This window comes from Brucella sp. (genome assembly GCF_032066345.1).
Taxonomy (GTDB): domain Bacteria; phylum Pseudomonadota; class Alphaproteobacteria; order Rhizobiales; family Rhizobiaceae; genus Brucella; species Brucella pseudogrignonensis.
Genome location: NZ_DAMBKZ010000006.1, coordinates 56,199 through 113,016 on the forward strand (window position 1 = coordinate 56,199; position 56,818 = coordinate 113,016).

Consider the following 56,818-nt stretch of genomic DNA (forward strand, 5'->3'; position numbering starts at 1 on the left):
GGCAGGGTGGCAATAGCGGCCCCGGTCATAATCATTTCCCATTGGATCGATTGTTCAACGGCGAAGCTCGAAAGTCCCACCGGCAACGTATAAAGTTCAGGGCTGGTGGAAACGATCAGCGGCCAGAAAAATGCCGTCCAATTGCCCAGGAAAGTAAAGATCGCCAGAGCAGACAGAGCCGGTGTGACCAGCGGCATCGCAATTTTCCACCAGATCTGGAATTCGTTGAGCCCGTCCACGCGCGCGGCCTCGAGGAAATCATTTGGCACGCCTTCAAAGAACTGCTTCATCAGAAAGGTGCCAAAGGCTGTCATCATGCCGGGGAACATGATGCCCCAATAACTATCCAGCCAGCCAAGTTTGCTCGACATTAGATACCACGGGATGACCAGCATTTCTGTCGGGATCATCAAGGTTGAGAGGATCGCCAGAAAGATGAAATAGCGGCCCCGGAACTGAAATTTAGCCAGCGTATAACCGACAAGACTGTCAAAAAACACGTTGGACGCGGTCACGACCACTGCCACGATCATCGAATTCATGAACCAGCGCAGAAAACGCCCGTCGGCAAGAATGGTGGCATAGTTCTGAAGCGTCGGTTCGGCGGGAATAAGTCGAAGATCATAGACCTGACTGGCGGTTTTCAACGAGGTGGAAAACATGAATGCCAGCGGCGTTACCATGATCAGGCCGCCGATGAACAGCAAAGTCCATGTGACGATCCGCCCGGGCTTGAGATGCTGGAATGGGAGAGGTTTGGTTTGGACGGTCATTTCTTTTCCCTCAGAATCCAGAGCTGCAGCAGGGATACGCAAAGCAGAATGATGAAGAGGATGATGGTTTGCGCAGCCGCATAGCCCATCGCATAGGATGAGAATGCCGTCTGATAGATCATCAGCACGAGAGGTTTGGTCGATCCCAGTGGCCCACCAGGATCATTGGTGGTCATATTGTAGACCTGATCAAAAATACGCAGGAAGCCGATTGAGGAGAACACCACCAGAAACACGGTGGTTGGCTTTAGCAACGGAATGGTGATTTTGCGCAGGATCGCCCATTCTCCGAGACCGTCAATGCGCGCCGCCTCATAGAATGTGCCGGGAATGGCACGCAAGCCCGCCATGAAAATAATGATCTGGAAGCCAAGTCCTGCCCAGATTGATGTTGCCATGATAGCATAAAGCCCCTGATCAACCGAGCGCAGAAAGCCTTGTTGCGGTAGACCGAGAGAACTCAGGATATTGTTGATGAAGCCAATTGGCGCAGGCTGATAGAACCAGCGCCATACCCATGCCATTGCTGCGGCTGTGGTCAGATAGGGCAGGAAATACAGCGCACGAATGAAGCCGTGCATCAGCCTGATACGGTCGAGATAATAAGCGATGACAAAAGCCAGAACCAGGCTGATAGGCGTGCCCACCAACAGGTAGATGAAGGTGTTCTTGAACACTTTCCAGAATTCGGGATCGGCAAACAACTTCTGATAGTTGGCGATACCGATGAATTCCGGCGGGCTCATCAGATCCCAGTTGGTGAATGATAACCAGAAAGCCTCAATCGTCGGATAGAAGCGGATGACGCTATAGAAAAGAATGGGCAGAGCCAGAAAGCTCCATACCCAGATCAATCGTCTGGTTTTCATCGACAGGCGATCTGTCAATCGCGAAGCGAAAGCTCTGCGCGCTCCATCGTCGGGTTCAGCCGTCATGGTCATAGTATAAATCCTTCGGCCAGCGATGCTCTGCATCCACGGTCGCAAGCAATTGCTTTCGACTTCGAGCCTTGTTGTTCAAAACAGCGTGAAAGCTGATGAAAATCGGAAGCGGGCGGCCGTGACAGCCGCCCAACCGAACCGCATCTACTTCGCAGTGTCCAGAATGGCCTGTTCAGCCTTGGCAGCTTCATCAAGAGATTCCTTGACCGGCTGGTTCTGCAGGATCACGCGGTTTGACATGTCGACGACGATCTGACGTTGCTTCAATTCATCGGTGAACATGGTGGTGTGGGCATATTCCAGACCTTTGAGGAATGGCCCATAAACCGGATCCGCCAGATTGGCTTGCGTCAAAGCGGCCGAACGACGGGCCGGCAATTCACCAACACCCTTCAGCCAGATTTCCATGGCTTCAGGCGAGGTGATGTAGTTGAGGAACTTCGCGGCTGCTTCCAGCTTTTCGCCCTTTGCCGACGCACTGATGCCATTGGCAAAATAGCTGGCATAGTTTGAACGCACGCCTTCGGCATTGGCTGGCAGCTCCGTCACGCCCCATTCGAAGTCCTTGATGGTGTTGAAGGCTGCCAGACGGAAGGTACCATCCACCGTCATTGCCGCTTTACCGGAACGGAAAGCTGCATGACCTTCATCCATGAATTTCACTTCACCGACCTTATATTTGGTCTGAAGATCGGTGTAGAACTGCAAAGCCTTTTCACCGGCAGCGTCGTCATAGGCAACCTTGCGATAATCATCGCTGTATGGCTTGCCGCCGAACTGGCGTACCAGCACTTCGCGCCACCAATGCAGATCCTGGCCCGGCATATCCAAGGTGATGCCTTCGCTCAACAGATTGCCGGAAGCATCGCGCTTCGTGGCTTTCTGCGCATAGGCCAGCAACTCATCCAGGTTTTTCGGTGGGTTGTTGGGATCAAGGCCCGCTTCTTCAAAAAGCTTCTTGTTGTAAAACAGCGCCAGAGATCGCACAGCGGTCGGCAAGCCGTAATATTCATCGCCGCGCTTCATTGCACTGACAATCGGGAAGAATTCGCTTTCGATCTTGTCATGCGGAAATGCGTCCTGCGGCAGCGGCTGCAGAATGCCTCCTGCGGCAAACTTGTCGAGCCAGCCGTAGAACAGCTGCATGACCTCCGGACTTTTGCCCGCCATCTTCGCAGCAATGACACGGGTCTGATAATCGTCGTAAGGGAACGTGACCTGTTTGACCTTGATGTCAGGATTGGCTTTTTCGAAATTTTCGATCAGCTTGTCCATCGTCTTGACGCGCGATTCAAAGACATATTGCCAATATTCGATTTCAACTGCCTGTGCGGCATTGATTGCGATTGAGCTCAAACCGGCCACAAGACCTGCAAGCAGCAACTTACCCATTTTCATAAGACCTCCCATTGCTCAGCCCCTCTGGCGCCCGAGCAAGGCATGTGCAGGTCAATGACCTGCCGGTTCCACCATCGCTGCGTTCTTCGCAGCATCCTCACCGTCGACTGATCGGCACACTGCCATCAATGTCGGCAGAGCGACTTCGCCCCAGCGCTAGGCTTCTATTTTGCGACACATTTGTCAATAAGATAATTTAGTTGAATTAATATATTGCTGTTAAAAGTCAGCTGCGCTATCAAATTTGAAGCATTCGGGAGAAGGTATGAAATCGAAGGCGACAACTTCACCAGCTATAGCGCATGCGGACACGCAACCGATCACTCTTGGTAAAAATCCTGAGCGAATCCGGGACCATAATCGGCGTGTCGTTCTGGATGTCGTTCGACGTCATGGCCCGGTCGGTCGCATGCATATCGCCCGTTTGACGCATCTGACTGCGCAAGCCATCGCCAATATTGTCGATGAACTGGTCGCGGAGAATTTTCTGATGCAGCTTGGGCGATTGAAGACAGGACGCGGACAACCCCCTATCCAATTTGCTGTCAATCCATCGGGAGCGATGACCATCGGGATCGAAATGGGTTCGACCCATATTGTGACAACGGTTCTCGATCTGTCAGGCGTGCCACGGAAACAGCAAGTGCATCTGATGGGTGATACGCGTCCAGACGCGCTCTGTGCTCAGCTTCGCATCGAGATTGATCGGATCAAAACAGAGTTTGATGCCCGTCTCCTCGGAATCGGTGTCGTGATGCCGGGGCCTTTTGGTATTGAGGGTATGACATCGGTCGGCCCGACCACTTTGCCGGGTTGGGCGGGCATCGATGCTGCCGATGTATTGAGCCAAGCCTTCGCAGAGCCGGTTATCGTCGAAAATGATGCCAATGCCGCAGCCGTCGGCGAACGCCTGTTTGGCGCGGGGCGTGCCGTTTCAAACTTCGCGATGATCTATTTTGGTGCTGGCATCGGCCTTGGCATGATCCAGGATGGTGCGCCCTTTCGAGGGGCTTTCGGCAATGCCGGGGAAATAGGACATATCTCCATCGTGCCTGGCGGGCGGCCGTGCTCCTGTGGCCAGCATGGCTGCCTGGAAACCTATTCCTCGGTGCATGTTCTCAAGGAAAGACTATCCAATGCTGGGCTTTTCGATGTCAGCTTCGACAAGCTTTCGGAACTGTTGCGCGACAAAAATCCCGTGGTCCTGGATTGGATCGCGGACGCCGCGAAACATCTCGCGCAGATGATCGCAATCATCGAAAATATTCTGGATCCAGAGACCGTCGTTTTGGGCGGAATGCTGCCTGACCCTTTGATCGATTCACTCATCCTGCATATGGATCAACTTCCTATCTCTGTCGCCAATAGAAATGGCCGGATGCTGCCGCGTGTGCTGCGCGGACAGACCGGGCAATTTACCGCAGCGCTCGGAGCGGCATCGATGCCAATGTTTGAGGTCATGACACCGAAGCTCGATACCAATCTATAAGCGCGCACCCGTTGAGACCGGCGGAGCGATGCATGAAACGGCCTGGCAATGCCGCCGCGATCAAATTCTTTTCGCCGGCCATGCGCGTTGGTACAAGACTTTCTGGCATCCTCTCAACCCAGCGGTCCGCCATAATCCCCCCTGAACCTATCGATCAAGCGCTGTGCAAAAGTCAGCTGCCAGCAGATCCGCTGGGTTGAGCTTATCAGTTCAGGCATAGGCCTCAGCAAAGAAAGGCTGGAGAAGGATTCCTCAGGGATTGGAAACTCGAGATGAAACCAACCATTGCGAAAGCCCGCTTTGAGTTTCGGCGATTGGTTTTCCTTGGCGATCGCCACGAGAATTTGTCTGACTGCGGGGCTGAGAAGTTGAGAGACGCTTGCACCCTTGTCCGCGTGAACAGAAAAGACCTGATCAAACTGCGGATCACCGGTTTGAACACGCTGGTCCGATCTCAAGGCGTCTCTGGTGATCGTGTCAAACAGGCTGCTGATGGCGGCACGAGGGATAATTTCCAGACAACCGACAAACTTTAGAGGAACGGAGATTTCTATCAAGTAATGATAGCTTGGCGGTCTTCTGCCAGCACTCTTGTTCAGACGAGGATGAAAGATCGACTGCTCGCTGCAACGATAGGAGATGCCACGATAAAGTCCTGCTGTTTGCCAGGAGGTAGACTTGGAACCGCTTGAGGAGAACTGATCCTTCAGCCACTGCTCGATATCGAGCGCTTCCCACCCGGTTGAAAAACACGTCTGCCCGAACGAAGCGGCAATCTGAGGTGCAACGAGCTTTAATGCGCGCATACGCCAAAGTCGATTGGAACATTCCCAGCATAAACCTGCGATCATCAACGCTGCCACATAAGGCCCAATAACCGCGACATTGAAAAGGCTGAGTTGCGAAACCTTGGCGCCAAGCGCAAAGGCGAGACACAGACTGGCGGATAACGCCTGCTTGCGCGTGCTTTCTGCCGTCTCCAACAGGTGAAGAAGCGCTGTTTGGTCAAGGTGATCAGAAAAAGGGGCGGATGGCGGATCATCTATCGCTTTTGTCATAGCGGCTTCCTATCTGATTCTCGGCATTTCCGCATCGCGCCCAAGGCCTATCACGTCTCCGAGATCTCGCGAACGTCGCATGGAAGCGGGCTTGGTTCTTCAGCGCGCAATTCCCCAGGACCTTCGCCATATAACGTGCAGGAAGGCAAAAGCCCTGCGGCTTTTCTTTCCGGCTTTGCACGTCATCGGCAATCAACCCGCAGCATAGACCCTTTATGCTTCACGCATGAAACAGCGATAGCTTGTCTCAAGTTTGCTCGCAGCCGGCCTCCCCCGCTCCAATCAAGCCATAACGCCGTCTTGCTCAGGATGAATCTATGATGATAGATTGGCGGTCATTGCGAACTATTGTCATCCCGGGCCGATCGCAACGACCTTGCTTGTGATGCTTTGAAATCCGGGGCTTTCCCAGCCATCGATGTTGTGAAACAAAATGCGCTATTAGATTTCATTTACCTGCTTTTCCCATAAATTAACAAAGCCATAGTGAATTAAGCAATACTGTCAGTTAATGCAGCGTTCATCCCCTTCTCCCGTTCATTGGGACGGTCCTCTAATGACGAGCAACTGATAAAGCGCATTTCTCTATGTTTTGCCCCAGCGATCAGACCGGACGCAGAGCCGCGATCATCAGGCTTGCTATAATTTCATTCCGGGTTGCGTCTTCACCTGCACATTGTCGTCTGCATCTGTTTGACGGGATCCATCAGAAGCAGTTTTGAAACCGACAAATCGCTGATCCTCGCTTTATTGAGGAGAAACCGCAAATAACCACCTGCTGAATGGATCCCAGCAATACGCTGCAGGAGCCACGCAATGATCGCAGAGGTTCTCTCCTGCCCTAAAAACAGCTGCGCCTCCCGATAGACGGATTGCGCAATCCCCAGAAAGCTCGACACGACATGACACGCATCGCTTAATTCACGCCAGGACCGTATCGGTGTGGTGGCATAATCATGAATGTCGGGACAGGTTCGTAGAACGAGATCCAATGAAACATCGACATTCTGTAGACGCGCCTTGGCTGGAATGAGACCAGGCTGCGATGATTGAACTGGCTCTTTCTTAATATCAAACAAATTCTCTTTATTAGTTTTAAGAAGAGATTCAGGTTCTGATTCAATATGTTGCCGCTCAATATGAGCATGATTGACGCTCAATTCTTCTGCATCATCGTTAAAATTCATGCAGTTAGCTATTTCGCCGCGAAGAACGGACAATTCGTTGAAGATCGCGTCCAACTGCTCGCAAGTCGCACGGCGTGGAATGCGATCAACGATAGCCCGGTATTGATCATGATAGGCCTGATGGACATCGCCCTGCTCCAGCAGTTCGGCAGTGTCGAGAAGCTGCAAGCAATCCCTGCGGCAGAGCGTTAGACGCTCCCTGGTGCGCTTTAAATGCTTGGCGTCGGCGACAATGGCCTCAGCAACTTTGGCAATTTCCGAAGCCCGTTCCAGCAATGGAGCAACGGAAAAGCCAAAGGCTTCCTCAATCTCTCCGGCATCTGTCTTATGGGCGTAACGTTTGCCGTTGGGGCTGTCGCGTCGGATTATCAGCCCGGCATCAAGCAGTGACGCAAGATGACGGCGCAGCGTTGATTCCGGCATGCCATGCGCCCGTAACGCGAGTTGCCGGTTCGATGGAAACACCACCAGACCGTTTCGGGCACTCAGTTCATTTTCCGGGTAAAAGGACAGCAAGGCATTCAACACAGCAAGGCAACGATCATTGATGCCGAATGTCGCCTTGGCGATGCAAAGATGTCTATAGACCAACCAGCGATTGACCGTCCCGGTAGGGGAAACTTTCTGGCTAGCAAATTTCATTTGGGCAAACGAAGCCCCTCGCCCACGAAACGTGGACGTGACATTCTCCTGAATGTGCATTTACCTTCACCTTTCTCAAGGCAAAAGAAATCTGCCCGCCAAATTGACGCCTAACGCTCTTGACAGTGATTCATGGAAATGCGATTCTCTAAGCGACCAAACTTGAGGAAGGCTTCCATGACGGCAACGTTATCGGGGGCCTTTTTCTTTTGCTGTTAATCTCCGCTGTTTTGCGTTCTTGCAGTTTTATACTCTTGGTAGAACCGATCCATATTCCCTGACAGCCAGTCACTGAACGGCCGCGCTTCTGCGCTGGTCAATTCAATCGCCACGCTTTTTGGCTTCTGTTTCATGGAAAACCGCACCGATTTATCATCGGAAGCCCAGGATTTCTCAATCACCGCTTTGGCAGGTGCTTTCGCTGTCGAACGGGCACTATATTTCTTCAGATAGTCGTGCAGGGCGTCGAAACGGTCTTCTTCTGGCAATGCCATGAAGGCTTCGGAGTCGATTTTTTCAAGCGCGATATTCAGATAGGCCGGATTGAGAATGAGCTGGCGCAGCGACAGCCATTTATCACGACCGATCTTCTTGGAGGCACCCAAAGCCATGGTCATCGTCAACGGGATCGTCTCGATGACGCTAAGCATCTTTGACAGCAGCGCATCGTCGATACCGATGGCCGACTTGACTGTCTCCTTCGTCATGCCGCTGGAAAGCAGGTTCTGAGCGAAATAAGCCCGTTCAATAAAAGAGAGATTGGAACGAGCCGAGTTTTCCTGTCCCTGCGCGATGGCCGATGCCACATCATCAAGTTTCTTGACGACCGCCTTGACCTTCACCCCCAAATTCATCGCAACGCGTGCACGGCGATGACCAAACACCACCATATAACGTTCGGAATTACGCGGATTTGGACGCACCAGAATAGGCGAGGTCTGGCCATGATCCCTGATTGCCTCTTGCAGGGCAAGAAGTTCGGCATCTTCGTCCGAAAGCCGGTCGGAGGCGAAAGAAACGTCAAGCAATTGCGGCTCAATCTCGACAATCGTCTCGCCATCCATAAGACGCTTGGTGTTTTCTGCCATTTCCTCGATTGAGCGGACAACGGTTTTAGCGGCGCCGGTCATACCGTAACCGCTCTTTGCCGCAGGGCCAGTGCTGCTAATCGAAGAAAGATCAAGGTTCGCAAAGGGGTTCTTACGCGACATGGATGATGTCCTCCAGGCTCATTTTGAATAAGTCTCTGAAAATAGGAGAGAATTTACCAAAAAAAACGGCTGACAAATTCATCATTTCCGTCCCCAGGTTTGATGGATGAGTTCTGCGACCTCACCGTTGGAGGCATTGAGGCTTTCCATTGCGCGTTCATAGGTCGACCGCACAAAATCACCCTTCTCGACCTCATAAAGGGTCTGCTTCTTGATCGACGCGTCTGAAATCGCTGTCGACTTGAGAACGTGGTTCCGCAACATGTTCTGAGCAAACATCGATTGCATGAAACCAACCATCTGCGCCTGCGGGATGTCTGTGGGTTCAAATCTGGTAATGAGATAGCGAAACCATTTGACCCTGATTTCAGCGCCGGCGTCTGCAACCGAGGTCATAATACCGCCGAGCATCTGCAAGAACTGCGACATCGACATGATATCGAGCATTTGCGGATGGATGGTGATGAGGATGCCGGTCGATGCCATCAGAGCGGTAATTGTGAGATAGCCGAGCTGGGGGGGGCAATCGATGACTACAACATCGTAGTTGTCTTCGATTTCCTTGAGCGCATTGACGATCCGAAGGTGAAACAGGCGCCCCTCCTCGCCCTTTCGTCCAGAGATGGCAAGCGGAACGTCATATTCATATTCCTGGAGCAGCAAGTTTGCCGGAATGATATCCAGATTGGGAATGTTGGTTGACTGCACCACATCGGCGATCGGCTTCCTTTCCTCGTCAAAACGCAAGGCTTCATAAAGCGAGGCGATTTTGTCGAGCTCCGGCTGGATCCCGAAAAGCGATGTGAGCGAAGCCTGCGGATCGAGATCAATCGCCAGCACCCGGTGCCCGGTCAAGGCGAGATATTGCGCGAGATGTGCCGATGTCGTTGTCTTGCCGGAACCGCCCTTGAAATTGACCACAGAAAGAATCTGCAGCGGCTCGTTGGCCTTGCGGCGCGGCAGATAGATCCTCTTGTCGGATTTCTTGTTTTCTTCAAGATAGGAGCGCAATTCCAGCATCTGCTCTGCGCTATAGTACCGACGACCGGAAACCACCTCGATTTCGGGACCTTTGCCTTCGCTGTGCAACTGCCGCAAATGCGATTGCGTGACGCCAATCAGATCGGCGACCTCCGGAAGCTGAAAGCGACGCAGGGTTTTCCGTGCGTCAGGCGGATATTGTTGCGTGCGCAACATGTTGAGCGCACCGGAAATCTTGGCGCCCTGACTGGCAATTTCGTGGTCGAAACGGTTCGCATTGTGTTCGTTCATTTTTAGAACTAATGTCCTTGCTTATGACACTTTCGCAAAAAAGCGCCCGGCATTCATATTTTCGCAACTATAATTCCGATTCTGCCCGCTCTGCAAGGAGTTTAAGGTTAATGAAAGATTAACGCTCACCCGACAATCGCTTTCTATCAAATAATGTCTATCGCTTCTTCTGCGCGCGAAGTCTCGTTGGCTTTAAAACTGCTACAACTGCCTTGATAAAAGTCGCGCTATTTTTAGTGCTGACGTCCGCTACCTCTCTGCGCCTGGCGCTTCCCTGACGTAAAGAATCCGTTTGTTGGTCAAGCAATCTTTGTTCTCGAGAGATAAACGCGCAGCGCCGGTGACCGATCGCCGTTTTAAGCCCTCAATAGGAAAGCTAAGGGAGATTGTTGATTGTGCTCGCTTGTTCCGCCTAAACCCAGCTAAGGCTCATCTGTAAAACTGTCCGCAAATTGTCCTGTCCGATTTAACGAACTGTCATGCATGACACACAATAATACGGATAGGCTTCCTTGAGCCGCCAAAGCGTGCCGGGCGGCTCGCCCATATTTGGTCAATTCTAGTAAATAATTGAAAAAAATAGGTTTTATTGCAAAAAGTACGGCTGACAAAAATCGATGACGCCGCGGAGTTGCCTGTAAATTGCCGCAGCCTCTAGAATTATCCTTAGTTGAGGCTCCTATAGAGAGGGTAGTGCCCCTCGATTGGTCGCCCTTGGCTAGTACCTATTGAAATGCCTCGTCTCGTTCGAGAGGATTGAATGTAACCGCACCTCTCAGTTTGGCCAGGACCGGTTATTTGGTGAGATAAACTCTGTTACACAATTGATGTCAGTAAGAGTCCTTCTCTTATGAGTTCAAAAATTTGTTCCTAAGCGCTGTTGGAAAATTTGCGGACCTGCACCCGGGTGCTGTGACGGCACAACCAGGGTTGCTAACCTCTAGTTTTCGCGATGCCCGTCCGCTACGCCGTTTGGCACTGTTATTGTAATAGGAAGCCTGTTGAACGGAGCAGTGGCGGGATTACTCCATGGCTTACGGCCGGGAATGTCGCGATTGGCGGCTTCGGTCGCCAGCACGCAGACCATGTGCCGAAACTTATTTGCGTCAATGCCCGCGATGTGTGCGCGCTTTTTGACGATCGCATTCATGGCAATTGGTTCTTACGCCCGTGTGGATACATTCCCCAGCGATCAATTCTGCCAAACACGCTGCTATTTTCAATCGTTGCCGCTTCAAGCCAGCGCGTAGTTGCTTCAACGTGCCTCCCGGTCAGGTTACGGTATCATCGTAATCGACCCCCGCTCGTTTTGGTGAAACCGAGGTGAATGCCGAGCTGGTGGAGGCGGAGCCGTCTTCCACGGTGACAGGTGCCTGCTCGACAATTTCTTCTGTTCGAATACTTGCTATTTTGGTGCAACCACGACCACCGTAGGCAAATGCCATCGTCAGCGCTGCCGGCCTCGAATGCCGGTCAGGTTTTATCAGAACAGTTCGCCAAGGGATTAGTAAGAATAGCGCTGGTGATGGCGTTCGCACTCTTGCGACTTGGCGGTTGATTGATGGCGCGTACGGCAAGACGGATGGCGGATTTGATTGCTGGTGAGGAAAAGGTGCCCTTCAGTCCGCACCATCGAGCCTTTGTTGATCAGTAGGCCAGGCGGCGTGGAAGCTGATGCGTGCGGTCCGGATACCCGCAAGAACCCAAGTTTACGCAATTCTTCTTCAACATTGGTAGGCCTGCCATGATTGGGTTCGATCTCCTGCTGCCTAAGGTCGCCAGAGATGATGGTCATCGAATTTCTGCAACAGGGCGTCGGGTGGGGCAGGGGCTGCCAGTTTCGGCCATGGGCCATGCTTCGCGATAGGCCAGATCTGAACTCGGCGCGCACGGTGTTGTGGTCCGTGCCTTCATTGACGAGATGACGCAGGGTTTCGACATCCGCATCAGATGTATCGATTAAGGTAGTGGAAGCGAGTTCGACTGTAGTGGGATAATATTCACCGAAATCTGTATAAGGGTTGCTGGTGCTAACATGGATAGCGGCACTTCCATCAGGATCGGATAGTACCAATGTACCATGTTGGAAGAGAAACCCTCCATTTTACGACCCAGAAATATTGAGTTCGCCGACCGTGAATTGCTGCCCGTTAAGGTAGCTGTAATAGCCTTGCCAATTATTTCCTATGAACGTCGCAACTGCTCCTGGCGCATTGGGAACAGTCCCTTCTTGCCAGTTAGTGGCTTCCCCCCAAAGATAAGTGCCATTGTTGACCCAGGTTTCGGCGTGAACCGAAGATTGCAAGTTGAGCGAAGTGCAGACCGCAACGGTCGAGAGCCACATTAAGTTTCGCCGACGCTTTGAACAAAGTGCAAGCGGAGAATTGGTTAGTGTAGGTTGCCGTCCCATCAATGCCCCCAAAACGCTGCCCCACAGCGATGGGGCTTATATATCATCATCGCGTCTAGCTCTGCAATGCAACGACTTCAATACGGCAGATGCCGTATCACATTGTCGAGAACAGCAAAGATGTGGAGAGGTGGAACGACGAGCGATCAGCTCAATAGCCGCGACGCCCGCCCGCTGCGCCGCTTGGCATTGTTATAATAATCGGAGGCTTGCTGCACGGAGCGATGGCGCGATTGTTCCATGGCTTCGGGCAGCGGAATGCCACGATTGGCGGCTTCGGTGAGATAGCCAGAGCGCAGGCCGTGGGCGGAGAATTCTGTGGCATCCAGCCCTGCCATTTGCGCGCGCTGTTTGACGATCCGGTTGACGGCGCTCGGTTCAAGTGCGCGAGCCGACACATTGCCCCAGCGATCAACTTTTCGAAACACGCTGCCCTTGTCGATCCTGGCTGCTTCCAGCCAGCGGGTCAGGGCTTCGATGGGTCGGCCGGTCAGATAGACAGTTTCATCGTGACCGGCCCCACTGGTTTTGGTGCGACCGAGATGGATGCCGAGCGAGGGGAGGGGAGAGCCGTCCTCATCGGTGACGGGGGGCTGTTTGACAAGCTGTTCTACACGCAAGCCAGCGACTTCGCTGCGTCTGCGCCCGCCTGAGGCAAAGGCTACCATCAGGACTATAATGCTTGAGCAAGCCACATTTGAGCAGGCTGAAAGGGAAATATTGGATGCGAAAGAAAACCTATCGCCGAATGTCTCCCCAGACGCTTGTTACCTCTCTCGGTCTTGCGATTGTCAGTACGGCGATATTCATTTTCGATACGGTTACAGACTATGCCATTGCAGCCGCCGTCTTTTATACGGCGGTAGTTCTGGTTTCAGCACGAATGTTTTCACATAGGACCGTTATTGGTGTGGCAGCAGGCTGTATTGTCTTAACCATAGGCAGTTTCTTCCTTACCCGCTCAGGCTCCTATGATGTTGGATTGATCAATACATTGATCAGTATCGTCGCTATCGCATGTACCGCCTATCTCGGACTTAAACTGGTGGACGCCGAAGAGGAGGCGCATGAGACCCGAGAGCGCTTGCTTCGCCTTGCGCGCCTAACGACCCTTGGTCAGTTGACAGGCTCGATCACCCATGAGGTTAGTCAGCCACTGGTCGCAATTGAAACGAGTGCTGGGGCTGGCCAGCGTTGGCTGGCACAAGATCCGCCTAATGTAGTTCGTGCTCAGGCCGCATTGGAGCGCATATCTGCGGATTCACATCGTGCGAGCGAGATACTAGACCGTGTTCGACGTCTTTCCAAAGGAGAGAAACCAAAGGCCAGCAGCTTCGATTTTAATATGGCTATCCGTGAGATGGTTGATCTGGCGGCACCGGAACTATATCGCAATGATATTCTTTTCGAACTCGACCTTCCCACAACTCTGCCTCCAGCATTTGCGGATCGGGTTCAGGTACAGCAAGTTTTTGGGAACCTGATTTTGAACAGCATCGAGGCAATTGCGCAGATCGAGCAAGGGGAACAATTTCTATTGATTTCGTCTTCTTCCGACGAAAATACAGGTTTGCGATTTACTATTGCCGATACCGGGCCAGGGCTGACGAGTTTAGCGCGAGAGCGTTTATTCGACGCTTTCTGGACGACTAAGGACGGCGGCTTTGGGTTAGGGCTTACCATCAGCCGCTCGATAATAGAGGCGAATGGCGGCCGTATCTGGAATGAACCGTATGGAGCGAACGGTGCAGGTTCTAACGGCATAACCTTCTTTGTGGAGATACCAGCGGCAGGAAAGGCTGATCATGACCGTAAAACATGAGGGGGAAGCTATCGTCTATATCATTGATGATGATCTTTCCGTTCGGCGCGGGCTTGATGATTTATTTGCGTCCATCGGCATGAAGGCGATGAGCTTTGCGTCGGTTCGTAGTTTTCTTGATCATGAACGCCAGCCCGGTCCCTCCTGCCTCGTTCTTGATGTGCGAATGCCTGGTCAAACGGGCACAGATTTTTTTGCACAAATGGCAGGTCTTGGTATCACTATACCGGTAATCTTCATTACAGGGCATGGTGATATTGCCATGGGAGTGAAGGCGATCAAGGATGGAGCGGCCGATTTCTTGCCAAAGCCATTTCGTGACCACGACTTGCTGGATGCGGTCTATCGCGCAATAGATGGCGATAGAAAACGCTTACAAAGTGAGGGCACGCGATTGGAAATTCACACCCGCTGGATGAACCTCACGACCGGCGAACGAGATGTCTTAGCGCTTGTTGTTCAAGGACTTTTAAACAAGCAGATTGCTGCACTTCTCGACATCAAAGAAATAACAGTCAAAGTCCGTCGAGCGAACGTCATGCAGAAAATGCAGGCTTCTTCTCTTGCCGATCTTGTACGTATGTCAATTCTGATCAGTAATGCCGAAAATTAACTGGATAGTTCTTAATATTTGAGGTCTGCTCTTTCACGGAACGTAACACCAAAAATCGAGGTGCGCGTGTTATAACCATTCAATAATTAAGAGATTGGGTACGAAAGTTTGATGGATAATTCACGCCAGCTCATGCTCTGAACAATGAAAATGGTATCCGTATAAACCGCTTCAGTTGATTTACAGAAATAGATTTACAAATCGAAAGATCGTTATGATGCATTACAGATTAAACAAACTTCATCCTACCGCACTCTATCTATCTGAAGAGTGGTGGTTCAAAAATTCCATTTCAGAAGATTTACCACCTTTACCCAGAGATTCGGGGCAGAAGGGCTATGAAAGGATAAGAATAACGCTTCCCGACTAAACAAAACGCCGGCAGGGCTGGCAGCTTATCAAAGAGACTCGGTTTGGCAGTATTTCTTTAATTAATGAACTCGACAAACCGCAGGATGTGGATCTACGAAATCTAACACGCGGGTCACCAGACTACGAGAAGTGGTTAGAATTTCATCACTTGTTTTACTCAGAAGCTCATCACGATAACCCGTGACGTGCTCCCGTTAAATTAGGCCATTCAGAACTGGAATTTTCCACTTATGATCCTGTGAGGTCAGGCTGAAGCGCGACTTTTGCCGTTTGAGTTTACGCAAAACGATGTCTGTTTGCGAAGATTTTCTGCCGAAAGACTTCTGCGGGCGTTTTGTACCCCAAACATTTGCGCGGCGTATTGTTGAGCCGATGACAGATGAATGCGAGGTCTCGATCACTGAGGGTGAGCGGTCTTGAAAGCATGACCTTGATCTTTATTCAAAATCGTCTTGGTGGATGTTTATCTAGGGCCTTTTGGACGGGGCTTTTGGGCTAACCTAAGTGTAAACATCAGAAACGATAACGTGTGCTGCCTCAGCCTCGCTCTTGGATTTAGCGTCGCTATTGTTATCCATCGCGATAATTGTAGAAGCGGTGTGGTTGTATACCGCTTTCCACTGAGTTTTCGCATCGTCGAAGATGGGCTGGCTTATCGCGATATCTTCATCAAAAATAAGACAGTTTACCAATGGACTGCGATTTTCGGGCAGGCCCATGCTAACACCTACGTCGCCGTACCTTACGCCTTGGCGACAAATGGCGTCTGGATAAATGCGTGATATCCATCAAAGGTGAGCATTAGATTCTTTTGCAGGTGGTTGAACGAATTACTAATAATGCGATTGCGTTTACAACGGTGTTTTTGCGTAACCTTTTGACAGAACTGGTCCTGTCGGACGTCCCGTAGGCGAACCACCCGCAGGCTCTAATGTAAGCTCATAAAGCTGCTCACCACGCGGCAGAGGCAAATCTGGCCCCTTCAACTGAGCTGAATGCGCGCCTTCAAGAAGACCCATTGAGACAGGACCCATGTCTTGAGAAGGAAGCGTCCAGACCTGAATGGTTTTGCCCGATGGAATTTCGACATCGTTTAACAGGCGGACGCGCGCATTTTCATTGCCGAAATCTTCAACGATAGCCTGAACGTTTCCAGTATCATCCAGCAAAACAGCGATCACAACCGGTTCAATGGTTCTTGTAAGCGACCATCCAAGACCAATAGCAAGAAGGATTGATGCAGCCGATGCCGAGAGTGCTGCAAGTCGCCATCCATTAACACCAGGCTTGTTATCGTTGGCATTTTTGACAGGTGTTATTGCCGGGGCAGGCCTATCCGAAAGCTGATTTTCAACAGTTTCCCAGACGTGTTCATCGACGCGCATCGGCGTAGCGGATGAATCGAGCGCCAAAAATCGCTCACGGCTGCGGGCAACGTCCTGCCTCAGCTCGTCATTGCCGATAATTTCGGCTTCGAGCTGAAGGACTTCGTCCGGATTAAGCAGACCGAGCACATATTCGTCAGCAAGTTCCGGCGTATTATCAAATGATTTTATCATGTCATACATGCCCGCAATGCGCTCAGACCTCGTCTTACCCAGGATTTTGCGGTGCCCAAAGGTATTTGTAATCGCCCAGCAATTTCACCATGCGTGTAGCCACCGACGTAAGCCATAAGAATGCCATCTCGCTTGTCTTTGTCTAGAGCATCAAGACATTCTCTTAGCTGGCTTGTTTGATCAAGTTGATGCCAAGCTGTCAAAATGTCATTTGAGTGTTCGGCTTCGCTTAAAGCGTCGACATCATCCACTGTCTGCTCACGTTTTCCGTCGCGCAACACATTCAAAGCGCGATTACGCACAATCGCATAAATCCACCCTTTGGCAGAGCCCTGATCGGGCGCATATTGATGGGCATGGGTCCAGATGCGAATGAGCGCTTCCTGCAAAACCTCTTCCGCAAGTTCGCGGCGGCGCAGAATGCGGTGGGCAACGGCCAGCAATCGTCCCGATTCCTGATCAAAGATAGCTCGGAGTCCTGACCGATCACGCCGCACGCAGGCAGCAATAGCCTTTGCTAGCTCATCCGTTTGCCCGCCCATTCCACTCATCTCCTCATCCGTCAGCTAATTTAACCTTGATTTCTATACGCAGGAAACAGGCAAACAGATGCATTGGAATTTTATTTTTCTCCACTGCATCCAAACTGGTGGTCGCATGTGTCTGATAATCAGAGGCGCCGAAATCTACGACCCTAACGGCAGCTTCGAACAACGAAACAATGGAGGACAATGATGCATATTATTCAGCTGGTACTGGCTACATCCACAATTTTTGGCGTTTCGATTATTCATGGCATAGCCGCACCTGCGCTTGGCCTTGTCGGTGACAAGACGCTGGTGATGTTTGACACAGATGACGGCAAAGTCACAAAGACGATGGAAGTCGATGGCGTTGACAATCTGGTTGGTATTGATTTTCGACCTGTCGATAAGACTGTTGTCGGCGTTACCGGGGATCATCGGATCGTCGCAATCAATATCGATAGTGGAGCGATAACAGAAATCGCCAAAATGAATACGATGTTGCCAATGGCTGAAGGGCAGGCTGTCGTTGTTGATTTTAATCCAATGGCTGATCGGCTTCGTTTTATGACGGGCACGACAAATCATCGTGTGCATCCGGATACGGGTGAAGTCACGGTAGATGGTAAGCTGGCATATGAAAAGGGTGATACAGGTGAGGGCGCTGACAGCAAAATTGTCGCCGCTGCTTACACCAATTCAATCGGTAAGCCTGAAAAGACAGCTATGTTTAATATCGATGCTGGCAATAAAACACTTGTGCAGCAAACGAAGCCAAATGACGGAACGCTGAAAACAATCGGCAATCTTGAAATCGAGGGGAGCCCGGAGACTTACGCGTTCGATATTCATGGAATGGCGGAAGGCAAAAACACGGCCTATCTCGTTGCAGACAACACGGTTTACACGGTAAATCTTGAAACTGGCGCTGCCACCAAAATCGGCACCGTTGAGAAACTGGAAAGCAATATGCGCGATGTGGCTATTTTGCCAGCGTCATAGTTTCCGGAATGGGGCCGGTTCCAAATCGGCCCTTTTTCTTTTTTTGCCTTATCTATAATCTGACGCTCCACTTGCCTCGCTACAGAACTCAAATCTATGTCTCGCCCCGCAAGCTTCTCAATGGCTGAGGTCACAAGATCACGTGCCACATACTCAGATTTGTGCCCTATGCCTTTGATCACCAAAAGCTCTGACCGTGCTATTGGGGATAATGAGTCGTCTGAACGCCTATTTCGTTACTAGACCAGTTCCCGTTGAGCATTACACCAACAACCATGAACATAGAAAGATTATGCTTAGTAAATGCACTAAGGGGCGGGAAAGAGAAAAGAATTGTGATAATGCGCGTATGGCGGAATTTATTTTAAATAGCCATAAAGATGAATAACGCAACGAATATAAAGAATATTATTATTAAATATTGGCTCTTTAATATTTTTTCTTATTTCGGTATTATTTTCATTATAATTGATAGTATGAGTTATAGATAATTATAAATTTTTCTAATAATATTGACAAAATTGTGTCCGATCCTAGGTTGACATTTACCCCTTCTGTGTCCCAGTTCTGCGAAAGACAATGCTAGCCAAATTTATTATCAATCCGCCTGTTTTTTTTGGTTCGATAATTATAATAGGATTATTCTTGGCAGTCGGTGTAATCGTTCCAGATCAAGCCGCTGAAATTTTTGCTGCGTTGCAAACCAGTATTCTTTTGAATTTTGGTTGGTTCTACCTTTTGGTCGTAGGAATTTTTCTTGCCAGCGTTTTGCTGCTTAGTTTGGGGCGATATGGTCGCCTTAAATTAGGACCTGATGACTCTACTCCAGACTTTAGCTTTATGTCGTGGATCGCGATGCTGTTTGCTGCCGGTATGGGCATCGGATTGATGTATTATGCTGTTGGCGAGCCAGTGTCCCATTTCATGGCCCCGCCAACAGCTGAACCGCGCTCGATTGAAGCGACACGACAAGCAATGGCTGTGACTTTTTTTCATTGGGGGATTCACGCGTGGGCGATCTATGCGGTTGTGGGTCTGTCACTTGCGTATTTTGGCTATCGCTACAATCTTCCTCTAACGATCCGATCAGGCCTTTATCCTCTGTTGAAGGAACGGATTAACGGCCCTGTTGGTCACGCTGTTGATATTTTTGCGATTGTCGGAACAATGTTCGGTATTGCAACCTCTCTTGGACTTGGCGTCTCACAAATTAATGCCGGGCTGAATTATCTCACCGGAGTTCCCATTGGGTTAGAGGTTCAGCTTCCGCTGATATTGGTTATCACCGGCCTTGCGACCATATCCGTCGTCACAGGACTTGATAAAGGCGTTCGCATTTTATCAGAAGTGAACCTTCTGATAGCAATTTTGCTTATGCTGTTTGTCCTCGTTGTGGGCCCAACAGCACAGCTTTTTCGCGATTTTGTTCAGAATATCGGTCTTTATCTGGATTCCTTAGTACTGAGAACGTTCAATATATATGCCTACCAGCCCACACCATGGATTGATGACTGGACACTTTTCTATTGGGCTTGGTGGATTTCCTGGTCACCTTTTGTCGGCATGTTCATCGCTCGTATTTCGAGAGGTCGCACCGTACGTGAATTTGTTACAGCTGTTTTGTTTATTCCAGCTGGCTTCACATTTTTCTGGATGACGGTTTTTGGAAACTCTGCGATCCTGATTGACACAACTATCGCCAATGGGAAGTTGGGAGCCGAGATAGCTGCTGACGTGTCGGTTGGTCTGTTCCATTTCTTTGAATACCTGCCCTGGACGACATTGACCTCAACGCTTGCCGTCCTCCTGGTAGCGATTTTCTTTATTACATCTTCCGACTCAGGGTCGTTGGTTGTGGATTCTATTGCTGCGGGGGGCGAGACTGAAACGACCACCGCTCAACGGGTTTTCTGGTGCGCGCTTGAAGGTATCGTGGCTGCCAGTCTGCTTGTTGCCGGTGGATTGGGTGCCCTTCAATCGGTGACGATCGCAAGTGCACTTCCGTTTTCCATCGTCATACTCGTTCTTGTTTGGTCACTTTTCAAAGGCATGCGAGCCGATCTTGCCCAGCAAGTCGCACATGCGGGAATTCCAAATGCGCCAACGGCACAGCCAGCAGCAGGTCTGACCTGGCAGCGCAGATTGGGGTTAATGCTGCATGCGCCTTCCGAACGTGAAGTGCTAACTTTTGTCGAAGGTCCGGCGATGAAGGCACTTTCCGAAGTTGCGTCAGAACTCAACAATCGTGGACGCGACACGGTTGTGGTGTCGGAAGACAACGGTTCGATAGCGCTGCGCTCCTCTGCAGAGGGTGTTCGTGACTTCATTTACGGAATAATGCCCGCCTCACACCAGATTCCGGCTTTCTCGACTATGGCCGTGGGAAAACCGGAATTTCGCTTTGAAGCCAGAACGTATTTTTCAAGCGGCGGTCGGGGCTATGATGTCATGGGCATGACGAAAGAACAATTGATCTCGGATGTACTGGTCCAGTTTGAGCGTTATCTGGCATTGGTTCACACACCAGAAACGCAATTGGTCCATAGCGCACCGGAGCATTCAGCCGACATGTGATGATCGGCCCACCAAATTCAAAATGCTCGCAATTGAGATAGGAATAATGGAACAAAAAGCGACCGAAATCTTTGAAAATACTAATCAATTTCTGTTCCAGACATCAGATCTGCTTTTGCGCTATTCTCTATCGACACTCGGTGCAATTTTGATCCTTTGCGCAGGATGGATATTAGCTGGAACACTTCAACGCTGGGCAGTAACGTCACTATCAAACATCCGTGGGCTTGATAAAACAATCTCAAAATTTTTTGGCGGAGTGATCCGCTATGGAATACTTGCTATTGTTCTTGTGATGGTTCTGGGCCAGTTCGGCGTCCAGACCGCCTCAATACTTGCGGCACTGGGAGCAATCGGTCTCGCCATTGGCCTCGCCTTGCAAGGAACGCTTCAGAATATTGCAGCTGGCATTATGCTTCTGGTTCTTCGGCCGTTTCGAGTTGGAGAGTTTATAAGCGCAGGCAGTGTGGTGGGTACTGTTGAAGAGATAGGCCTGTTTACGACCGAGCTTAAATCTTACGACGGCCTATACATTATGGTTCCAAATTCTACTCTTTGGAACACCTCTGTTACCAATTACAGTCGCCTCAAAGCGCGGATGCACGACTTCAAGGTTAGCATAGGATACGATGACAGCATCGATGACGCTTTCAAAATAATTGAGAACATTGTTTCGTCACAAGTGGGCGTTCGGGCGGATCCTAAAGCGGCATTTTTCGTCGATGAGCTCGGCGATAGTGCAATTATTTTGTGCTATCGCTATTGGGTTGACAGCAACAATTATTGGGATGTGGTTCGCAACACGACCAGATCAGTGAAAACGTCCTTTGATGCAGCCGGAATAAAAATACCGTATCAGCAGGTGACCTATCATATGAAAGCTCAAAATTAGATTTTCATGTATCATCCTTATTAATGGCCATGCGCCGATTGGATGGTGCTCTAGGCGGCACTGTTATCGGTGCGCATCTGTCGTGTGCAGCATGACAAAAAATCAAAACTGGCAAATCGCGTAATTGCTCTCGGAATCAGAAGCCACCTCAGTCAGACCGGACAACGCTTCAATAAGTTACATATGATCTTTGTCGATTAAATATTTAATAATCACAATTATTTCGATATAAATAATCTCGTGACGAGCACATAAATGTCTGACCGTTTTTAATCAATGTGCAAAATGAAATGATAAATGAAAGTTGAAATGATGAAAACAGGTAAATTTGGTAAAATTATATCTTTGAATGTATTGATATTATCGTCATTATACTCGAATGCATTTGCGAGCTATGGCTTTTATGTTGGAAAAAATCTGACTGAAGACGGATCTGTATTGATAGGTGGTACAGGTGAGGAAGTTTCGGGGCATTGGTTGACTGTTGTGCCAGCTAAAAAGCATCCCGAAGGTGCGACAATATCGGTAGGAGCAACTGACAAGGCCTATATGCCAGGCAAACTCATTGAAATCCCTCAGGTTCCTGAGACTTTCAAATACATAAACATGAATTATAGCGATTTCGAAGGCTTTCCCGCACCGCTGACCAATGGCGGTTTGAACGAGCACGGCGTGGCGTTACGGGATATCTGGTCGAACTCACGCGACGAACTGGTTGAAATGACACCAAACCCGCAAACGGGTCCACAATACAGCGATCTGGCCCGTATTGCTTTGGAGCGTGCTAAAACGGCGCGTGAAGCCGTCGAGATTATCGGCGATCTTATCAATAAGCATGGTTATACCACCTACGGCGGTAACTCGCATCTGATTGCCGATAAGAATGAAGGTTGGGTAGTACTGCAATTCGCAGGCGGCAAAGGCTTATGGGTCGCTGAACGCTTAGGTCCAGATGATGTGCGCGTTTCATATCCTGGCTATATTGGCGATATTCCAGCCGACATCACTGGCAACAACGACTACCTGGCTTCCCCGAATTTTTATGATTTCGCCATCGAGCAGGGTTGGTGGAAACGTGATGGCGATAAACCGTTTAACGTGCATGCCGTCTATAGCGAACAAGACCGCCCGATGCGAACCGGTCAAAAGCACTGGACAATTGAAACCGTGGAAAAAGAACTCCACGATATGGCGCCGGTCACACTGAAAAAAATGATGAAACTGGTCCGTGATCCGCGTGTATCAACTGAGCGTTCCGGTTACGGTGAAGTCGCTCAGCTGCGTGATACATCGCATTCAGGTTTGAATCTGCTATGGGTTGCACCAACAGGTTCTGTTACCGCGCCGTTTGTGCCCTATCATATTGGGATCGATAAGGTCATCCCTGAGTATGGCATTCACAGATACCTTTTCCGTGATGCAGGCTCCACCTTCCTAAATGCTGAATATCAGTCGCAGGAAGCGACACAGTTTGCGGGACGTTTGTTTAAGCGAATTATGTACCATGCGTGCGCAAACCCAGAAACATTCATGCCTGAAATTACACAAGCCCTTGAAGCCTTCGAAGCTAAACAGATCGATGACATTCCTGAAGTTCAGGCGACAGCTGACATCCTTTACAAGGCCGAAAAGCCGGAGCTGGCTTCCAGATATCTGACGGATTACAGCGTGCGTCAGTCAGAACGAGCATTAGGCCTTGGTGAAGCCCTGCTTGCGTCAATCGAAGCGCGTTCGAAACTCCTCTACGGCATTGAAACCGCTGAAGGCACAGCGATCAATGCCGAGGGGACTGACATGCCATGCCGTAAAAAGTAAATTCCACTCACCAAAATAAATACCCTCAAGTTGATGCACGGACCTTTTTGACGGTTCGTGCATTCTTAGCTCTCGTCAAAAGTCGGACGATTGGTCTCAACATCTGGGTCAGATCTAATTGTCAGCTTTTTACGCGGTCGTTAGTTTCACTCTCTCAGATCAACGCGTACCGCAATGCGAAAACACAGAATTTGGATACAGGAAAGATTGTAAAGCCGGCCAAAATCATGGTTCCAGATGACAACGGATTTGCGTAATGTGAAGGAGGACGGAAGGCTAACGCATTCATAAAGGCAGTGAGTATCTGACTTTAAAAACAAAAGCGTAACGAGAGCGGGGTCGTCATCGCTGGCGAACGTGACCCCATCCGATCTCAGATTGAAGTTCAAGATTACGCTAGGACGCCACGGATGGGGAGCCAAAAGTGGCAGGCGTATATCATTCTGACTTTATCGCCTTGATCGCTAAGTGAAGCGTGGTTCCCCATACCAGTAAGGCAACGAAGCTAAATCCCGCTCCGAGTATTGACACACCGAGCCATTCGGCTTGGGCATAGGCCGCTGTAACTCCTTCACCTGAGCCTGAAACGCCCGGTATTCCGAGGCAGGGACAACCTACTCTTCGGTTGCCGTTGCAACCAATGCACCCTGTGAGGCAAGTTTGCGCCACGCGAACAGCTGGTTAGGCGCAATGCCATGGCGACCGGCGACCAGACTGACCGTCGCGTCCGTCTCGTAGGTTTCGTGGACAATCGCAAGCTTCTCCGCTGTACTCCAGCGTCGACGCCGCTCAGGGCCGGAAAGAATTTCCATCTTAATGCTATTACCAGTCATAATGTGAACAGTGTCCTATCACTTATTTAAGTGGCAGAAACTGTCCGGCCAATTAGGGGACTATTCCAGTTGGAAAGGGTTGGCGCCAATATTCTTGACTGGAAATCGGTACGTCGGCCAATGATTGGGACGAGTGGATCGTATCGCTCCAAGGCGGAAAATGAAGTGACTTGGCGCACACAGAAATTTTCTATAGACTATGTAATTCATATGCATTACAACTAAGCTTTAAGTTGGAGAAACTTATGGCTTCTAACGCACTCGTTCAAACTCGCATTGATGCAGAAGTTAGAGATCGTGCCTCTGCGGTTCTGGAAAGTATGGGTCTTACGGTGTCGGACGTAGTTCGTATCTTACTCACACGGACGGCGAACGAGGGGGCACTACCGCTCGAACTTATATCAGGCAGCGAAGCGCACGATGCTTGGTTTCGCAGCAAGGTTCTTGAAGCGCTTCACGACACGCGACCCGACGTGCCGGATGATGAAGTCACAGCTCATTTCGAAAGACGGCGGGCGGCAGCGCGCCTTAAAGCAGCGGCGCTCAAGTCCTGAAGCTCACCTGGTCTGCATTTGCGTTATCAGATCGAGACGCCATCTTCACTTTCATTGAGGCGGAGAATCCCTCATCTGCAATCATGGTCGACGAACGAATAGTCGCGGCTGCTCGTCGCCTAGTTGATTTTCCGGCGAGTGGTCGGGTTGGCAGAATTGCCGGGACGCGGGAGCTGGTGATAAACGGCACCCCATACGTCGCGGCTTATGCTGTAACACAATCGGCTGTTCGTATCCTCCGCGTACTTCATGGCGCACGGGAATGGCCAGACATGATTCCTACCAGCTAAGCTTCAAACTTTATTTATGGGATCAACGGGGCACCAATCCGCTTATCTCCAAGATAGACGGGCGATATTGCCGTTGAGGAGGGGCAATCATCAAGAATCTTGACTGGTCATCAATGTTGTCAGCCAGCTAAATAACTGAGCGGTAGCGTTCAATACCCGTGAAACGCCATATCGAGAGCGGATACGATCTCGTCATGCGAATCGGAGAGGTTCGTTACTGGGTTCTTTAATGCCGACACCGGGATTGCCGCCATGAACTGTGTAACTAACACATACTCCTCTCCTTCAATCTCGAAGCCCGGATTGAGTCGTTTGGCTGGGATTGGGGCCAGCGCTTTAACAATGAGAGGGATAACAATACGTGTTTTCAGATCATCCAGTAGGTCAGCCTGTACGTCGAGCACATAGCCGCCACCCGGATTGGAGTAAACGTCATATCTTGGCATTAGAATTGTCGATAATGTTCAAGAGGTAAGCCATTTGCTTCGACGTAAGCATTAGAACTTTGCATTGCTGGACGATTTTCTTCTTTCCAAAGTGCTGACTTGGCAGCAGCTAGCGCCTGCGCAATTCCAATCTCGGCTGCACGCGAAATATTTATCTTAAGTCGACGCGCTTCAGAAAGAAGCTCATTATCGATTGAAAGATTGGTTGCGCGCTTTAAGGTCCGGGCAGATTCCAGTTGTGGCATAAGACATGCTCCTTTGGTGGATCACTATATGCGCATAAATATGCGCATTCAACCGGTATCTGTATGTAACTCGTAGGCAGATAATGACTCCCGAGTGGTCGCCCTCATGTGCATGGTCACTGTGTCAGGATGTATCGCTCGCCGTTCCCATGAAGACGTGAGGTTGCTCGATATAGGAACAACCGCGCGATCTGGATGGCTGCAAAATACACGAAATTCTGACTGGCATCTGTGTGAAGGCAACGGCGTGTGCTTGGCTTGGTGCCAAACTTCATGTTCTTGACATGAAATCAGAAAAACCAACGCGCTACCCAACTGCTCGGCTTACTGCTTTTGTCGTCAGCGCGCGCTAGTGAAGCTCTGTCGCGTTTTTATGAATGTTTTATTGGTGTAAGCTTTGATCAGCGGAGCGAGGCCCCGAGATTCCGCGTAGAGCCACTGCCGAAACTTCTTGTTCGTGAATGCAATTTGTCGCCAATTCACCACCTTTCCGAAGAATACAAACTTGGATCTAATCCAATTTTCAGCGATATGGAATCCTTCGTGGATTTCCCTTTTTAGATGATAGAAGATGGCCAGACGCCAGTCGTGACCCGTCCCGGACCACTGCGCAGGCACCAGAGGAGCAGGCCATTTTCGATGCAGAAAGGAAGCTCTATGGCATTCTTGGCGTCTGGAAAACTGATCCGCTGCCAGTAAAAATACAAAACGGCGCCACAGACAGAGCAATGGGATCGAGCCGGTCCCTCAGCCGCAAACTCAGGACCTGGTGGCGGGCATCGAAATCGTTGCAGCCCTATCGGGTGCGGTGACCGGGACGCTCGCCACGGCATTCGTCAGCCAGTCCAGTCAAAGCTACACAACGACGATCTTCGGCGATGTCGATGATGGGGATAATTGATATGATAAACAGAACTCCTCTCATCCTCACCGTTCTGATCATCCTCTATTTTTTCTCGTCAGATCGGTCGTCAGAAGTGCCACTTGGCAAAAATTTGGCCATCGGATGATCGATACGGTATCCTTGCTCGTGGCGGGCGCCGAAATGCCGCCGGAGCAGAGCCACCCTTTCGCGCCGCGCTGTGCCAGACACGGGCGGGCCTGTCGGATATCATTGCCAACGGCGCGAGGCGAAGGCTTCGGCGGCGACTTTTTTTTGGGACAAGCTAACGTCGATAGGGATGCGCAATTCGCAGCCTTGCACGACGCTTGCATGGCCGATCTGGCCATACGTGAAGCGATCGAGAAACGGGCGGTTGCCTTTGTACCCGATTTGCCACTGGAAGACCGGTCCCGGCTGGCAGAGGCGATCGACGACCGGGTCCGCAGAGCTATGGACAGGAGCGGATGGTCAGATAACCAATTCTTCCCGTTACCTTTTTCGCTACCGTTGTGCCGGAAACTCGAGTTTGCGAATGTCGTAGCCGAGTTGGCTCGCCTTGCGCACCATCGTTTTCAGTTTCGCCTTGGACGGTACGTTGCGCGCGTAAATCCAGAGGTCGGTCATGCCCGGATTTGCGCTGATGAACCATGATTTGTCCGGCGACTTGTAGAGCACCCAGTAATTGAACGTGATGAGAAGCGGATAGCGAACCCGCATTTTAGCGTTGGTCGATCCGAGATCGAGGATACGGCCCGTTCCCTCGACGGTTTTCAAGCGGCCTTTTGGAGTGTCCACATGACATCCGTCTTCCACCGCGATTTCGCCCCATTTCTTGCCCGGCCTGTATGTCGAATATCCGGCGACGCAACCATCGGTCAGCCACATTGGTGTCCGACCAATTTCAAGCCAGGTCCCGCGATAATGGTCCATGCCGACGGCAACCGGCTTAGGCTCGGCCCATGCCGGTGTCGAAGAGCCGGAAAAGGCCATGAACACCAGTGCCGCGACATTGATCGTCTTGAAAACTCTCTGCATGCTTCCCTCCTGTTTCTTTTTCTTTGAGACCCTGACGGTCCTAACTCTCATCCGGGCTTGTCGGTTCGCGATCTCTTGCGATCCCGGAATAGCGCAGGGCGACGAACGCCATCAGACTGGCGACGGCAAATGCGTTGAGATTGAAGAGCGTGTAGAGCTCTGTGTCGGCCCACACATGCAATGGCGGCCCGATAAAACTGCGTGAGAAGATAAAGACCATGAATACCAGTCCCGCCAATCCTCGCTGCCACCATTTCTCGTCGGGACGAAATGCGAGCGCTACCAGCATGATACAAGCCGCGAAGAATAGTTCCGTGCCTGAGCCAGGACCGAATAGCTTAGTCTCGAACAATGTGTCGAAGGTTCCAACCAGCGGCAACGCTACCCGAGCCGCAAGCGGGAACCGGCGCGCAATGAATGGAATGGCGAGAAAAAGCGGCGCCGACAGCAAGGTGCAAAGCGACGCCGCCACGCCATTGCCTACCAGGTACCAGACATAGAGCGGATAGAATGGCTTGTTCAGCGCAACCACCCAGGCGATCGTGACCGTCGCCTGGGTCAGTGGGTCTGACTGAATACCCTTGTTGGACATCATGCAGTCGGCGCCAGTAGATAATGGCCGACGCCCCAGACATCGCCGTTCTCGTGACCGAACAGGCCAGCGGTCGCGAGAAAGAACAGCCGCCAGCGGCGCTGCCACAGCGAGGCGTCCTTGCCATAGACGGCCGTTAAGATCGGCTGGATCCGGTCGATCTCACGATCGAAATTGGCGAGCCAATCAAGAGCTGTGCGCCGATAATGCGTGCCGGACCAGCGCCATTCCAGCTCAACCTGGAAGAGGTCGCCGAAGCGATGCGGCAGGTCGTGTGCCGGCATGATGCCGCCCGTGAAGAAATGGTGGGCGATCCAGTCGGCCGGATCATCCTGATCGAAGCGATAGGACCGATCCTTATGGGTGAAGACATGCAGGAAAAGCCTGCCGTCCGGCTTCACCCAACCGCGCACGCGCTCCAGAAGCGTTCGCCAGTTCGACATATGCTCGAACATTTCGACGGAGACGACACGGTCAAACCGATCCCCTGTCGTGAAGTCATTCATGTCGGCGGTGATGACGTCCAGGTTCATCAGGCCGTCTTTCTGAGCAATGTCGAGGATGTAGGCGCGCTGCGACGTCGAATTCGACACCGAGACGATGCGGGAGCTCGGAAAATTTCGTGCAAGATAAAGCGAAAGCGAACCCCATCCGCAGCCCAGTTCAAGGATCGTCATGCCATCGGTGATGGCTGCGTGCTGCACGGTTTCTGCAAGCGCGGCAGTCTCAGCTTCGCCGAGCGTCATATCGGTCGTAGGATAGAGACAACAGGAATATTTGCGCTGCGGTCCCAGCGCCAGTGCGAAAAAGTCGGCCGGCATCTCGTAGTGCTGGCGGTTTGCTTCATCGGTATGGGTTGCGACCGGAAAGCTTCCCATCGTTTCGACGAACTGCCTTTCCGCGTATGCGGTTGTTTCCGCAAGCCGCCGCTTGGTGCGACCGCAGAGGAAATCGATCCCGGCGAGCGTCATGCCGTCGGTGAGAGGGGCACGCTCGGCGGTGTTGATGGCGAAGGCCAGCATGTTCATGGCTGATATCCTTGATTTTTGAGGTCGGATTTGCGGGGGGCCGGGAAAGTATGCGTTGACGTGCCGTTTAAGGGCGCGAAACTGTTCGCCGCGCGAACGAAGCATGTGTTCTTCAAGCGGCGAGATGCCCGAGACATGCACCAGCAACCAATACATGAGGAGCGCCGCCAGAAACGCCAGCCAGCTCCAGATCGGCGCCGCAAGAGCGAGAAGCGGCCAGCAGCACCATAATAGCCACTCTAAAAAGCAGTTCGGGTGACTGGAATAGCGCCATAGGCCGACCTCACAGACAGATGTTTTCGCCTGCGGGGTCTTGCGAAACCGTGCGCGCTGCGCGTCCGCTACGGCTTCGCCGCCCAGCGCAACGAGCGCGACCGCGATCGCAAGTCCATCGATCGTCCGCGGGAAGGCAACATTGTTGGCCGCCGCGAGATAAACGGCGAGGACCAAAATGAATGCGACAAGTGCCTGGATCTGGAGAAACATGAACAATTTTGAAGATGCGCCCGTGCCCCATTCCTCGATGAGCCTGGCGTAGCGGGGATCTTCACCGCCCCCTCCAGTCCGCACGCTGATATGGCCGCCGAGCCGGATCGCCCAGGCTCCGATGCCGACCGCCGCGGACCAAATCGTGTCGATCCCGCCGCTCTGGCCCTTATAGCGCTGTATGGCACAGGCGCTCGCCATGGCGAGCGACACCCAGATTGCAATGATGATCAGAAGCGAGATGTTCATATGGCTTTCCATGCGCCTTTCTGCTCGCGCATCTGTCTGGCGGTGCACCTGCATGAAGGTGATCTGCCATCAACAACGGAAAGCGGGAGGCCTTAGTTTCGGCTTGAGCAAAAAAACTTTCGGAATTTGTCTTCCCGAAGTGAAACTCTTTCGGGTCGGCTGTCGTAACTGGGATCGTTAGGCCACGAAAAAAATGCCGAGGTATTTGGATTTGATGGGACATTACCCTCGAAACGCAGGCAAGAGACGTTTGAATATAGCAATTATTGGCAGTGGAATTTCGGGGCTGTCGGCGGCGTGGTTGCTCTCACAGTCGCATGATGTGACCGTTTTCGAGGCGTCAGACCGGATCGGTGGCCACAGCAATACAGTTGAGTTCGAAAGCGCGACCGGCCCGGTTGCCGTCGATACCGGCTTTATCGTCTACAACGAGGTCACCTATCCCAACCTGACCGCCCTTTTTCACGCCCTCGATGTACCGACGGCGGCTTCGAACATGTCATTCGCGGTCTCGCTGAATGACGGGGCCTTTGAGTATTCCGGCGGCACGGGCTTCGGTCTTCTCGCCCAGAAATCCAATCTCACCAATCCGCGTTTCTGGTCGATAATGCGCGACCTCCTGCGTTTCTACAGGACTGCGCCGCGCGACCTGGCGATCATGGGCGACATGTCGCTCGACGACTATTTGAATCGCAACTTCTATGGTCGCGCGTTTCGCGACGATCACCTCTATCCGATGGCGGCGGCGATCTGGTCGACCCCGGCGACGCAGGTCGGCGCCTATCCCGCAGCCCATTTTGTAAAATTCTGCTGCAATCATGGCCTGCTCGAACTGTGGAACCGTCCGGTCTGGCGAACGGTGAAGGGTGGTAGCCGCGAATATGTGGCGCGGATGAAGTGCCGTTTTGCTGACAGAATCCGGCTTTCGACGACGGTAAAGGCTATCCGCAGGACTGAGGGACGGGTGGAACTGAGCGACACGCATGGTGTGAGCCACGTGTTCGACGATGTCGTGATCGCGACTCATGCCGATCAGGCGCTCCGCATACTTGCCGATGCGAGCGATGACGAGCGGCGCGTGCTCGGCTGCTTCGGTTATACGCGCAACGAGGCAGTGCTTCATGGCGATACCGCGCTGATGCCGAAACGCCATGCCGCATGGTCGAGCTGGAACTACGTGGCCGATAACAGGTGCGGCGCATGCGACGAGCCGGTCCAGCCGTCAATCACCTACTGGATGAACAAGCTGCAGCCGCTCGGCACGGCGCCCCCGACATTTGTCACGCTCAACCCGCAACATGCGCCGCGTGAGGAAACCGTGATTAGCCGTGAAATCTACGAGCATCCGGTCTTCAATCTCGCCACGGACAGGGCGCAACAGGAGATCTGGTCGCTCCAAGGCGTGCGCAATACATGGTTCTGTGGTGCGCATTTCGGCTCGGGATTCCACGAGGACGGCATTCAGGCGGGGCTGGCCGTCGCCGAAGATCTCGGCGGTCTGCGCCGGCCCTGGCAGGTCGCACAGGAAAGCGCCCGGATCGTTCGCAAACCGCTCGTGAGACCTCATAATCTGCCGGTCGGACTGGAGGTGACGGTATGAGCGCCACACTTCAATCTGCTCTTGTCCCCAGTCATGTGACGCATGCGCGGCCGAGGCCTAAGGAGCAAAAGCTCGCTTATCGAATCTATTCGCTGTTGATCGATATCGACGAACTTGAGATCCTCGATCGCCGGCTGGGATTGTTTTCGGTCGATCGCTTCAACCTCTTTTCGTTCTTTTTCAAAGATCCTGGCGATCGTTCCGGCGCCAACCTTCGTATGCAGGTGGAGAGCTTGATGAGCGCTGTCGGCGTCGAACCGGATGGCGGACCGATCCGTCTTCTCACCATGCCAAGGTTGTTGGACTGGGCATTCAACCCGCTCAGCGTCTTCTTTTGCCATGGCCGATACGGCGAATTGCGCGCAATCCTCGGGGAAGTCGACAATACCTTCGGCGAGCGGCATGCCTACATGATCCCGTTCGAGGAGCGTTCCGGCGACGAGATCGTCCAGCATTGCGACAAGGAATTCTACGTATCGCCCTTCATGGACATGAACCTTCGCTTCACGTTCCGTGTCTCAGCCCCGAAGGGTAGGCTGGCAAGTCGCATCGAAACCTACGACTGCGAAGGCCTGGTGCTTACGGCCGCGAACCTGGGGAATCGGACGGAAGTGACCGACGCTGCTCTTTTGCGGGCATTCTTCACGATCCCCTTGCTGACGCTGCGTGTCGTCGGTGGCATTCACTGGGAAGCTCTCAAGATCTGGCTGAAGGGCGTTCGCCTGAGGATGCGCCCACATCTTCTCGAAGATCCGTTTTCCCATGTCCGCAGATCGAAGGGCGACAGTGAAACATCATTCAGGAAGGCAGAATTGCATGAGCCAGCTTGACGATTTCCCGGGGATCCCGACGGGCCTGCCCTCGGAGAACGAAGATCTCGGTTTTGGCGGCCGGCTGATGAAACGCCTGATTGGCCGCCTTCGTCATGGGCGTCTGAAGGTCATATTGCCATCCGGTGCCGTGGTGGAGGCGGGCGGATCTGAGCCCGGACCGGACGCTGTCATCGTGTTGCGCCGTTGGCGGATGCTGCGTCGTGTGCTGACGTCCGGCGATATTGGCTTCGCCGAAGGGTTTTTGCAGGAAGACTGGACGACGCCGGACCTGACGGCCGTCATCCGGCTCGCGGCTTTAAACGGCGAATCGTTGGCGCCGGCGATCGACGGAAACGGCCTCATGCGGCTGATGAACCGGATTGGCCATATCCTGAATGCCAATTCGAAACGCGGCAGCCGTCGTAATATCGAAGCTCATTACGACTTGGGCAATGATTTCTACAAGGAGTGGCTCGACTCTTCCATGCTCTATTCCTCGGCGATCTTCGACAAGACGACGCCGACCCTGGAGGCGGCACAGCGCAAGAGGCTCGACCGCATCCGCGAAAAGCTTGCGCTGTCAGGCGGCGAACGCGTGCTGGAAATCGGCTGCGGCTGGGGCGCTTTGGCCTCCGACCTCGCCGTCAATTCCCAGGCCGATGTAGTCGGCATTACGTTGTCGCCTTCGCAACTCGCCTGGGCGAAAGACGTCGTCACAAAGGCTGGCAAATCTGATAAGGTCGATCTGCGTCTTCAGGACTATCGCGACACCGACGGCCAATTCGACCGCATCGTCTCGATTGAGATGTTCGAGGCGGTGGGCGAGGCCTATTGGCCAAGCTATTTCGAGACCCTGAAGCGCTGCATGAAACCGGATGGCCGTGCCGTCCTCCAGATCATTTCCATCGAGGAGCGACGTTTCGAAAGCTATCGCGGCAGCATCGACTTTATCCAAAAATACGTCTTTCCCGGCGGCTTCCTGCCGTCCGACAAGGCGCTCGAGGCCGCGGTGAGTGCCGCCGAACTGAAGCTCGTCAACGTCGAACATTTCGGAAAGTCCTACGCGCGAACGCTGCGAGAATGGCGGGCGCGGTTTCATGCACGCTGGCCGGTTATTGCCGCACTCGGTTTCGACGAGCGATTCAAGAGGCTCTGGCACTACTACCTCTGTTACTGCGAGGCAGGGTTTGAGGACGGAAGCATCGATGTCGGCCTCTACACGATCCAGCATTTGTAACTCACTTCGAAAAGGAGACGCCAACATGATGAAGATAATGTTAGCCACGGCGGCTGCGTCACTCACGGCTTTTTCGGTTTGTGCTGTAGCCCATGCCGTCGATATCGACGGCCAGTGGGCGAGAGGCGACGGCAATGCAAAGGTTCGCATTGCGTCCTGTGGATCGGATATCTGCGCAATAAACACCTGGATCAAGCCAGGTACGCCAAAGGAAAAGAAGGGCGACAAGCTGGTCATGAGCATCAAACGGGGCGCCGATGGCGTCTACTCCGGCACGGCCTTCGACCCGCAGCGTGACATGAGCTACAAGCTGACGGTGACGGTGAATGGAGACAAGATGACCACGAGAGGGTGCATCGTGGCCGGACTTCTGTGCAAGGCCATCGATTGGACCCGGATCAACTGAGTGTGGAGGACCGAGCGATGAAGGAGGTTTGCGTGAAGCGTATTTTTGTTTCCTATGTCGCGACGCTTGTCGTCTTCGCCGCGATCGACTTCGTGTGGATGAGCACTATGGCGGGCAGGCTCTATCAGCCGGTTATAGACAATATGCTGATTGCGGATTTCAGGCGGGCGCCGGCCGTCGCCTATTATCTTCTTTGTGTTATCGGGCTGACGATCGCTGATCTCGCCTGGGGGACGATCCTCTCCGCAATGGCCGCCGCAACCAGCTGCTTGATCGCGATGCGCGTTTTTGGACGCGGCGAGAGTCCATTATTGGGAGCATCCAGATGATCGATGGTCGTCGCCTCTCGAATACATCGCTCGACCGAGATCGGCCAGCGCCGAGATTTATTGCCACCGCCTCCTTGCCTTTTAAATTCGGTGAACTCTATATAAGGTCGGTGGCGAGGTATTCCCGAATGCAAACTAATGACATCGCAGATTTGATCAATCGGGTTGCCATCGGAGATCGAGCCGCATTTGCGTCTCTCTATCAGGCAACCAATCCGAGACTATTTGCGATCTGTCTTCGGATCCTCAGACATCGGCCGGACGCAGAAGAAGCGCTTCAGGAAGTCTATATCAAGGTCTGGCAACGAGCGAAGACCTTTGCCACCGGTTCGGGTTCACCATCCACCTGGCTTTCGGCGATTGCCCGCAATCACGCCATCGATGTTATCCGTGCCCGTAAACCCGTCACCAATGATATTGACGAGGCTTACGATCTGGCCGACGAGACGATCTCCACGCCCGAACAGCATATGGTGCTGGCGGATGAAGGCCGCCGCATCGACAACTGCATGCGCGAACTGGATGCCATCCATGCCGGAGCCGTGAGGCGAGCTTATGTCGAAGGGCTGAGCTATCTCGAATTGGCCGACGACCTGAATGTTCCGCTGAACACGGTCAGAACGTGGCTGCGCCGAAGCTTGTTGAAGCTCAGGGAGTGCATGCAGCGATGACACCGGGCGATCACATCGAAGACGGCGGACGGGCACAGGACGAAGTAATTGCTGGCGAATATGTGCTGGGTGTCCTGTCGGCAGAAGCGCGCCAACGTGTGGATCAGCGGATGAAGAGCGACCAGAATTTCTCGCTGCTTGTCCAACGCTGGCAGTCGAACTTCTCCTCGTTCGATGAGGATTATCAGCAGGCGACGCCAGGAGCGGCTGTGTTTGCACAGATCGAAGGGCGGCTGTTCGGTGCGCCGCAATCGACCGCCGCGACCGGGCTCTGGGACGCCGCAAGCTTCTGGCGCTGGGTATCGCTCGCCACTTCGTTCGTGGCGGTCGCGGCATTGGTATATGCGTCCGGCGTATTTCAGCCGTCCTCGTCGCGCGGCCTGGTCGTGGCGCAGCTTTCGGCACCCGACAATCGAGTCAATCTGCTGGCTTCGTTCGACGCGTCCAGTGGACGGCTCAGGATCGTCCCCGTCGCGGCTGGCAGAGCACAGGAAAAATCGCTGCAGCTCTGGTTCGTGCCGGGTAGCGGCAATCCGCAGTCGCTTGGCGTCTTCGAGCCGAATGCCGACGGCGAGTTGCTGATTCCGGCCGATCTGCGACAGACAATTGGCGCCGGTGCTACGCTCGCTGTCAGTCTCGAACCCTTCGGAGGGTCGCGCACCGGGCTTCCCACAGGTCCAATTGTCGCCAGCGGCACGGCGCGGCAGCTCTAGGATATGCTGATACGAATTCTTTGCCTGTTTGCGGCGCTACTAATGGCTGGTTCCTTCGCGCTCTTTGCTCCTTTAGCAGTTGCTGCGCCGAAACAAGGAGCGGAGCCGGTACGTATCAATGTCGGCGGCTTCAAGCTCAATAGCGTCTTGGATGAGCCGGGCAGGAGAGGAGACCTTCCGCCTATCGTCTTCATTCATGGCGCCAGCGCCAGTCTTTACGACCCGATGTTTTCGTTTCGCGCGAAACTGCAGGGGCGGGCGAAGCTGCTCTTCGTCGATCGCCCGGGTCACGGCAAATCCGACATCGGCGGCGAGCAAAATGTTTTGCCCGATGGCCAAGCGGACGCTATAGCCGTGCTGATGAAGAAGCGTGGCATCACGCGCGCGATCATCGTCGGGCATTCCTTCGGAGGGGCTATTGCCGCATCCTTTGCGGTTCGTTATCCGAATATGGTTTCTGGTCTCGTCTTCCTGTCTCCGGCGGTCTATCCGTGGAATGGCGGGATTGCCTGGTACTACGAAGCTGCAAGTTCCCCGGTCACAGGCGCGCTGTTCAGCACCCTGATCGTGCCGCCGATCGGCATTGTGGCGATCAATCGCGCGACGAAAGGTGTCTTCGCGCCGAACCCGGTTCCGCGAGGCTATCTCGAACAGACCAGAGCGAGGCAGGCGCTGCGGCCGGTCGCGTTTCGGCACAATGCAAGGGAGGTTGCCGCTTTGAGCTCCTGGGCCAAAACCGCGTCGGCAAACTACCGCAAAATCAAAGCACCGACGGTGATCATAACAGGTGACACGGACAAGATCGTGGCACCGGAGGTCCACTCCCGGCATCTTGCCCGAGATATTCGCGGCGCAAGCCTGATCGTCGTCCACAATCTCGGACACAAGTCGGACTTCGTGGCCAGCGACCTGGCAATCGCAGCGATTGAAACTGTTGCTGGCCGAAAGGCTAATCTGATTGGCATGAAGCGGGATGTCGAGCGGCGGATCGCGAATGATGGCAAGCATTGATGGCAGGGTTGATGTATGGCAGCGGCGGTGCCGTTGGGTATTGTCCGCGTTTTATGGCCTGGCGGGCATTCTACATATCGTCCTACCTAAACCCTTTCTCGTCATTACACCTGCCTGGGTTCCCGAGCCGGAGACAGTCATTTTCCTGACAGGCCTGTGTGAAATCGCTGGCGCGGCCGGACTTCTGGTGCCGCGGTTGCGCAAAGCTGCCGCTATTGGCCTGGCGCTCTATGCCGTCTGCGTATTCCCCGCCAATATCAAGCATGCAATCGACGGACTGGGGGACGCAACTGCCTCACTGTGGCAATGCCTCTATCATCTGGTCCGTCTGCCTTTGCAACCTCCTCTGGTATGGGTGGCGGTGTTTGCTGGAAACCTACTCGTCTGGCCATTCCGGCGAGCCAAGACATAGCTTCGCGATCGTCAGAAGAAAATTCGCAAATATTTATTGCTTCGGCTGAAACTCTTTTTCTCACGTGCTCGTCTCTTCTTGCGTCACCCAAAGGGGACGGCCTGGGAGGCGCGAATCCGCGCCGAGGCGTTCAGAGGAAGAGGAAACCATCATGTTCAAGTCCGCACTTCGCGCCGTTGCAGTTGCAGCGCTCGTATCCGGCACGGCAGCCGTCGCCTATGCCGCCAATCCGGAAGTCGGTGGTGCCGCCATGTACGAAAACAAGAACATCGTTGAAAACGCGATGAACTCCAAGGACCACACGACGCTCGTCGCCGCTGTGAAAGCCGCTGGCCTTGTCGAAACGCTTCAGGGCAAAGGCCCCTTCACCGTTTTCGCGCCAACAAATGAAGCCTTCGACGCACTGCCCAAAGGCACCGTCGACACCCTCTTGAAGCCGGAAAACAAGGCACAACTCGTCAAGGTTCTCACCTGCCACGTTGTTGCCGCTGATGCCATGTCCAAGACCATCGAAAAGATGATCAAGGATGACAAGGGTATCCATGACGTAAAGACCTTGGGGGGCTGCATCCTGAAAGCTAAGGAAAGCATGGGCAAAATCACGCTGACCGACGAAATGGGCGGCGTCGCCCATGTCACGATCGCTGACGTCAAGCAGTCCAACGGCGTCATCCATGTCGTCGACAGGGTGCTTCTGCCGAAGATGTAGTGTGAGGCTATTACACCATGCAAAGGGCCGGCGACCAAAGGGTGTCGGCCTTTGTTATGAGCATTGATGCGGTTCGAAGTCTCGGCAATGCGATGAAACTGACCTCCCACCTTCAGAGGCCACATCAAGCGGTTGGCCGGGCTCTGTCATCTGCTAAAGGACCGTCGCGATTGAAGAGATTGCCGCGACCGGTTCCAACTGCGCCTTCACTTTGTCGAGGATAGTCGTGGCGGTCTGGACGATTGTTTGCGCCAACTCCTGAACATAGATCGGTGTCATGTTGCCCTTGGCTGAGACATCGAGGACATTCGAGATACGTGCGCGATCAATGGCTGCCCGATTGTCAGGGTAGTGCCAGTCATCGGTGCTGCCTCGGAAATATCATGCGACTGAGGCGCACGTGTGGGTTCCGGCGCAACAATTGTTGTGCGCGCGTCCGGTGGATGGGCGACGGTAGAGAGGCTTTAGCACTTGGGCATGCGAATATTGTGGGCTATCGCCGAAATGGCTTGAAGTGACGCATCAAGCTGCGCAGTCGTGTCGTCGCGACCATGACCGCCATAGTCCAACTCAGGCGTTTTGAACCGGAATGGGCCCGGTATCAAATCGGCCTTTTTCCATTTTCTGCCTCATCCAAAATCTGATGATCCACTTTCCTTGCTACAAGACTCAAATCTATGTTTCTCCTTGTAAGCTTCGACCGAAGTTCGCGCAAGACGGCTGGCAAAAGAGATAGCGCTGTCAGAGTTTTATGGGCCCAAAGGCATGCGGCCGTTGATCCGCGGATGCCGATACTCGACGTTCGTTGTTGCAGGGCCATTAGTTACAGCTGACCTAAGTTCTGCTCTCAATTTGGCAAAGCTACCCCCAGTGTACCAAGCAGGTTCATTAAGTATGTCTTGACTGGCAATCAGAAACAGGGTCATGGCCACAAAATTTGCCCTGTTTACTATTTAGCGACGCATTGCATAACCCGGGATATTGTTGGGAAGGCCTCGAAGTCTAAATTGAAGACGTCACATCTCTTGCCAAAAATAATATCGCGGCTGAGGTGCATCGCAAGTTGCGGGCGTTGGAAGGCAGTCCATGGCCTCGCAGATCAGGAGCCACAGCTATATTAGTAATGTAACGGGACGGATGCTGATAGGTACCCCAAACACAACCGGTCAGAATGGTCGGCGTATATTCGATATTCGCGATCAGCGTACACCGGTCCTTTCGGCAAGGAGAGCTTCTAGCCACTCGGCGGACACAGGTGCAAGCTTACGATCTCGGAGCTTGTTCTTGAACCATTCCTGCAACCACGACCAATCGCCGGCAACGCACTCGCGAAGCTTCATTCTTTCACAATGCCCGCCAGAGGCGGCATTGTCAGTGCGTCTCGCAATGGGTGGAGAGAGCCTAACCACTTCAGGTTCACAACCCGCACGAAGCGGGGAGATAGAGGCCGTCAACGAAGGTCTCGATGAAGCGGACATCGACTTCTTCCCGCGGAAGTTGAAATTGCTAGCGTTCTGTTGCAGAAAGATCTGACCTCGGCAAGTATGCCATCAAACGCTATCTTCAGGAATCCACAATGAGTTTGCAGACCGGGGAATCGCATGGGACAGTTTAAGCTTGTTTATCAGAGTTATCCACTCGACCTTCCAGTCGAAGAGCCACGCATCACCTTGCGAGCCTCAAGTGGATCTTGGCCTGGTCAGGAGCTGGAGGACTACGTCGTGCTAGATTTGGAAGTGAAATCTCCGAAATTCTTCTTCGATCCCAACAATGACCCCGAGGATGACGTCTCCCAGTGGTTGAACCCGGGTCTGGATACACAGTGGCTCAAAATACCGTTGAAGCACTTCGAGAACCGTGACTATCGCAGCTTCCAGGAAATCCGGGCGGACTTCCAGGGCGAAGGAACTCAAAACGCTTTGACGAGTGAGGATTGGTGGGAAGCCCCAGGTCTTATCACCACCTACAGCGATGAGTTTTTCGCTCGTGCAGAAATTTCCATCCTTCACGACGGTGGTGACATGTTTTCAGTTCAGCTTTCAGGCACCACTCAGTTCGCCACTGCCTTTGACATAGCCTTTAGTGCTCCCCTGACCGTCAAGCTGATCGGCTACCGCAACTCGGCCACCACAGATGATCTTTCAAGTTGGTTCAACCGCTTTCTCAGAAAAGACGACTTCATTTTCACACCGCTGCAGCGAGGTGAAGACCTCTATCTCAATGGTGCGGTCAAGTAACAGCCGCGCTAATCGCGCTGAATGCTTCGAGAATGATTGAAGCAGATCCATAGATCACGTGAAGATCGAAACGGGATTGTCAGGCGTCCGGAGTTTTGAGAGGGTCTGCGGAAGTATTGCGATAAACGCTGTCAAAGATGTATGGTGCAATATAGTGGATACGCTGTTTGATGATGCGCTCGATGAAAAGCGCCTTCTGCGCCCTACATTCCTTCTGGCACGCGGGCTCGAATCTCGGGTATTCCCTGATGTTCTCGATAGGGCCGCGTTTCTTGCCTTAGCAAAGACTGCTGGAATCCCCGGAGGGTCCGTCTTGTTGCATCATGCCGAGTTCGGCAAGCAGCCGGAGAAAACCATCAGCATCGATCCGGTTTGCGCATGGGACAGTCTTTTTCAAGTTTTTCATGAGGACGTCATTCTGGAGTTCTCAACAAGTCCACTTTTTGTTTGGCTGCCCGCTGGCGAGCGTTTCCACGTTGTGTTCGGGAGCAAGGAGATGATCGCCCATTTCGACAATATGCGGGATCAGGCCGACTCGTTTTCCGCATTCGTTGACGCGTCGCGCTTGACCGAGAAAGGCAAGCAGTTTCTGCTCCAAGCCTATGAGCGATACACGATCTGATGTTGCCGGTTCCAGCGTGCATTGGGACATTCACGTCGATAACCGCCTGCGTTCGAGTATCCTCGGTGCAGCCAGATCAACGGAGTGAAAGATGACAGCAGCGTACCAATTGCGGGCAGTTTTTCCAGCGGCCATGCTGTCGATAGGTTTGGCTATTAATGTTGCATCGGCCGAATCTGGAAACGATCAGGGCCGGGACTGGATCGTCAGCGGGACTGAGCTGATCAAGGCGCTCGAAGGAAAGTCCGATGATGCCGCTCTGCAGAGTGAGGCTGGCCGTATCTCGTCGGGCGCTCGCGGTAGTGCTTATATAGCTGGGGTGGCTGATGCTACCAGCGGGACGGGTTGGTGTGGGGCCGGATCGGTTCTCCCCCATGAGCTTACAGATCGCGTATACACGCATCTTCGAAGCGTCACGCCGGAGCGTCTTACAAGGAAAGCATCGACATTGGTGATTGAGACGCTGGCTGCTATTTATCCCTGCCCTGCGAATTAAAGAGGCGTTTTCGAGTTATGCTATTATTGGAATTCCTGATTTTTTCAGCCGCGTTTGTGGCGGTCGTTCTTCTGGCTGTTCACCAAATTGTCTCGCAGATCAAGGAGTACCGATTTTATAAGAGTAACGGCGGTGATTTTTCCGTCGATAGCGCCGCGGACAATCTGAAGCTTGATGAGCGCGTTTACATCAATGCTCTCGGCCTCACGAATTGGCAGCGTTTCTATCTATTTCGTCCGTTTTACATCGTGCTGCTTATAGCGTTCGCCGGCATGATGATCTTCTCTTTATTCTGACGGATATGATAATAGTCCGCTCCTGACAGCCGTCTTTCAGCATTCGCAAAAGTCCTGCTGCCCCCGAAAACGCGGCTCCAGAAAATTTGATTAGAGGATAATCCTACGGCGTCGTCTATTCGCCTGCCACCCTCCTGATGACTTAAAATTGCAGTAAGCCTCTTGCGCCCGCGGGACCGCCTATACATGAAGCTCTCGCGATGAATTGTAATGGCGCATGTACTCAGGGCAAATGTTGCGATGCCGATGAAAGGGAAGACCACCGCAATGACTGTGTTAGGAACGAAGGCATGTAATGATCATGAACGCGACCGCCCCCAGAAGGCCGCGGCCGGTCGCCCCGCGGCGCGCGAAGTCTTGTCCAGCAACCATGCCACGATCGGCAGGGCAAAAGCTGTGGGAAGCGGCGGCACAGTGATCGCGTAGGCCGCGAACGCCTCCGAGTGGCCCACGGGAACGAAGCAGACGGCCATACCGGATATCGCAGCAATATTGGCAAAGCCGAAGGCCAGTTCCATGAGCACCAGAATGCGCGCGACGCGGAAAAGTGCAGCAATGCGCCTGCCTGCGCGCGTTCTGGCACGGTTCGAGTGCTGCCGTTAAAAATTGTGCAGGCAATGCCAATCAATGCAATGCAGCAGACACCACCGCAAAGGCAGAACCATCAGTAGTGCCAGAAAAGGAGTTTTCAGCGGACCGGCTGCAAATCCCGCAAACATGCCAGCTCCGAAGAAGCCGGAAATACGTCCGCGTATGCGTTGGGGGGACGCCGTGTTCAGCCATGCTCCGTCCAGCATCGGGAACAGGCTCGCACAAAAGCCGATAGCGAAACGGGCAATGAACCAGACCGGCAAACTGTCGGTCATGGCGAGCGCGGCAAGGCCTATAGAGCAGCCTAACAAGGCCGCGGCGATCACGCGGTTTTCCCCGACCCTTGCGGTGAGTTGATCTATTGTCATAACAGACACCATCGCGCTGGCCGCGTAAGCGGCGGCATTCAGACCGATCAGACTTCCGGTAACGCCCTTTGCCTCAAGCCAAGGGAAGGAGCGGAAAGGTGCGACCCTGAGCGACTGCAAAGGCGGTCCCGCGCTCAATATGAGTCTGTCGGCAAAAGCCGCAATGCACCGCCCAAAGTCGCTGTATAGAGAACCGCGTCCAACCTTAAAAAAGACTTCGACCCGAAGTACAACAGTGCTAGTTCGTTGTAACTTGCCTCTTTCGGCGTGATACCATCCATAGTCCGAACAAAGCGCCAAAACCACCCACCAAAGCAAGCTCTATGGAAGTGGAATGCATATTCAATGCCATGATGGAAGTCCCAGCGCCCAATATGCAAATCAGCACGCCAATTATGCGAGCCCTGACAGTGCCATAAAAATGCGTTTTGATGGGCGCACGTTGCCCGGGATATCTGTGCTGCCAGTCGTCGAATGCCGTCTTGAATTCGCGCAACAGGCGGTCACGGCCAGGCAGGTCAAGGGGGCTTACAAGCAATGTGGGATAGCCTGGACGCGTCAGTTTCAGGAAATCATCCGTGCCCCAGCCGGCGATTTCAGCAAAAGCGATGGGTGCTCGACGCGAAAATTGCAAACCATCCGACATTACCTTGATCCGGTTGTGCGTCGGAAAAGCCTTGAACGCAATGAGTGGTGGAACCACTAATGCAACCAGTGCAAGCACACCCGCGAGGATAATTGGCCCACGGCTTAAAATAACGAAAAGGAAGCATCCGGCGCTTGTTATGATTGAAAAAGGAGCGGCAAGCTGGTGCCATCGCGTATAGACTGAGGCTTGAATAGACTCATCGTCGCCCATCGAATTGCCTTTTCCGTTAGAAAAAATTTTCACGATTTTTGGAATGCGCTCTGTTGCTCTCGATATCTAACCTGCAGTAGCTTTAGCAGATATTATCAATCGAACCCTTCACAAAGACTCGCTCAAAACGCCTCTGGGGACGGAAATGTTGCTTATTCTGGACTATCCGGGGGGGGGCTTAAAACTTGTGCGAAGCGCATCGAGGCGGCCTATAACAACTGCTATACCACAACAAATTGAGCCAAACCCGAAGGAGAGTGTGCCCAGCATCAACCTTTGAATCGAATTCGCTTCAACGATGAAAATCAAGCCGATCATCACCTGAATAAGCCCGAGTACTAATATCACAATCTTCATTCAGATAAGACCTCAAGGTCGAACGTCAGCGAAAAAATCTGAGGCTTCCCAGCTTGCAGGAATTCTCTTTTTCATTTGATCGCAGAACAATCAAACTTGATGGCATCAATCTCTCCTGAAGCAACGTTGTATTCACTCACCTGAAGAAATGAACACATATAGATCCTTTCTTCATTTTGGAGGAAAACGTAATTTCCTGTTGCTGTCTTGATCTCGTATCCCTGCTCGGCAAGATCAAGAATTGTGAGTCTCCTATCCGCAAGACTTGTTGATGTCAATGAAGCGAATAATACGAGAGCCGATACTAGAGTCTTCATTATATTCCTGTATATTTCAAGTGATGAGGCCTTAAACTCCGCACAGTTTATCATATTGAATAATTATCTATCTCTGTCAAAAATTTTAAGTCGATGTTGTTAATTAGCACGCACGGGAACACGTCTCTGTCATCGCCAGGCGAGGTGGGAATTAACGAAGAATATCGTTCCGCCATAAGTCCATGACGCGGCACCGAGAGCACCGAGAGCATGGAAGAAGGGGGCTTTTCCGGCTTTGTTGCAAACTTTTCGCTGGAACCAAGCTTGGTTATTGTCGAATTCACGTCCTCATGCCGTAGATAGCTCTCATATTGCAGCCGTTCAGCGCAAGTGAGTAGTCCAGGATTTATTTGTCTTAGCACCAATTACGGTAGGGATCGCCAGCATGGATTTGCGCACGACATCAAGGAACGCTGCGCTGGCGTTCTCCATCAAATGCCAACGATCTGCGACCTGCACAGCATGGGGCAAAGCATTGGCAGCGGCCTCACGATATCCTCCGCCTCTATCACTTGAAACAATCGGTTTTTCGGGGGGCTGAGCAAGGAACTACCAAACTGTCGCGATCTCCCGATCAGGCAGAAGTTTGACAATCCTTCGCTTATCAAGACCACATACGACGGTGCCATAACGGTGATTGCGGCAGAAAGCGCAATCGTCAATTCAAACGGCGTTTAGAGCATCATCCGGCACCATGGATTTTCTTCTCACCGCACGCATGAGTGTGTCATTGCTAACTGGGATCATCAAGCGTTTGGCAAAAGCTGCTGCGTACCGCCCTCCCAGAGCCAACCCGGGATGATGCACCACGGTATCAAGTGGGGCGGTTCGACGGCTGCGCTCCGAAACGATAATCTCTCCAAACTTTTCGACGAATATCCGGCGACGACAAACTGTCATCTCACAGATGAAGCGCCTTGTTGATAATTGTAGTTGGACCTTGGTGCCGCCACAAGGAAAATCAGCAACTATCCGAACGTAGCGGCTATGAACAAGATCTGACTTTCGGTTGCATAAAGGGCAGGACCGTCGATCGGCGTTAGCTCGCGCTCAAACAATGATAACCCCGTTGTCCTCGTCGGGACTCTCAACAATCAATCCCGACGGGATCAGGGACTACAGACGAAACTTGGTCGCCAGGAGCTGATCCCTTTCTGATAACCGCGTCAGTTTCCACCACGAAATCATCAAATCTGAGTCAGACCCGATATTCCGTTCCGATTAACATGAAGAACTCATTTTTCGAACAGAATCGTTGTTTTGGTGATCCAAATTTAGCTTCCGTACGTATTGGCTAGCGAATGCGTATAAAATTGAATTGGCAGGCGTCTAACCAGTCATTCGTCAGTTGCACGCAATTACTTTACCGCGGGGCCGGATGTTAATCATGTACAACTAATTCATAAAATAGCGTTGTTTTTTTTCGGTTTAATCGATGTTGACAGACAGTATCTGTATCTTTGAAACGGCCGATATAAGAATGAGAAAAAATCAGATATCAAGCAGCCTGGGGATGGGAATTTAAAAACAAATGTTTATGGAAAATACAAAATCTACGAGCCACCCACCGGTTAAAAACGGAAGAATTGGTGTTTTACTTGTGAACCTGGGCACGCCGGATGGGACTGACTACAAATCAATGCGCCGATATCTCAAAGAATTTCTAACGGATAAACGCGTCATTGAATGGTCAAGACTTTTTTGGTACCCAATATTGTTTGGAATTGTGCTCAACACGCGTCCAGGAAAGGTTGGCAAAGCCTACGCATCGATTTGGAATGATGAGCTCAACGAGAGCTTTCTTCGGACTTATACAAGAAAACAAGCCAATCTCATTGGGGGCAGACTGGCAGAGAACCCAAATATTATTGTAGACTGGGCAATGCGCTACGGGCAGCCTTCTGTTAGTTCGCGTCTTCACCGTCTACACGACCAGGGCTGTGACCGTATACTCCTCTTTCCGCTATACCCTCAATACGCAGCTGCGACCACGGCGACTGTTAATGATGAGGCCTATAAAACTCTACTTAAAATGCGCTGGCAGCCAGCACTACGAAGTGTTCCACCATATCACGACGATCCGTCCTATATTGACGCGCTCGCCGTCTCCATTGAACGTCATCTATCCGCTTTAGAATGGGAGCCAGAGCGGGTGATAGCGTCGTTTCACGGTATTCCTAAAAGTTATTTTGCCAAAGGGGACCCATATTATTGTCAGTGTCAAAAGACTGCACGACTTCTAAGAGAACGCCTTGGGTGGTCGCTGGACAAATTGATGATTACGTTTCAGTCTCGCTTTGGACCAGAAGAATGGCTCCAGCCATATACTGACAAAACTATCGAGAATTTAGCGAAAGAAGGGGTCAAACGAATAGCTGTTGTAAACCCTGGCTTCGTCTCCGACTGCTTGGAAACCCTTGAGGAAATTGCAGAAGAGGCTGCAGAAATATTTGTGCAAAATGGTGGTGAAAAGTTTTCTCATATTCCATGTCTTAACGATTCTGATTTGGGGATAAGGGTTCTTGAAAACGTCGTGCGTCGTGAATTAGCGGGCTGGTTGTAGAATAAGACAATATTACTAAGGAACTAGCCTTAGTTTGCGATCAAAGTCGAAGTTACTTCAGAGGTGCTCTCCGAATTTGTACCATGGAGAACTGGAATTTTCCGGGTTCAAGGCTCAAAGCGGCGGGGATGCCGTTGAGCCATTGATAAGCGAAATCGGCATCTTATTGCCAATGGCACCGTGTGGTCGGAGCTCGTTATAGATCTTATGAAAGCTCGCCGCGGAGCTTGATAATTTGCCTCCGCTTTCCATGGTGGATTATCATGCGCGCTGAAAGTGTAAACGTCTGCTACGTCGCCCTTGAAACCAGCCAACGCACATGGCTGATCGGTTATCTTCTGCTCTGCTCAGATATGGTGCAGACTACGGCAGTTGCCGGCGGTTTGCCGGAGCTCTTCTGTCGGCGCTTGCAAAAATCGAAACCCTGACGGGAGTTTGGTCGCAGGCGGAATGCGCCCCCCGGATCGATGCGGGTCTGCTTTGAGGCAGGCTATGACGGCTTCTGGCTGGCCCGTCTTCTCATGGATTGCGGCTTTCAGACTACAATCCTCGACCCATCCAGCTTTCTGGTTTCACGACGAGGCCAACCTGTGGTGACAGACCGCGTCGATGTTGAAGCGAAGGCGTATTTGCTTTGAGACAAGTCAGTTTGTCGACCTGTACGGCTCCCTACAATTGAGGAAGACGACGCCAAGCGTCTTTCTCTACGTACACAATTGAAGAAGGAGCGCAGGCGACACGTCCATCGTATCCGCTCATTGCTTGTTCTCCACGGCATTCTCTCTGTTTCTGGCCTTTGGGGAGTACGCTGGAAAGAGGCGCTTTCGAGTATCCGAACTGGCGACGGCAGGGAGTTCGGGCGCTTCATCTTCCGTGAGCTTTGCCGCCAGTGTGAACGGCTGGATCTCGTGCACTCGCAGCTTAAAAGTCTGGAGAAGGAGCGCATTCAGGTTTGCGAGGTCGAAGGAGCTATCAACTGCGGTTCGAAGATCAGGATTCTCAAGCAGCTTGATGGAATCGGCGAAGTGGACAGGCCAGTCTCATGCTCCTTCTAGATCCTGATAATCTGTTCTTTTGTGAACCGTGAACGCTTCATCCTTCCGTCTCTGAACTGCCCTCCTTGTCGTGACGGACTCTACCAAATTTTGAAAGAAACCTAGGGGCTCAGGTCAATCCGCTTTTACCTAGTCGAAGATACAGTCAATTTTTGCTTTCAGTTGCTTCGTGTTTCCCCGTTCCGGAACAAAGGGTAAGGCGAAATCCATTCGGAGACGATGCTTATAATGGTGTGTTCAAACCGAAAGAACTTTTTTGCTTCTAAAGCATCTGACAGTTGCTGCGAGTCATTAAGCGTGATCCCAATACGCTTTCTAACAAGGATATTCTGGCGCACTACATTTTGCTTGCATTTTAAGACGGTGATGGAGATCATGAGCTAGCAGCCAGAAGGGTGGCTGATATTGCAAGGATGCTTGAATAGGGCAGAACTCGCGAACGCTGATATTAATCTATAATACTGCACTATCTCGCATATTCTTGATGCGAGTCGTTAACCAAAGAACGCCAATAAAATTGCAAGTTCCTCGGTGTTGGCGTTCAATAGCTTTAAGAACTGAGGGTAATCGCTATGCCATTCAGAACAGCAGGCAGACGTGGTGCATTCTCACCAACTGACATTAAATTGCTTCAGAGCGCATATAATGGCGCTAATGAGCTACTTGGCCATTCTTCCGCCAAAGATGAAGAGCTTGACCGATCGTCCGCGTCCTAATTCGCCTTTTTGAAAACGGTGAACGAGATCCCCATGTAATTGCAAAGCGCTGCGTCAAAATCAGCAAGCTAATGCCACTAAAAATGAGAATGTGCTATGCCGTTTCGTTCCGATCCGTTCATAGGAACATACAACCCCGACCAACTGCGTAAACTGCAGAGAGCCTATGACGAGACTTGCAAATTGCTCGAGGTCGTCTTTGAGCGCATCCGAAGCAAGAAAACTGGCAAAACGAATATACGGCATCTATGACAGTGGGATCGAAGACCCAAGTGCGATAGCCAGATAAACAAGCACGCTGAAAGCATCTAAGTTCGTTGGATTGGCTGATGGCTTAGCGGGAGAGTGGATCCAGCAGGCAAATTGATCACCCCCGGATAAAATACCTTGTAAGGTGCGGCCCACACGTTAGGCAATAAAACCCTTCCGCTCTAAGGTTTGGTGCGCGGCTTAGGGTCAAGATCCAACAGGGTTATAATATTGGGTTGGGCTGCGACGAGATCAGCTATGGTATAATTGGACAATACTCGGAAAAATGCACTCAGCGCTTCGCGAAATACCGTGGATACCCCATATTTGTCGCTGGAAGGACAGGCGCCATCCCCTTCAAGATGGTCCGATAATGCGAAATTTTCTTCCGTGATCCTTATCACTTGAAAAAGAGTTATCTCGCCAGAACCTTTAGCCAGTCTGATGCCGCCACTCCGTCCTCTGATAGTTTCAACCATGCCCGCCTGAACAAGGGGATGAAGGATTTTGAAGAGGAAAAGATCTGAGATGCTATAGACACGCGCGATCTCTGAGACCCGCGAGATATTGCCCTCGTTTGTCGCGCAATACATAAGAAGACGGACAGCATAATTAGATTGCTTTGTTAGACGCATCGCTTTTTTCTGAGTCCTAGACACCAGTGGCTCTGAAACGAAATGCAAAGTTACAGTTTGAAACGCGTGATGTAAATTAGAATCGTTAAAAACTGCGACTATGAGCGTTTGCGCTGGTCATGGTAATTGGACAGGAACACAAAATTCGCTACTATAGAACGGTGTTTGTCCGAAGGAAGTTTGGCAACTTTTTTATTTCGAGTTCGTTCCATGACTAATAAACAATACGGCTAGAAGGCCATGCAATAACCGAATTGAATTCGTTGCAAACCATTGATTCTATGAGGTCATCGACCGGCGGTTTGTTTTCTCGCTCGCAATAGAGGTTGGCGCCAGAATAAACACCGCGAAGGGCTAGCTGCGGCCTATGGGGTAATATTACTGTTCTTCGTCACTTCTAGGTGGTAAGGCTGTCGGGAATGTTGCAAGAACGTTCACGGCTTTGTGTTTATCTCTTCATCTCGAGTGCCGGATTACTGGTTGATGCAGGCGCCGGCCTGGATCTTTACGCCAATGATCGTTACGAACTGTGGGGAGTGTAATGGCTGGAGCGGCAGCACCTTCCACCTTCCTTGAACAGTCAGGCTGCGTAAGGTCTGCTGTTATGGTCTGATCTTTTCCTTAGGCCGGTGGGAAACGAGGTTGAAAGTTGTAATTCATTAACCGCGTCGGAGCGTCGATGCTCATCAGCGCTCTCCCATCCCAAGGATGACCTTCTTTGCACCCAGGCGCCTGAGAGACAAGGCCACCACGAGTATCGCAATGAGTGCCGCGCTAGCCACGATGTAGGCCGCTGAATCCCAGCCAAACCGTTCCAGTACACCGCCAATAGCTGTCGGACCAAGAATCTGCCCCAGATTGTTGCCTTGAATGATCAGGCCCAGAACAATTGGAGCCAACCCTGCCGAAGGCGCGACAATTGACGCGGAGGACAGCAGGATTGCCGGAATGACACCGCCGACAGTCGAGAACAACAGGCACAGGCCGAAGGCAGCACTGTCGGGCAGGTAGGGGAGAAATATCCCGAAACTGGCCAGTCCCATCACGAGGAATGCAACGATCAGCAGGGCCGGGCGGCTAAAGGCTCTGGAGAGGAGCAGGCCTGCCGTCAGATTGCCGATGACGTTCACGGCTGCGGCAAGTGCGCTGAGCAATCCAGCCGTCTGGTGCGTGACCTTCAGGCGCTCCATCAGCAGTACCGGCAGGAAGCTGAAGACAGCAAAAAACACCAGGCTGTAGAGCGCAAAGGTGATCGCCAATGCGACAGCACCTGAGTTGCGCGACACAATTATGCTGTCGCGGCGCAAGCTGCTCCAGGATAAGAACTGGTTTCGCCCGTGGGCAGGAATGACAAGTCCAACACCCATGCACATCGCCAGCGCAACCGCGCCGCTTGCCCACCACATCGTCCGCCAGTCCTCGAAGACCGGCCCAACCAACATCGCCGTCGCCATGCCGACAGGTATAAAACAACTCCAGAGGGCGAAGGCCAGATCACGATCAGCTGGTTGTGTAACCTCTTCGAGCAATGAGGGTGCAGCGACGGTCACCAGCAGGAATCCCGCCCCTTCGACAATGCGGCCAGAAAACAGGATTGGCAGCCCCAGTGTCGCCGCGCCAAGCGCCGCGCCGGCTGTCGTAATCAAAAGCCCGATGATGAGAATGCGCCGCGCACCGAAACGCGCGACAAACGCACCGGTCGGAATGCCGCCCACAAGACCAACGAGCGCAAATATTCCAGCCAGCCAGCCGATCGCCGTCAGGGCGATACCAAAATCACTCTGCAAAAGTGGGGCTGCAATTGCCGCCTTGCCAACCTGCAAGGCGGCCGCAATCCCGGCGCCAACGATGACGAATACTGCGGCCCAGCGCGTGGACATTGCTTTGTTTATTGACGGCAGCATCACGACGCCCTTGCCACGCGACCGGCTACCATGGCGGCAGTGATCTCCGCGATATGCCGTCCCTGAAAGCGTGCGCCCGCAAGCTCGTTGTCACTGACCGCACGCTGCCCTCCCTGTCCATCATCGGCCAGGGTCGATGCACCATATGGCGAGCAGCCCGTGATTTCGTCCATCCGCATCTGGCCCTTGAAGCTGTAGGGCAAGCCGACGATCATCATGCCGAGGTGAAGCAGAACAGTCTGGGTGGACAGGATCGTTGTCTCCTGTCCTCCATGCTGGCTCCCGGTTGAGGTGAAGACGCCGCCCACTTTTCCGACCAGCTTGTCCTCAAACCAGAGCCCACCGGTCTGGTCGAGAAAGTTCTTCATCTGCGATGCCATATTGCCGAAACGCGTCGGTGTCCCGATGATGATGGCATCGTAATCCGCAAGCTCTGCTATGGTTGCGACCCGCGCGGATTGATCGATCTTGTATCCGGCCCTTGCAGCAACTGATTCGGGAACAAGCTCAGGCACGCGCCTGATCGCAGCTGTCGCACCCACCTCTCGCGCGCCACTCGCCACCGCGGAAGCCATCGTTTCGATATGCCCATAGGAGGAATAGTAAAGCACCAGCACTTTCGTCATCTCGTCGGCCTCGCGTTAATCTAATCGATCATAAGGTTGCATCAAAACGACGAGCGTAATAAGTGATATAAAAATGCTAATGATGATCACAAGGATAGATCATGTTGGACGCCCTGACTCTCGATCAGATTCGGACTTTCGTGACCATCGCCGATAGTGGCAGCTTCCGCTCTGCGGCTCAGAAGCTTTCACGTGTCCAGTCGGGTGTGAGCGCCACCATCGCCAATCTTGAGAACACACTTGGCGTAAAACTGTTTGACCGTTCCGGATATAAGCCCGCCCTGACTCCGGAGGGATATGTATTGCTTGGTAATGCACGCGACATCATTCTGCGCGTGGACGTGTTGCGCGCCCAAGCGTTTGGCTTCGCACATGGTGTGGAAACCCAGCTCGCAATCTCGGTCGACACACTCTTCCCGATGCGGGCGGTCGCACACGCAATCTCACAGATGCGACATGATTATCCTGCTGTTGCCGTTCGGGTGTGGTCGGAAGCGATGGGCGGTCCGCTCGATGCGCTTCGAAAGAGCCGCTGTGTGCTTGCGATAATGGTGGGTGAAGAGTTCCGCGACCCTCACATCAAATTTGAGCCGCTGACAACTGTACGTCAGGTCTCGGTCGTCGCTTCGACCCATCCGCTGGCGTTGCGCCAAGCGGGTCATCCACTGGAGGTGATGGATGTTGCCGATCATCTCCAGATCGTTCTGACCGATCCATCCGACATATCGGCGGGCCGAGATTTCGGGGTCTTTTCGTCACAGACCTGCCGAGTCAATTCACAGGACACCAAACACCATCTGATCCTGGGGGGCGCGGGCTGGGGGCGGCTCCCGCATTGGCTCGTTGAGCTGGACTTGGAGCAAGGAACGCTTGTGCGCCTCAATGTCAGCGCCATGGGCCACACTGGCGAAGTCACGTCGAGTGCCTATGTCGCCTACCGCCGGGACGAGGCACTTGGGCCCGCAGCGCAGAAACTTGCCGAACTGCTCATCAGCCAGGAATATGGTGAACAGAGGGAGTGAGAAACTCCAATTTAAAGTTCCCACATCCTGGCCCGCCTGATGCGCCCGGCCCGTACTCCGCTTTCGCCGCGCGGTTTGCCTTGGCTTCATTCTCCGGCGTGGCACGAAGGGTTCGCGAGTGCTAGGCTGGGACGCTCTTGCAATCCGGTCTCGCAGACTACTGTTCTGGAGAGTTTCTTCTCAACAAGTTTTCCGCCCCATTGCGAACAATCGCTTCCCGGCGCGGGGGAATGACTTCTTCGAAAATCGGTTCATTGTTTGCTCGATGATGTTCTCGTAAGACTGCATAGGAATCTGTCGAAGAGGCATTTATGTCGAAAGAAGGTGCGCGCGGCGAACCCGCCGACCGCTTTTCCATGGTGGTCAGTATCATTCCTCTCACCGTGCGGGCGTTATCCTGGGCGTAAATACTCGGTATTGATGTCTGGGGAGTGGACGGCCTGAAAATTTCATCTTGCCCTTGCCACGGACTTCGCCGAACAATTGCCATTGCTGCCGGCGTCCGATAAGTGAAACTGCAACTCAGTTACTTCACGTCAAAAATTGAGAGCTTCAGGTTTTCTAGGGGGCGCTATGCCTATTTATGAACTGGCAGCCTTAGGAGCCGCTATATGCTGGGCTCTGACCGGTCTGATTTCCGCTGGACCTGCCGATCATCTCGGTGCGTTCACATTCAATCAGATGCGCCAGCTATTCGTTAGTTTTGTGCTGATAATCTATGTGGTGGCGACCGGAACCTGGCATCAACTATCCTTTGCCACTGCAATCCCTCTCTTCCTTTCTGGCGTGATCGGCATATTCCTTGGCGATACCATGCTCTTTGCTACCCTCAACAGATTGGGGCCTCGCCGCGCAGGGATTTTATTTGCCATGAATGCCCCGATCGCCGCGTTTCTCGGATGGGGAATTCTGGGCGAGCAACTGACGCTTGGGTTGGTTGCTGGTATCACCCTAACGATTGTCGGGGTCTGCTTTGCGATATTTTTCAATAGTCGCCGTGTGATCACTCATGCGCTCGAAACGGTCCATGGTTCCTGGATGGTGGGAATATCATTGGGTCTTCTGGCTGCGACGGGTCAAGCGGTTGGATCCATCATTGTACGACCGGTAATGGAAAGTGGTATTGATCCATTCCTCGCTTCACTGCTCCGCGTTGGCACGGCGGCTTGCTGCCTTAGTGCTCTCTCCGCATTTCCTTTTGCAGCTGTGCGGCCACGTAATCGTTTATCTATCCAAGTGGCATTCATGACTGCGCTGTCGGGCATTCTCGCGCTGGCCATGGGTATGACGTTGATGCTGTTCGCTCTTTCAGGTGGAGAGACGGGTATAGTTTCGACGATTTCAGCAACAACGCCAGTCATTATTCTTCCAATGTTATGGCTGAGGACCGGTCAGAAGCCGAATACAGGAGCTTGGCTTGGGGCTATATTTGTTGTGGCGGGACTTGCACTCATCTTGTCCCGTTGAAGCTTGAAGGGAGGCGTGACCAGATTTGTTGGTTCAGAGAGTTTGCTTTAGGTCAAGGACGGCCTTCGTTGATCAGGGTAACATCTAAATGACGACGGGTTGCCGAGATGGAGCACCCTCGAACGTGAACCTCTCAAAGCTGTCTCATGGACGCTGCCACAGAACCAGAGCGTTGGTCCCAGCGAAAAAAGGGGAGACAGAACCGTGTTTCATGAAATTGCCATGGGCAGAGCATTCGCCCAATGCGATGGCGCTGTCAGAACATTCTCCCAGAATTATAGTGTGGTGAGCGAAGGTGATGAAATTCGCCGCGTTTATATGGTCAATTCTGGAATGCTGAGGGCTTTCCGGTTCTTGTCAGATGGCAGACGACAAATAACGCGTTTCTTGTTCCCCAACGACTTGATCGGGCTGATTGATAACGATTCCTATTCCAAAAGCGTTGAGACTGTTGTGCAAAGCAAATTGACGTCTCTATCTCAATCCAAACTGCAAGAGTTTATCAGCTGCAATGAAGGGGCGCGGCTGGCCTTGCAGAAAGAAACCCGAAATTTACTAAGAAGATCAAACTCCTTACAGGTTATTCTGGGACGGTTGTCATCAGTTGAGAAGTTATCTTGCTTTATCCTCCTTCTCTACCAGCAAAAACCTCTACAACAAATTGTTCACATACCAATGCCACGGCAGGATATAGCTGACTTTTTAGGGATGACCGTTGAAACCGTGAGCAGGAGTTTCACAAGACTGCGCAGACTTGGACTGATTGTCTCGCGTGATCCAAGCTCGATAAAAATCTGTTCTGTATCAGCGCTACAGCAGGTGGCCGGTAGATTTGTCCTAACAGGTTCGCCTTGCCGGAATGTCCGTGCTGGGATATCGACCAACATTTAAAATCGGCTCTGGTGTTATGGTAAAAGAGTTCCATCAATTCAAAGCGATTACCAATCCAGTTCAACCCGGCATGTGCTTTGCAAGGCACCTGTAATCAGTAAAATTCCATGCCGTTCATTGCTGGTCGGGCGTCTCGAGTGATTTGGCGGCTTGGAGAACAAGCATCACCTCCTGCGTTCCTGTCGCAGGAGACCTGCTATTTCATAATCGCAATTTTTGATTAACGGCTGCGATCAGCAACACGTGATGCAGCCCCACAACGACATGGAGGGTGTCACGTCTAAGCGGACGGACGTGCTGGCGGGCTAACGCTGATAAAAATCAGAGCAAATGGGAGCATGAAACGTGAAAAGCAAGCCTCGATAGACAACCACCGCTGTGCCATTGCGGGTTTTGTTAGCCGTCTAAGGTACTGCTTCGGTCAGCGTTCAATCAGTAACGGAAATTGTGACGTCCCAGCGGTTTTCCGGTGCAGGCCTATTCGTCTCTTCGCAACTAACAATGATGCGTTTATTCCTCTTCGTATCTTCGCGCCACTTTGCACTCAGTGGTAGCGTACATTCCGTCACAACGGTTTTGTCATCAAGGGACGGAAACAGGAAATTCGTACCGTTTTCGATGTTGCTGTTGTTGATAAAGCGCGCAGCGACCTGAGCGATTGCATCAAGATCCTGCCGATATGAGCGTGCCTGTCGTTGTTTCTCAGCGGATATGGCATGACAGGTCCGCAGATTGTTGAGGCCGAAGCGTTGGTGGCAAAAAGTCTGAATTTCTTCAATACGAGACAGGGATAAGTTCTCGTATATTTCAACGTCGCATTCTCCACAGACCATCGGGTTTTCAAAGAATATTTGTGGTGATGGCCGCTGTTTAATAAAAAAACTGTAATCGGTGCGATGTTCACGATGCCTTGTTTCAAACCCGGTCAGCAACAGGGCTGCACCGAAAAGCGGGAGCAATGCGATGGATAAATTCAGAACAATTCTCTTCATAAATACGAGTAGAATCCGGTGAACAGTGAAATCTTTTGCTGTCTACGATGGTCTCGATCTCAGATCAAATGCAAGTTGTTCGAGCCCATCTCGCAATCGAGTACAGATTGACATCCAGCGAGCGAAGATCTGTCATACGGACAGGCTTATAAGGACGCATTGCAACCTGCAGAAGCAACCCTTTGGTAGCGCTTAATGTCATGAAGTTGTGTTCAGGGCCATATCGAACGGGCAAGCCGTTCACTATCAAATGGCACAACAGTGTGTCATCGCGCAGATCATCGAACGTGTAGCGAGCGTGGTCGTAATTCACAACGAAAAATCCGGTGCCTCATTCCCAATCAATGGCGTAACGGAACAATTGTGACAAGCAACAGGCAAGTTTGTTAGCTCGGATGGAAGTTTTCCCTGCGCTCACAGGGGGACGCATGGCTTTGAGGAAATACGAGGTTCCATCGGC

At 52.3% G+C, this 56,818-nt stretch carries 56 protein-coding genes and 4 pseudogenes (1 of these 60 running past the window's edge); 28 read left to right on the forward strand and 32 right to left on the reverse strand.

The features are described 5' to 3' along the window. The 3 genes from RT142_RS09605 to RT142_RS09615 form a co-directional block, all read right to left on the reverse strand. Positions 1-773: the 5' portion of a carbohydrate ABC transporter permease gene (locus RT142_RS09605; RefSeq protein WP_007881658.1), read on the reverse strand. It extends 73 nt beyond the left edge of the window; only the first 773 of its 846 coding nucleotides appear in the window; its start codon is at positions 771-773; its stop codon lies beyond the left edge, outside the window. Continuing rightward, on the reverse strand, positions 770-1,642 hold the full coding sequence (locus RT142_RS09610; RefSeq protein WP_162699603.1) for a carbohydrate ABC transporter permease: 873 nt from the start codon (positions 1,640-1,642) through the stop codon (positions 770-772). The genes RT142_RS09605 and RT142_RS09610 overlap by 4 nt, the downstream gene beginning before the upstream one ends. Positions 1,643-1,858: 216 nt before the next feature. Next, complete coding sequence (locus RT142_RS09615; RefSeq protein ID WP_039861276.1) at positions 1,859-3,106, reverse strand: extracellular solute-binding protein; 1,248 nt, start codon at positions 3,104-3,106, stop codon at positions 1,859-1,861. A 271-nt stretch (positions 3,107-3,377) separates the two neighbouring features. Between RT142_RS09615 and RT142_RS09620 the strand changes: the two genes are divergently transcribed. Further along, positions 3,378-4,601, forward strand: coding sequence for an ROK family protein (locus RT142_RS09620; RefSeq protein WP_007881675.1), 1,224 nt, complete (start codon positions 3,378-3,380; stop codon positions 4,599-4,601). 113 nt (positions 4,602-4,714) lie between these two features. On the opposite strand, the gene RT142_RS09625 is transcribed toward RT142_RS09620, so the two are convergent. From RT142_RS09625 to RT142_RS09660, 8 genes and pseudogenes are all read right to left on the reverse strand, one after another. After that, the gene (locus RT142_RS09625; RefSeq protein WP_313028449.1) at positions 4,715-5,407 is read right to left on the reverse strand and encodes a DUF3137 domain-containing protein; all 693 of its coding nucleotides are present in this window, start codon (positions 5,405-5,407) and stop codon (positions 4,715-4,717) included. Between the two features lie 917 nt (positions 5,408-6,324). Then, positions 6,325-7,548 (reverse strand): plasmid replication protein RepC, encoded by a 1,224-nt coding sequence (gene repC, locus RT142_RS09630; protein ID WP_171380358.1) that lies wholly within the window; start codon positions 7,546-7,548, stop codon positions 6,325-6,327. Between the two features lie 155 nt (positions 7,549-7,703). Continuing rightward, entirely contained in the window at positions 7,704-8,699 is a 996-nt protein-coding gene (repB, locus tag RT142_RS09635; RefSeq protein WP_171380357.1) for a plasmid partitioning protein RepB, read from the reverse strand. 81 nt (positions 8,700-8,780) lie between these two features. Next, the gene (repA, locus tag RT142_RS09640) at positions 8,781-9,971 is read right to left on the reverse strand and encodes a plasmid partitioning protein RepA (RefSeq protein WP_105520459.1); all 1,191 of its coding nucleotides are present in this window, start codon (positions 9,969-9,971) and stop codon (positions 8,781-8,783) included. 940 nt (positions 9,972-10,911) lie between these two features. After that, on the reverse strand, positions 10,912-11,121 hold the full coding sequence (locus RT142_RS09645) for a hypothetical protein (RefSeq protein WP_171380356.1): 210 nt from the start codon (positions 11,119-11,121) through the stop codon (positions 10,912-10,914). Between the two features lie 354 nt (positions 11,122-11,475). Then, positions 11,476-11,766, reverse strand: coding sequence for a hypothetical protein (locus RT142_RS09650; RefSeq protein WP_313028452.1), 291 nt, complete (start codon positions 11,764-11,766; stop codon positions 11,476-11,478). 309 nt (positions 11,767-12,075) lie between these two features. Beyond that, positions 12,076-12,315 (reverse strand): hypothetical protein, encoded by a 240-nt coding sequence (locus RT142_RS09655; RefSeq protein WP_171380354.1) that lies wholly within the window; start codon positions 12,313-12,315, stop codon positions 12,076-12,078. 212 nt (positions 12,316-12,527) lie between these two features. Then, positions 12,528-13,055 (reverse strand): annotated as a pseudogene (locus tag RT142_RS09660) (tyrosine-type recombinase/integrase); the annotation flags it as partial. Positions 13,056-13,105: 50 nt separating this feature from the next. Between RT142_RS09660 and RT142_RS09665 the strand changes: the two are divergent. Beyond that, entirely contained in the window at positions 13,106-14,203 is a 1,098-nt protein-coding gene (locus tag RT142_RS09665) for a sensor histidine kinase (protein ID WP_171380353.1), read from the forward strand. Then, positions 14,187-14,816: a response regulator transcription factor gene (locus tag RT142_RS09670; protein WP_064322962.1), complete on the forward strand. Its 630-nt coding sequence runs from the start codon at positions 14,187-14,189 to the stop codon at positions 14,814-14,816. The genes RT142_RS09665 and RT142_RS09670 overlap by 17 nt, the downstream gene beginning before the upstream one ends. A 648-nt stretch (positions 14,817-15,464) precedes the next feature. Here the strand turns inward: RT142_RS09670 and RT142_RS09675 are convergent. From RT142_RS09675 to RT142_RS09690, 4 genes and pseudogenes are all read right to left on the reverse strand, one after another. Then, positions 15,465-15,626 (reverse strand): annotated as a pseudogene (locus tag RT142_RS09675) (IS30 family transposase); the annotation flags it as partial. A gap of 62 nt (positions 15,627-15,688) precedes the next feature. Continuing rightward, on the reverse strand, positions 15,689-15,907 hold the full coding sequence (locus RT142_RS09680) for a hypothetical protein (protein ID WP_064322963.1): 219 nt from the start codon (positions 15,905-15,907) through the stop codon (positions 15,689-15,691). A 132-nt stretch (positions 15,908-16,039) separates the two neighbouring features. Further along, positions 16,040-16,756 carry an anti-sigma factor domain-containing protein gene (locus RT142_RS09685; RefSeq protein WP_171380352.1) on the reverse strand — a complete coding sequence of 239 codons (717 nt, stop codon included), beginning with the start codon at positions 16,754-16,756 and terminating at the stop codon, positions 16,040-16,042. Then, on the reverse strand, positions 16,744-17,289 hold the full coding sequence (locus tag RT142_RS09690) for a sigma-70 family RNA polymerase sigma factor (protein WP_007880975.1): 546 nt from the start codon (positions 17,287-17,289) through the stop codon (positions 16,744-16,746). The genes RT142_RS09685 and RT142_RS09690 overlap by 13 nt, the downstream gene beginning before the upstream one ends. A gap of 192 nt (positions 17,290-17,481) precedes the next feature. On the opposite strand from RT142_RS09690, the gene RT142_RS09695 reads away from it, so the two are divergent. The 4 genes from RT142_RS09695 (at position 17,482) to RT142_RS09710 (ending at position 23,554) form a co-directional block, all read left to right on the forward strand. Beyond that, positions 17,482-18,273, forward strand: coding sequence for a DUF4394 domain-containing protein (locus tag RT142_RS09695; protein ID WP_064322965.1), 792 nt, complete (start codon positions 17,482-17,484; stop codon positions 18,271-18,273). Positions 18,274-18,852: 579 nt separating this feature from the next. After that, entirely contained in the window at positions 18,853-20,847 is a 1,995-nt protein-coding gene (locus RT142_RS09700; protein WP_064322966.1) for a BCCT family transporter, read from the forward strand. Between the two features lie 46 nt (positions 20,848-20,893). Then, positions 20,894-21,739, forward strand: coding sequence for a mechanosensitive ion channel family protein (locus RT142_RS09705; RefSeq protein ID WP_105520197.1), 846 nt, complete (start codon positions 20,894-20,896; stop codon positions 21,737-21,739). Positions 21,740-22,036: 297 nt separating this feature from the next. Continuing rightward, complete coding sequence (locus RT142_RS09710; RefSeq protein WP_007880965.1) at positions 22,037-23,554, forward strand: C69 family dipeptidase; 1,518 nt, start codon at positions 22,037-22,039, stop codon at positions 23,552-23,554. Positions 23,555-24,099: 545 nt separating this feature from the next. Here RT142_RS09710 and RT142_RS09715 read toward each other — a convergent pair. Continuing rightward, positions 24,100-24,387, reverse strand: a pseudogene (locus tag RT142_RS09715) (transposase); the annotation flags it as partial. 245 nt (positions 24,388-24,632) lie between these two features. Between RT142_RS09715 and RT142_RS09720 the strand changes: the two are divergent. Both RT142_RS09720 and RT142_RS09725 read left to right on the forward strand, forming a co-directional pair. After that, positions 24,633-24,941 carry a type II toxin-antitoxin system RelB/DinJ family antitoxin gene (locus RT142_RS09720; protein ID WP_064322969.1) on the forward strand — a complete coding sequence of 103 codons (309 nt, stop codon included), beginning with the start codon at positions 24,633-24,635 and terminating at the stop codon, positions 24,939-24,941. Beyond that, the gene (locus RT142_RS09725) at positions 24,938-25,231 is read left to right on the forward strand and encodes a type II toxin-antitoxin system RelE/ParE family toxin (RefSeq protein WP_105520198.1); all 294 of its coding nucleotides are present in this window, start codon (positions 24,938-24,940) and stop codon (positions 25,229-25,231) included. The genes RT142_RS09720 and RT142_RS09725 overlap by 4 nt, the downstream gene beginning before the upstream one ends. A gap of 149 nt (positions 25,232-25,380) precedes the next feature. Here the strand turns inward: RT142_RS09725 and RT142_RS09730 are convergent, their stop codons facing one another. Next, positions 25,381-25,677 carry a CcdB family protein gene (locus tag RT142_RS09730; protein ID WP_007881565.1) on the reverse strand — a complete coding sequence of 99 codons (297 nt, stop codon included), beginning with the start codon at positions 25,675-25,677 and terminating at the stop codon, positions 25,381-25,383. Beyond that, positions 25,677-25,922, reverse strand: coding sequence for a type II toxin-antitoxin system CcdA family antitoxin (locus RT142_RS09735; RefSeq protein ID WP_007881564.1), 246 nt, complete (start codon positions 25,920-25,922; stop codon positions 25,677-25,679). The genes RT142_RS09730 and RT142_RS09735 overlap by 1 nt, the downstream gene beginning before the upstream one ends. Before the next feature lie 769 nt (positions 25,923-26,691). Here RT142_RS09735 and RT142_RS09740 point away from each other — a divergent pair. Then, the gene (locus tag RT142_RS09740; RefSeq protein ID WP_257737028.1) at positions 26,692-26,823 is read left to right on the forward strand and encodes a hypothetical protein; all 132 of its coding nucleotides are present in this window, start codon (positions 26,692-26,694) and stop codon (positions 26,821-26,823) included. Between the two features lie 483 nt (positions 26,824-27,306). Here RT142_RS09740 and RT142_RS09745 read toward each other — a convergent pair whose 3' ends face one another. The 4 genes and pseudogenes from RT142_RS09745 to RT142_RS09760 form a co-directional block, all read right to left on the reverse strand. Continuing rightward, a complete protein-coding gene (locus tag RT142_RS09745; RefSeq protein ID WP_007881562.1) occupies positions 27,307-27,840 on the reverse strand; it encodes a lipocalin family protein in 534 nt (177 codons plus the stop codon). 40 nt (positions 27,841-27,880) lie between these two features. Beyond that, the gene (locus RT142_RS09750) at positions 27,881-28,435 is read right to left on the reverse strand and encodes a hypothetical protein (RefSeq protein WP_007881561.1); all 555 of its coding nucleotides are present in this window, start codon (positions 28,433-28,435) and stop codon (positions 27,881-27,883) included. Further along, positions 28,432-29,460: an SAM-dependent methyltransferase gene (locus RT142_RS09755; protein WP_171380616.1), complete on the reverse strand. Its 1,029-nt coding sequence runs from the start codon at positions 29,458-29,460 to the stop codon at positions 28,432-28,434. The genes RT142_RS09750 and RT142_RS09755 overlap by 4 nt, the downstream gene beginning before the upstream one ends. Positions 29,461-29,496: 36 nt before the next feature. Continuing rightward, positions 29,497-30,195, reverse strand: a pseudogene (locus RT142_RS09760) (DUF1295 domain-containing protein); the annotation flags it as partial. Between the two features lie 214 nt (positions 30,196-30,409). On the opposite strand from RT142_RS09760, the gene RT142_RS09765 reads away from it, so the two are divergent. The 10 genes from RT142_RS09765 to RT142_RS09810 all read left to right on the forward strand — a co-directional run bounded on the left by RT142_RS09765 (position 30,410) and on the right by RT142_RS09810 (position 38,095). Beyond that, positions 30,410-31,795, forward strand: coding sequence for an NAD(P)/FAD-dependent oxidoreductase (locus RT142_RS09765; RefSeq protein WP_039861233.1), 1,386 nt, complete (start codon positions 30,410-30,412; stop codon positions 31,793-31,795). Next, positions 31,792-32,625 (forward strand): DUF1365 domain-containing protein, encoded by an 834-nt coding sequence (locus RT142_RS09770; protein ID WP_064322877.1) that lies wholly within the window; start codon positions 31,792-31,794, stop codon positions 32,623-32,625. The genes RT142_RS09765 and RT142_RS09770 overlap by 4 nt, the downstream gene beginning before the upstream one ends. Then, positions 32,612-33,844 carry an SAM-dependent methyltransferase gene (locus RT142_RS09775; RefSeq protein WP_007881557.1) on the forward strand — a complete coding sequence of 411 codons (1,233 nt, stop codon included), beginning with the start codon at positions 32,612-32,614 and terminating at the stop codon, positions 33,842-33,844. The genes RT142_RS09770 and RT142_RS09775 overlap by 14 nt, the downstream gene beginning before the upstream one ends. A gap of 37 nt (positions 33,845-33,881) precedes the next feature. Further along, entirely contained in the window at positions 33,882-34,250 is a 369-nt protein-coding gene (locus RT142_RS09780) for a DUF2147 domain-containing protein (RefSeq protein ID WP_408912970.1), read from the forward strand. 32 nt (positions 34,251-34,282) lie between these two features. Further along, positions 34,283-34,579: a DUF2177 family protein gene (locus RT142_RS09785; protein WP_083898704.1), complete on the forward strand. Its 297-nt coding sequence runs from the start codon at positions 34,283-34,285 to the stop codon at positions 34,577-34,579. Between the two features lie 128 nt (positions 34,580-34,707). Further along, the gene (locus tag RT142_RS09790; RefSeq protein ID WP_007881554.1) at positions 34,708-35,250 is read left to right on the forward strand and encodes a sigma-70 family RNA polymerase sigma factor; all 543 of its coding nucleotides are present in this window, start codon (positions 34,708-34,710) and stop codon (positions 35,248-35,250) included. Continuing rightward, a complete protein-coding gene (locus RT142_RS09795) occupies positions 35,247-35,963 on the forward strand; it encodes an anti-sigma factor domain-containing protein (RefSeq protein WP_007881552.1) in 717 nt (238 codons plus the stop codon). Before RT142_RS09790 ends, RT142_RS09795 begins: the two co-directional genes overlap by 4 nt. 42 nt (positions 35,964-36,005) lie before the next feature. Then, positions 36,006-36,974: an alpha/beta fold hydrolase gene (locus RT142_RS09800; protein WP_007881545.1), complete on the forward strand. Its 969-nt coding sequence runs from the start codon at positions 36,006-36,008 to the stop codon at positions 36,972-36,974. A 40-nt stretch (positions 36,975-37,014) separates the two neighbouring features. Continuing rightward, a complete protein-coding gene (locus RT142_RS09805; protein WP_312471148.1) occupies positions 37,015-37,386 on the forward strand; it encodes a DoxX family protein in 372 nt (123 codons plus the stop codon). A 151-nt stretch (positions 37,387-37,537) separates the two neighbouring features. Beyond that, positions 37,538-38,095 carry a fasciclin domain-containing protein gene (locus RT142_RS09810; protein WP_007881542.1) on the forward strand — a complete coding sequence of 186 codons (558 nt, stop codon included), beginning with the start codon at positions 37,538-37,540 and terminating at the stop codon, positions 38,093-38,095. A gap of 153 nt (positions 38,096-38,248) precedes the next feature. Here RT142_RS09810 and RT142_RS09815 read toward each other — a convergent pair whose 3' ends face one another. Then, positions 38,249-38,374 carry a hypothetical protein gene (locus tag RT142_RS09815; RefSeq protein ID WP_257737027.1) on the reverse strand — a complete coding sequence of 42 codons (126 nt, stop codon included), beginning with the start codon at positions 38,372-38,374 and terminating at the stop codon, positions 38,249-38,251. A gap of 1,322 nt (positions 38,375-39,696) precedes the next feature. On the opposite strand from RT142_RS09815, the gene RT142_RS09820 reads away from it, so the two are divergent. The 4 genes from RT142_RS09820 to RT142_RS09835 all read left to right on the forward strand — a co-directional run bounded on the left by RT142_RS09820 (position 39,697) and on the right by RT142_RS09835 (position 41,746). Continuing rightward, positions 39,697-40,332 (forward strand): hypothetical protein, encoded by a 636-nt coding sequence (locus RT142_RS09820; RefSeq protein ID WP_313028460.1) that lies wholly within the window; start codon positions 39,697-39,699, stop codon positions 40,330-40,332. A gap of 154 nt (positions 40,333-40,486) precedes the next feature. Next, positions 40,487-40,954 (forward strand): hypothetical protein, encoded by a 468-nt coding sequence (locus RT142_RS09825; RefSeq protein WP_171380349.1) that lies wholly within the window; start codon positions 40,487-40,489, stop codon positions 40,952-40,954. Positions 40,955-41,045: 91 nt separating this feature from the next. Further along, positions 41,046-41,450: a Rap1a/Tai family immunity protein gene (locus tag RT142_RS09830; RefSeq protein ID WP_204162561.1), complete on the forward strand. Its 405-nt coding sequence runs from the start codon at positions 41,046-41,048 to the stop codon at positions 41,448-41,450. A gap of 17 nt (positions 41,451-41,467) precedes the next feature. After that, a complete protein-coding gene (locus RT142_RS09835; protein WP_007880931.1) occupies positions 41,468-41,746 on the forward strand; it encodes a hypothetical protein in 279 nt (92 codons plus the stop codon). A gap of 299 nt (positions 41,747-42,045) precedes the next feature. On the opposite strand, the gene RT142_RS09840 is transcribed toward RT142_RS09835, so the two are convergent. From RT142_RS09840 to RT142_RS09860, 5 genes are all read right to left on the reverse strand, one after another. Then, positions 42,046-42,264, reverse strand: coding sequence for a hypothetical protein (locus RT142_RS09840; protein ID WP_007880929.1), 219 nt, complete (start codon positions 42,262-42,264; stop codon positions 42,046-42,048). An 81-nt stretch (positions 42,265-42,345) separates the two neighbouring features. Further along, the gene (locus RT142_RS09845; RefSeq protein WP_064322867.1) at positions 42,346-42,825 is read right to left on the reverse strand and encodes an MFS transporter; all 480 of its coding nucleotides are present in this window, start codon (positions 42,823-42,825) and stop codon (positions 42,346-42,348) included. A gap of 118 nt (positions 42,826-42,943) precedes the next feature. Continuing rightward, the gene (locus RT142_RS09850) at positions 42,944-43,564 is read right to left on the reverse strand and encodes a hypothetical protein (protein WP_007880925.1); all 621 of its coding nucleotides are present in this window, start codon (positions 43,562-43,564) and stop codon (positions 42,944-42,946) included. Between the two features lie 995 nt (positions 43,565-44,559). Further along, entirely contained in the window at positions 44,560-44,697 is a 138-nt protein-coding gene (locus RT142_RS09855; RefSeq protein WP_235819143.1) for a hypothetical protein, read from the reverse strand. A gap of 204 nt (positions 44,698-44,901) precedes the next feature. Further along, a complete protein-coding gene (locus RT142_RS09860) occupies positions 44,902-45,210 on the reverse strand; it encodes a hypothetical protein (protein WP_235972561.1) in 309 nt (102 codons plus the stop codon). 559 nt (positions 45,211-45,769) lie between these two features. On the opposite strand from RT142_RS09860, the gene hemH reads away from it, so the two are divergent. Then, the gene (gene hemH / locus RT142_RS09865; protein WP_007880918.1) at positions 45,770-46,801 is read left to right on the forward strand and encodes a ferrochelatase; all 1,032 of its coding nucleotides are present in this window, start codon (positions 45,770-45,772) and stop codon (positions 46,799-46,801) included. Between the two features lie 2,202 nt (positions 46,802-49,003). Here the strand turns inward: hemH and rirA are convergent. The 3 genes from rirA to wrbA all read right to left on the reverse strand — a co-directional run bounded on the left by rirA (position 49,004) and on the right by wrbA (position 51,986). After that, the gene (rirA, locus tag RT142_RS09870) at positions 49,004-49,456 is read right to left on the reverse strand and encodes an iron-responsive transcriptional regulator RirA (RefSeq protein WP_171380346.1); all 453 of its coding nucleotides are present in this window, start codon (positions 49,454-49,456) and stop codon (positions 49,004-49,006) included. A 686-nt stretch (positions 49,457-50,142) separates the two neighbouring features. Continuing rightward, positions 50,143-51,336 (reverse strand): CynX/NimT family MFS transporter, encoded by a 1,194-nt coding sequence (locus tag RT142_RS09875; RefSeq protein ID WP_235972535.1) that lies wholly within the window; start codon positions 51,334-51,336, stop codon positions 50,143-50,145. 23 nt (positions 51,337-51,359) lie between these two features. After that, positions 51,360-51,986: an NAD(P)H:quinone oxidoreductase gene (gene wrbA / locus RT142_RS09880; protein ID WP_007880910.1), complete on the reverse strand. Its 627-nt coding sequence runs from the start codon at positions 51,984-51,986 to the stop codon at positions 51,360-51,362. Between the two features lie 101 nt (positions 51,987-52,087). On the opposite strand from wrbA, the gene RT142_RS09885 reads away from it, so the two are divergent. The 3 genes from RT142_RS09885 (at position 52,088) to RT142_RS09895 (ending at position 55,366) form a co-directional block, all read left to right on the forward strand. Further along, a complete protein-coding gene (locus RT142_RS09885; protein WP_007880903.1) occupies positions 52,088-53,008 on the forward strand; it encodes a LysR family transcriptional regulator in 921 nt (306 codons plus the stop codon). A gap of 573 nt (positions 53,009-53,581) precedes the next feature. Beyond that, on the forward strand, positions 53,582-54,475 hold the full coding sequence (locus tag RT142_RS09890) for a DMT family transporter (RefSeq protein ID WP_007880900.1): 894 nt from the start codon (positions 53,582-53,584) through the stop codon (positions 54,473-54,475). 204 nt (positions 54,476-54,679) lie between these two features. Next, the gene (locus tag RT142_RS09895) at positions 54,680-55,366 is read left to right on the forward strand and encodes a Crp/Fnr family transcriptional regulator (RefSeq protein ID WP_171380344.1); all 687 of its coding nucleotides are present in this window, start codon (positions 54,680-54,682) and stop codon (positions 55,364-55,366) included. A 428-nt stretch (positions 55,367-55,794) separates the two neighbouring features. Here RT142_RS09895 and RT142_RS09900 read toward each other — a convergent pair whose 3' ends face one another. Beyond that, complete coding sequence (locus tag RT142_RS09900) at positions 55,795-56,358, reverse strand: hypothetical protein (RefSeq protein ID WP_171380343.1); 564 nt, start codon at positions 56,356-56,358, stop codon at positions 55,795-55,797. Between the last annotated feature and the right edge of the window lie 460 nt (positions 56,359-56,818).

Coding starts and splice junctions, on each gene's coding strand:
- RT142_RS09735 (WP_007881564.1), bottom strand. CDS start 25,922: ATGCCACAACTGGAATCTGCCCGGACCTTAAAGCGCGCAACCAATCTT.
- RT142_RS09750 (WP_007881561.1), bottom strand. CDS start 28,435: ATGATGTCCAACAAGGGTATTCAGTCAGACCCACTGACCCAGGCGACG.
- RT142_RS09655 (WP_171380354.1), bottom strand. CDS start 12,315: ATGTGGCTCTCGACCGTTGCGGTCTGCACTTCGCTCAACTTGCAATCT.
- RT142_RS09800 (WP_007881545.1), top strand. CDS start 36,006: ATGGCTGGTTCCTTCGCGCTCTTTGCTCCTTTAGCAGTTGCTGCGCCG.
- RT142_RS09765 (WP_039861233.1), top strand. CDS start 30,410: ATGGGACATTACCCTCGAAACGCAGGCAAGAGACGTTTGAATATAGCA.
- RT142_RS09755 (WP_171380616.1), bottom strand. CDS start 29,460: ATGAACATGCTGGCCTTCGCCATCAACACCGCCGAGCGTGCCCCTCTC.
- rirA (WP_171380346.1), bottom strand. CDS start 49,456: ATGCGTCTAACAAAGCAATCTAATTATGCTGTCCGTCTTCTTATGTAT.
- RT142_RS09810 (WP_007881542.1), top strand. CDS start 37,538: ATGTTCAAGTCCGCACTTCGCGCCGTTGCAGTTGCAGCGCTCGTATCC.
- RT142_RS09680 (WP_064322963.1), bottom strand. CDS start 15,907: ATGGGCCTGCCCGAAAATCGCAGTCCATTGGTAAACTGTCTTATTTTT.
- RT142_RS09775 (WP_007881557.1), top strand. CDS start 32,612: ATGAGCCAGCTTGACGATTTCCCGGGGATCCCGACGGGCCTGCCCTCG.
- repB (WP_171380357.1), bottom strand. CDS start 8,699: ATGTCGCGTAAGAACCCCTTTGCGAACCTTGATCTTTCTTCGATTAGC.
- RT142_RS09670 (WP_064322962.1), top strand. CDS start 14,187: ATGACCGTAAAACATGAGGGGGAAGCTATCGTCTATATCATTGATGAT.
- RT142_RS09610 (WP_162699603.1), bottom strand. CDS start 1,642: ATGAAAACCAGACGATTGATCTGGGTATGGAGCTTTCTGGCTCTGCCC.
- RT142_RS09820 (WP_313028460.1), top strand. CDS start 39,697: ATGGGACAGTTTAAGCTTGTTTATCAGAGTTATCCACTCGACCTTCCA.
- RT142_RS09840 (WP_007880929.1), bottom strand. CDS start 42,264: ATGGAACTGGCCTTCGGCTTTGCCAATATTGCTGCGATATCCGGTATG.
- RT142_RS09815 (WP_257737027.1), bottom strand. CDS start 38,374: ATGACACCGATCTATGTTCAGGAGTTGGCGCAAACAATCGTCCAGACC.
- RT142_RS09850 (WP_007880925.1), bottom strand. CDS start 43,564: ATGGGCGACGATGAGTCTATTCAAGCCTCAGTCTATACGCGATGGCAC.
- RT142_RS09685 (WP_171380352.1), bottom strand. CDS start 16,756: ATGTATGACATGATAAAATCATTTGATAATACGCCGGAACTTGCTGAC.
- RT142_RS09780 (WP_408912970.1), top strand. CDS start 33,882: ATGTTAGCCACGGCGGCTGCGTCACTCACGGCTTTTTCGGTTTGTGCT.
- RT142_RS09730 (WP_007881565.1), bottom strand. CDS start 25,677: ATGCCAAGATATGACGTTTACTCCAATCCGGGTGGCGGCTATGTGCTC.
- RT142_RS09690 (WP_007880975.1), bottom strand. CDS start 17,289: ATGGGCGGGCAAACGGATGAGCTAGCAAAGGCTATTGCTGCCTGCGTG.
- RT142_RS09900 (WP_171380343.1), bottom strand. CDS start 56,358: ATGAAGAGAATTGTTCTGAATTTATCCATCGCATTGCTCCCGCTTTTC.
- RT142_RS09650 (WP_313028452.1), bottom strand. CDS start 11,766: ATGACCATCATCTCTGGCGACCTTAGGCAGCAGGAGATCGAACCCAAT.
- RT142_RS09695 (WP_064322965.1), top strand. CDS start 17,482: ATGCATATTATTCAGCTGGTACTGGCTACATCCACAATTTTTGGCGTT.
- RT142_RS09720 (WP_064322969.1), top strand. CDS start 24,633: ATGGCTTCTAACGCACTCGTTCAAACTCGCATTGATGCAGAAGTTAGA.
- RT142_RS09620 (WP_007881675.1), top strand. CDS start 3,378: ATGAAATCGAAGGCGACAACTTCACCAGCTATAGCGCATGCGGACACG.
- RT142_RS09645 (WP_171380356.1), bottom strand. CDS start 11,121: ATGAATGCGATCGTCAAAAAGCGCGCACACATCGCGGGCATTGACGCA.
- RT142_RS09710 (WP_007880965.1), top strand. CDS start 22,037: ATGAAAGTTGAAATGATGAAAACAGGTAAATTTGGTAAAATTATATCT.
- repC (WP_171380358.1), bottom strand. CDS start 7,548: ATGCACATTCAGGAGAATGTCACGTCCACGTTTCGTGGGCGAGGGGCT.
- RT142_RS09885 (WP_007880903.1), top strand. CDS start 52,088: ATGTTGGACGCCCTGACTCTCGATCAGATTCGGACTTTCGTGACCATC.
- RT142_RS09875 (WP_235972535.1), bottom strand. CDS start 51,336: ATGTCCACGCGCTGGGCCGCAGTATTCGTCATCGTTGGCGCCGGGATT.
- RT142_RS09790 (WP_007881554.1), top strand. CDS start 34,708: ATGCAAACTAATGACATCGCAGATTTGATCAATCGGGTTGCCATCGGA.
- RT142_RS09625 (WP_313028449.1), bottom strand. CDS start 5,407: ATGCGCGCATTAAAGCTCGTTGCACCTCAGATTGCCGCTTCGTTCGGG.
- RT142_RS09795 (WP_007881552.1), top strand. CDS start 35,247: ATGACACCGGGCGATCACATCGAAGACGGCGGACGGGCACAGGACGAA.
- RT142_RS09705 (WP_105520197.1), top strand. CDS start 20,894: ATGGAACAAAAAGCGACCGAAATCTTTGAAAATACTAATCAATTTCTG.
- wrbA (WP_007880910.1), bottom strand. CDS start 51,986: ATGACGAAAGTGCTGGTGCTTTACTATTCCTCCTATGGGCATATCGAA.
- RT142_RS09830 (WP_204162561.1), top strand. CDS start 41,046: ATGACAGCAGCGTACCAATTGCGGGCAGTTTTTCCAGCGGCCATGCTG.
- RT142_RS09700 (WP_064322966.1), top strand. CDS start 18,853: ATGCTAGCCAAATTTATTATCAATCCGCCTGTTTTTTTTGGTTCGATA.
- RT142_RS09615 (WP_039861276.1), bottom strand. CDS start 3,106: ATGGGTAAGTTGCTGCTTGCAGGTCTTGTGGCCGGTTTGAGCTCAATC.
- RT142_RS09745 (WP_007881562.1), bottom strand. CDS start 27,840: ATGCAGAGAGTTTTCAAGACGATCAATGTCGCGGCACTGGTGTTCATG.
- RT142_RS09835 (WP_007880931.1), top strand. CDS start 41,468: ATGCTATTATTGGAATTCCTGATTTTTTCAGCCGCGTTTGTGGCGGTC.
- hemH (WP_007880918.1), top strand. CDS start 45,770: ATGTTTATGGAAAATACAAAATCTACGAGCCACCCACCGGTTAAAAAC.
- RT142_RS09770 (WP_064322877.1), top strand. CDS start 31,792: ATGAGCGCCACACTTCAATCTGCTCTTGTCCCCAGTCATGTGACGCAT.
- repA (WP_105520459.1), bottom strand. CDS start 9,971: ATGAACGAACACAATGCGAACCGTTTCGACCACGAAATTGCCAGTCAG.
- RT142_RS09890 (WP_007880900.1), top strand. CDS start 53,582: ATGCCTATTTATGAACTGGCAGCCTTAGGAGCCGCTATATGCTGGGCT.
- RT142_RS09665 (WP_171380353.1), top strand. CDS start 13,106: ATGCGAAAGAAAACCTATCGCCGAATGTCTCCCCAGACGCTTGTTACC.